47 protein-coding genes and 1 riboswitch are annotated in these 53,407 nt (G+C 48.9%); of the genes, 29 read left to right on the top strand and 18 right to left on the bottom strand.

What is annotated here, in order from left to right:
• From tnpB to A3GG_RS0111120, 17 genes are all read right to left on the bottom strand, one after another.
• On the bottom strand, nucleotides 1-239 hold a 239-nt coding region (gene tnpB, locus A3GG_RS13230), incomplete at its 3' end, for an IS66 family insertion sequence element accessory protein TnpB (protein ID WP_018359376.1).
• 186 nt (nucleotides 240-425) lie between these two features.
• The gene (gene yidC / locus A3GG_RS0111195) at nucleotides 426-2,291 is read right to left on the bottom strand and encodes a membrane protein insertase YidC (protein WP_018359375.1); all 1,866 of its coding nucleotides are present in this window, start codon (nucleotides 2,289-2,291) and stop codon (nucleotides 426-428) included.
• Nucleotides 2,292-2,309: 18 nt separating this feature from the next.
• The gene (pyrG, locus tag A3GG_RS0111190) at nucleotides 2,310-3,923 is read right to left on the bottom strand and encodes a CTP synthase (RefSeq protein ID WP_018359374.1); all 1,614 of its coding nucleotides are present in this window, start codon (nucleotides 3,921-3,923) and stop codon (nucleotides 2,310-2,312) included.
• A gap of 121 nt (nucleotides 3,924-4,044) precedes the next feature.
• The gene (locus tag A3GG_RS0111185) at nucleotides 4,045-6,354 is read right to left on the bottom strand and encodes an outer membrane beta-barrel protein (protein ID WP_018359373.1); all 2,310 of its coding nucleotides are present in this window, start codon (nucleotides 6,352-6,354) and stop codon (nucleotides 4,045-4,047) included.
• A gap of 107 nt (nucleotides 6,355-6,461) precedes the next feature.
• Complete coding sequence (locus A3GG_RS0111180; RefSeq protein ID WP_018359372.1) at nucleotides 6,462-7,463, bottom strand: hypothetical protein; 1,002 nt, start codon at nucleotides 7,461-7,463, stop codon at nucleotides 6,462-6,464.
• Between the two features lie 12 nt (nucleotides 7,464-7,475).
• On the bottom strand, nucleotides 7,476-8,147 hold the full coding sequence (locus tag A3GG_RS0111175) for a hypothetical protein (RefSeq protein ID WP_018359371.1): 672 nt from the start codon (nucleotides 8,145-8,147) through the stop codon (nucleotides 7,476-7,478).
• Nucleotides 8,148-8,164: 17 nt separating this feature from the next.
• A complete protein-coding gene (locus A3GG_RS0111170; RefSeq protein WP_018359370.1) occupies nucleotides 8,165-10,480 on the bottom strand; it encodes a TonB-dependent receptor in 2,316 nt (771 codons plus the stop codon).
• Nucleotides 10,481-10,521: 41 nt separating this feature from the next.
• A complete protein-coding gene (locus A3GG_RS0111165; protein ID WP_018359369.1) occupies nucleotides 10,522-10,851 on the bottom strand; it encodes a hypothetical protein in 330 nt (109 codons plus the stop codon).
• Nucleotides 10,852-11,167: 316 nt separating this feature from the next.
• Entirely contained in the window at nucleotides 11,168-12,373 is a 1,206-nt protein-coding gene (locus A3GG_RS0111160; RefSeq protein WP_018359368.1) for a sensor histidine kinase, read from the bottom strand.
• The gene (locus A3GG_RS0111155) at nucleotides 12,370-13,680 is read right to left on the bottom strand and encodes a sigma-54-dependent transcriptional regulator (protein WP_018359367.1); all 1,311 of its coding nucleotides are present in this window, start codon (nucleotides 13,678-13,680) and stop codon (nucleotides 12,370-12,372) included. Before A3GG_RS0111155 ends, A3GG_RS0111160 begins: the two co-directional genes overlap by 4 nt.
• A gap of 15 nt (nucleotides 13,681-13,695) precedes the next feature.
• A complete protein-coding gene (locus A3GG_RS0111150) occupies nucleotides 13,696-14,226 on the bottom strand; it encodes a ribosome maturation factor RimM (protein ID WP_018359366.1) in 531 nt (176 codons plus the stop codon).
• A gap of 2 nt (nucleotides 14,227-14,228) precedes the next feature.
• Nucleotides 14,229-15,536: a UDP-N-acetylglucosamine 1-carboxyvinyltransferase gene (gene murA / locus A3GG_RS0111145; protein WP_018359365.1), complete on the bottom strand. Its 1,308-nt coding sequence runs from the start codon at nucleotides 15,534-15,536 to the stop codon at nucleotides 14,229-14,231.
• Nucleotides 15,533-16,177, bottom strand: coding sequence for a DUF4290 domain-containing protein (locus A3GG_RS0111140; protein WP_018359364.1), 645 nt, complete (start codon nucleotides 16,175-16,177; stop codon nucleotides 15,533-15,535). Before A3GG_RS0111140 ends, murA begins: the two co-directional genes overlap by 4 nt.
• 4 nt (nucleotides 16,178-16,181) lie before the next feature.
• On the bottom strand, nucleotides 16,182-17,528 hold the full coding sequence (locus tag A3GG_RS0111135) for a glucose-6-phosphate isomerase (protein ID WP_428829150.1): 1,347 nt from the start codon (nucleotides 17,526-17,528) through the stop codon (nucleotides 16,182-16,184).
• Nucleotides 17,529-18,533 (bottom strand): NAD(P)H-dependent glycerol-3-phosphate dehydrogenase, encoded by a 1,005-nt coding sequence (locus A3GG_RS0111130; protein WP_018359362.1) that lies wholly within the window; start codon nucleotides 18,531-18,533, stop codon nucleotides 17,529-17,531.
• Nucleotides 18,526-20,067, bottom strand: coding sequence for a lysine--tRNA ligase (gene lysS / locus A3GG_RS0111125; RefSeq protein ID WP_018359361.1), 1,542 nt, complete (start codon nucleotides 20,065-20,067; stop codon nucleotides 18,526-18,528). Before lysS ends, A3GG_RS0111130 begins: the two co-directional genes overlap by 8 nt.
• 172 nt (nucleotides 20,068-20,239) lie before the next feature.
• Entirely contained in the window at nucleotides 20,240-20,881 is a 642-nt protein-coding gene (locus tag A3GG_RS0111120) for a porin family protein (RefSeq protein WP_018359360.1), read from the bottom strand.
• Nucleotides 20,882-21,586: 705 nt separating this feature from the next.
• A riboswitch (TPP riboswitch) is annotated at nucleotides 21,587-21,694 on the top strand.
• Nucleotides 21,695-21,813: 119 nt separating this feature from the next.
• On the opposite strand from A3GG_RS0111120, the gene A3GG_RS0111115 reads away from it, so the two are divergent.
• The 3 genes from A3GG_RS0111115 (at nucleotide 21,814) to A3GG_RS0111105 (ending at nucleotide 26,901) form a co-directional block, all read left to right on the top strand.
• Nucleotides 21,814-24,072, top strand: a complete 2,259-nt coding sequence (locus A3GG_RS0111115; protein WP_248637685.1) for a TonB-dependent receptor — start codon at nucleotides 21,814-21,816, stop codon at nucleotides 24,070-24,072.
• Between the two features lie 86 nt (nucleotides 24,073-24,158).
• Nucleotides 24,159-25,823: a dipeptidase gene (locus A3GG_RS0111110; protein ID WP_018359358.1), complete on the top strand. Its 1,665-nt coding sequence runs from the start codon at nucleotides 24,159-24,161 to the stop codon at nucleotides 25,821-25,823.
• A gap of 184 nt (nucleotides 25,824-26,007) precedes the next feature.
• Nucleotides 26,008-26,901: an MlaD family protein gene (locus A3GG_RS0111105; protein ID WP_018359357.1), complete on the top strand. Its 894-nt coding sequence runs from the start codon at nucleotides 26,008-26,010 to the stop codon at nucleotides 26,899-26,901.
• Between the two features lie 729 nt (nucleotides 26,902-27,630).
• On the opposite strand, the gene A3GG_RS0111095 is transcribed toward A3GG_RS0111105, so the two are convergent.
• A complete protein-coding gene (locus A3GG_RS0111095) occupies nucleotides 27,631-28,371 on the bottom strand; it encodes an XRE family transcriptional regulator (RefSeq protein WP_018359355.1) in 741 nt (246 codons plus the stop codon).
• A gap of 83 nt (nucleotides 28,372-28,454) precedes the next feature.
• Between A3GG_RS0111095 and A3GG_RS12515 the strand changes: the two genes are divergently transcribed.
• The 26 genes from A3GG_RS12515 (at nucleotide 28,455) to A3GG_RS0110965 (ending at nucleotide 50,466) form a co-directional block, all read left to right on the top strand.
• Nucleotides 28,455-28,820: a hypothetical protein gene (locus A3GG_RS12515; RefSeq protein ID WP_018359354.1), complete on the top strand. Its 366-nt coding sequence runs from the start codon at nucleotides 28,455-28,457 to the stop codon at nucleotides 28,818-28,820.
• Between the two features lie 16 nt (nucleotides 28,821-28,836).
• Nucleotides 28,837-30,927, top strand: coding sequence for a hypothetical protein (locus A3GG_RS0111085; protein WP_156808744.1), 2,091 nt, complete (start codon nucleotides 28,837-28,839; stop codon nucleotides 30,925-30,927).
• Between the two features lie 26 nt (nucleotides 30,928-30,953).
• Entirely contained in the window at nucleotides 30,954-31,790 is an 837-nt protein-coding gene (locus A3GG_RS0111080) for an AAA family ATPase (RefSeq protein ID WP_169333165.1), read from the top strand.
• A 184-nt stretch (nucleotides 31,791-31,974) separates the two neighbouring features.
• Nucleotides 31,975-32,595 carry a P-loop NTPase family protein gene (locus A3GG_RS0111075; RefSeq protein WP_018359351.1) on the top strand — a complete coding sequence of 207 codons (621 nt, stop codon included), beginning with the start codon at nucleotides 31,975-31,977 and terminating at the stop codon, nucleotides 32,593-32,595.
• On the top strand, nucleotides 32,592-32,909 hold the full coding sequence (locus A3GG_RS0111070) for a hypothetical protein (RefSeq protein WP_018359350.1): 318 nt from the start codon (nucleotides 32,592-32,594) through the stop codon (nucleotides 32,907-32,909). Before A3GG_RS0111075 ends, A3GG_RS0111070 begins: the two co-directional genes overlap by 4 nt.
• Nucleotides 32,906-33,421, top strand: a complete 516-nt coding sequence (locus A3GG_RS0111065) for a hypothetical protein (RefSeq protein WP_018359349.1) — start codon at nucleotides 32,906-32,908, stop codon at nucleotides 33,419-33,421. The genes A3GG_RS0111070 and A3GG_RS0111065 overlap by 4 nt, the downstream gene beginning before the upstream one ends.
• Before the next feature lie 20 nt (nucleotides 33,422-33,441).
• Nucleotides 33,442-34,137 carry a DUF3164 family protein gene (locus A3GG_RS0111060; RefSeq protein ID WP_018359348.1) on the top strand — a complete coding sequence of 232 codons (696 nt, stop codon included), beginning with the start codon at nucleotides 33,442-33,444 and terminating at the stop codon, nucleotides 34,135-34,137.
• Nucleotides 34,130-34,306: a hypothetical protein gene (locus tag A3GG_RS13535; protein WP_156808743.1), complete on the top strand. Its 177-nt coding sequence runs from the start codon at nucleotides 34,130-34,132 to the stop codon at nucleotides 34,304-34,306. Before A3GG_RS0111060 ends, A3GG_RS13535 begins: the two co-directional genes overlap by 8 nt.
• A gap of 2 nt (nucleotides 34,307-34,308) precedes the next feature.
• Nucleotides 34,309-34,656 carry a hypothetical protein gene (locus A3GG_RS0111055; RefSeq protein ID WP_018359347.1) on the top strand — a complete coding sequence of 116 codons (348 nt, stop codon included), beginning with the start codon at nucleotides 34,309-34,311 and terminating at the stop codon, nucleotides 34,654-34,656.
• A 4-nt stretch (nucleotides 34,657-34,660) separates the two neighbouring features.
• The gene (locus A3GG_RS0111050) at nucleotides 34,661-34,885 is read left to right on the top strand and encodes a hypothetical protein (RefSeq protein ID WP_018359346.1); all 225 of its coding nucleotides are present in this window, start codon (nucleotides 34,661-34,663) and stop codon (nucleotides 34,883-34,885) included.
• Nucleotides 34,886-35,039: 154 nt separating this feature from the next.
• Nucleotides 35,040-35,474, top strand: a complete 435-nt coding sequence (locus A3GG_RS0111045) for a helix-turn-helix domain-containing protein (protein ID WP_018359345.1) — start codon at nucleotides 35,040-35,042, stop codon at nucleotides 35,472-35,474.
• Complete coding sequence (locus A3GG_RS0111040) at nucleotides 35,474-37,015, top strand: hypothetical protein (RefSeq protein WP_018359344.1); 1,542 nt, start codon at nucleotides 35,474-35,476, stop codon at nucleotides 37,013-37,015. The genes A3GG_RS0111045 and A3GG_RS0111040 overlap by 1 nt, the downstream gene beginning before the upstream one ends.
• 4 nt (nucleotides 37,016-37,019) lie before the next feature.
• Nucleotides 37,020-37,442, top strand: a complete 423-nt coding sequence (locus A3GG_RS0111035) for a phage protein Gp36 family protein (protein ID WP_018359343.1) — start codon at nucleotides 37,020-37,022, stop codon at nucleotides 37,440-37,442.
• An 11-nt stretch (nucleotides 37,443-37,453) separates the two neighbouring features.
• Entirely contained in the window at nucleotides 37,454-40,084 is a 2,631-nt protein-coding gene (locus A3GG_RS12510) for a phage portal protein family protein (RefSeq protein ID WP_018359342.1), read from the top strand.
• A gap of 107 nt (nucleotides 40,085-40,191) precedes the next feature.
• Nucleotides 40,192-40,686: a phage virion morphogenesis protein gene (locus tag A3GG_RS0111025; RefSeq protein WP_018359341.1), complete on the top strand. Its 495-nt coding sequence runs from the start codon at nucleotides 40,192-40,194 to the stop codon at nucleotides 40,684-40,686.
• Nucleotides 40,683-41,129 carry a hypothetical protein gene (locus tag A3GG_RS0111020; protein ID WP_018359340.1) on the top strand — a complete coding sequence of 149 codons (447 nt, stop codon included), beginning with the start codon at nucleotides 40,683-40,685 and terminating at the stop codon, nucleotides 41,127-41,129. Before A3GG_RS0111025 ends, A3GG_RS0111020 begins: the two co-directional genes overlap by 4 nt.
• A gap of 93 nt (nucleotides 41,130-41,222) precedes the next feature.
• Nucleotides 41,223-42,170, top strand: a complete 948-nt coding sequence (locus A3GG_RS0111015) for an HK97 family phage prohead protease (protein WP_018359339.1) — start codon at nucleotides 41,223-41,225, stop codon at nucleotides 42,168-42,170.
• A gap of 21 nt (nucleotides 42,171-42,191) precedes the next feature.
• Nucleotides 42,192-43,088 carry a hypothetical protein gene (locus A3GG_RS0111010; RefSeq protein WP_018359338.1) on the top strand — a complete coding sequence of 299 codons (897 nt, stop codon included), beginning with the start codon at nucleotides 42,192-42,194 and terminating at the stop codon, nucleotides 43,086-43,088.
• A gap of 70 nt (nucleotides 43,089-43,158) precedes the next feature.
• The gene (locus A3GG_RS0111005; RefSeq protein WP_018359337.1) at nucleotides 43,159-43,584 is read left to right on the top strand and encodes a structural protein; all 426 of its coding nucleotides are present in this window, start codon (nucleotides 43,159-43,161) and stop codon (nucleotides 43,582-43,584) included.
• Nucleotides 43,585-43,590: 6 nt separating this feature from the next.
• On the top strand, nucleotides 43,591-43,923 hold the full coding sequence (locus A3GG_RS12505) for a coiled-coil domain-containing protein (RefSeq protein WP_018359336.1): 333 nt from the start codon (nucleotides 43,591-43,593) through the stop codon (nucleotides 43,921-43,923).
• A complete protein-coding gene (locus tag A3GG_RS0110995; protein ID WP_026215794.1) occupies nucleotides 43,916-44,374 on the top strand; it encodes a hypothetical protein in 459 nt (152 codons plus the stop codon). Before A3GG_RS12505 ends, A3GG_RS0110995 begins: the two co-directional genes overlap by 8 nt.
• A 56-nt stretch (nucleotides 44,375-44,430) precedes the next feature.
• Nucleotides 44,431-44,892 carry an HU family DNA-binding protein gene (locus A3GG_RS0110990; protein WP_018359334.1) on the top strand — a complete coding sequence of 154 codons (462 nt, stop codon included), beginning with the start codon at nucleotides 44,431-44,433 and terminating at the stop codon, nucleotides 44,890-44,892.
• Between the two features lie 19 nt (nucleotides 44,893-44,911).
• On the top strand, nucleotides 44,912-45,421 hold the full coding sequence (locus A3GG_RS0110985) for a hypothetical protein (protein ID WP_018359333.1): 510 nt from the start codon (nucleotides 44,912-44,914) through the stop codon (nucleotides 45,419-45,421).
• An 83-nt stretch (nucleotides 45,422-45,504) separates the two neighbouring features.
• Complete coding sequence (locus tag A3GG_RS0110980) at nucleotides 45,505-45,825, top strand: hypothetical protein (protein WP_156808741.1); 321 nt, start codon at nucleotides 45,505-45,507, stop codon at nucleotides 45,823-45,825.
• A 214-nt stretch (nucleotides 45,826-46,039) separates the two neighbouring features.
• Nucleotides 46,040-49,672: a coiled-coil domain-containing protein gene (locus tag A3GG_RS0110970; protein ID WP_018359330.1), complete on the top strand. Its 3,633-nt coding sequence runs from the start codon at nucleotides 46,040-46,042 to the stop codon at nucleotides 49,670-49,672.
• Nucleotides 49,669-50,466: a hypothetical protein gene (locus A3GG_RS0110965; protein ID WP_018359329.1), complete on the top strand. Its 798-nt coding sequence runs from the start codon at nucleotides 49,669-49,671 to the stop codon at nucleotides 50,464-50,466. Before A3GG_RS0110970 ends, A3GG_RS0110965 begins: the two co-directional genes overlap by 4 nt.
• The last annotated feature ends 2,941 nt before the right edge of the window (nucleotides 50,467-53,407 follow it).

Here is a 53,407-nt window from a genome sequence, read left to right as displayed (position 1 = left end):
AACACCTTATGGCTTATCCGACCACATTCCAGGCGTTTATGGTAAATCACATACCCGCCCCGTTCCCAGTGGAGCAATTTCATCGTAGTCCTCGACCTATTGATAAACACAAACACATCCCCCTCTAAAGGATTGCGACCATCTCTAAGAATGATCCCCTCCAAACCTCCAAACCCTTTCCTCAAGTCAACGCCACTAATAAATAGGAAAAAGCAATTGCTTTCATTTAGATTAAACATAAATCGTAGTCATCTAATACCTGAACAACTTCCAACCGCAAAGATGACTACAATAATAAACCGACACAATACGCCCGTTTTGGGAGAGTTACTTTCTAGCAAGTAGTGAATACTAAGAGGGGCTACGCAATACCGTAATAGGTATTTGCGTAGCCCCTCTTATATCTAGTAGCGAATGCCTAGGGATTACTTACCCTTCTTCTGCTCGCGGAGCATCTTTTCCTGTTCCTTCTGCATCTGCTCTATACGAGCCATCCACTTAGACTGCTTCTTAGGCTTCTTCTTATTAGCTTCCAGCTGAGCAAGGAGTTTCTCCTCGTTGGTGCCCCACTTGAAGGCTTGGGTCTGGAAGATAGATATCAGCATAGATAGGAGGTAGTAGTAGCTGAGCGCTGCTGCATTCTCATTGAGGAAGAAGAAGAGCATTATTGCCATAATCCACGGCATTAACTTCATTCCCGGCATCTGTGCCTGTCCACTGGAAGCTTGGGTAATCTTCATATAAGCGACCTGTGTCACCGTCATGAGCAGACAGAATAGACTAATGTGATCGCCAATCAATGGGATATTGAAGCCCCAATTGATAACATCGTCGTAAGTCGATAAGTCGAGTGCCCAAAGGAAACTCTCGCCACGAAGGTTGATACTCGTAGGGAAGTACTGGTACATCGCCATCAAGATAGGCATCTGTAGAAGCATAGGGAGACAGCCGCCCATCTGATTGACCCCAGCCTTACGGTAGAGTGCCATAGTCTCCTGCTGGCGTTTCATCATATTCTCCTCGCCTGGGTATTTCTCTGTAATGGCATCTACCTGAGGCTTGAGCACACGCATCTTGGCTTGGCTCTGGAAGCTTTTGTAGGTAAGTGGCATTAGTAGTAGCTTGATGAAGATGGTGAGGAGCAAGATAATCAAGCCGTAGTTGCTGATGAACTTCTCGAGGAAGTTGAAGACGGGCTGTACCAACCAGATATTGATAAAACGAAACCAACCGCCCATCTCTACCACCTTGGCAAGATGTGTCTCATCCTTGAGGTGTGCATCGATATCCTTTAGCAGCTTGTAGTCATTAGGTCCTGTGTAGATCTTGAGACTAATCCCCTCTGCGCCGATAGGGAGTACGCACTTCGCCTCCATTTGCTTGAGCTTGCCATCGGCACCCTCTAGGACATCGCTTATAAGCTGAACCGGCTCTAGACCATTGGCACTGTAGAAGATAGAAGAGAAGAACATATCGCGGAATGCGAACCACTTGGCAGTACCGCTTACGCTTTCGTCCACACTCTTGCTTACGCTAAGCTTCTCGATATCTCCACTTGCTGCCTCGTAAGCGATACCAGAGTAGCGCTGCACTGTCTTCGCTGCCTTTTCGTTTTGATAGATAGGTAGACTCATGTGTGCATCGAGGTAAGGGGCATTCTGAGCCATTACCTGCTCGAAGCCTTCGCTCTCTATTTGCACGTCCAATAGATACTTATGCTCCAAGGTATAGAGGAAGCTGAGCTTCTGTCCACTCTCTACGGTAAGGGTCATCCTCAACTGAGTAGGGCTTACTTGCTCAGGTACGAAATAAAGCTCCCTAGTGCTGACTACTCTATTAGAGCGAGTAACAAAGCTGAAGCCCAAGTTGGCATCCTCGGGGCGAACCAATCTAATGGGTTCGCCTAGGTAATCCTTGTACTGCTTCAGTTCGCTAGCAACCAAGAAGCCACCCTTAGTACTAAAGGTGTAAGCTACGCTATCATTTTCGAGTACATAGGTTTGCTCCACGCCATTGGAAGCGCTAGCTAGCTCTCCGAAACTCTGTAGCGACCTTAGCTGTAGAACTGAGTCGCGCTCAGCGGGCGTAAGATTTGCCAATCCGGCATCGTCAGTCGCTGGTTTCGCTGCCAATGCCTCAGCCTCGGCAATCTCTTGTTGGTGGATCTGTGCGATCGAGTCGTTGTACCGCTGTTGTGCCTCCAGCTCTTCCTTAGATGGTCTACCCAGCAGAGTAAAGACCACCAGCACAAGTCCCATCAGTACAAAGCCTGTGATTGTATTTTTATCCATCTATGTTCTGTAATCGTATTATTGCTCCGAGTGCTTAATAGCCGCTCTCATAAAGGACATAAAGAGTGGATGAGGATGAATTAAGGTACTAGAATACTCGGGGTGGAATTGTACGCCGATATACCAATCAAGCTCGGGACGCTCTATAACCTCTACTAGTCCGCTGTCAGGGTTCTTCCCCGTAAGAGCAAAACCGGCTTCCTCAAACGCCTGTTCATACTTGCTATTGAACTCATATCGGTGGCGGTGGCGCTCACGAATATCGAGCTTGCCATACGCCTGTGCTACCTTGCTTCCCGCCATTAGGTGGCAGTCATAAGCACCCAAGCGCATGGTACCACCGAGGTTGACTACCGACTTCTGGTCGTCCATTAGATCAATTACAGGATAAGCGGTATTCGGCTCTATCTCGGAAGAGTGAGCGCCCTCAAGCCCAAGCACATTCCTTGCGCCTTCTACGACCATCATCTGCATGCCTAAGCATATCCCGAGAGTAGGCAGATTATGCTCACGGCAATACTTCAGCGCTACCAGCTTACCCTCAGTACCGCGCTGACCAAAGCCAGGAGCCACTATAACGCCATCTATACCCTTGAGCATCTCAGCAATATTATCGTCTGTCATGTTCTCCGACTGCAGATGTACGAGATGGAGCTTCCGACCATTGTAAATAGCGGTCTGCTGAAGCGCCTCGTCGATAGACTTATATGCATCTTGGAGCTCTACGTACTTACCAACTAGCCCTATGGATATCTCCTCCTTGGCGTTATTCTTTAGGTCTAAAAAGGCACGCCAATCCTTCAACTCTGGTTTAGGACCTACCTCCATGCCGAACTTACGGAGCAACACCTCGTCAGCGTCTTGCTCCTGCATCACGAGCGGTACTTCATAAATCGAAGGCACGTCGTAGCTCTGTACCACAGCACGCTTAGGCACATTGCAGAATAATGCTACCTTATTGAGAATACCCTCGTCGAGCTTCATCTCAGTACGAAGCACCAGCATGTCTGGCTGAATCCCCTCCTCCTGCAATTGCTTCACAGAGTGCTGAGTAGGCTTAGTCTTCACCTCGCCTGCCGCCTTGATATAAGGCACATAAGTAAGGTGCACCACCATACACTTATCCTCCAGCTCCCACTTGAGCTGTCGTACGCTCTCGAGGAAAGGCAGAGACTCGATATCACCTACGGTACCACCAATCTCGGTAATCACAAAGTCATACTTCCCGGTAAGCCCTAGGCGCTTCACATTGCGCTTAATCTCATCGGTGATGTGGGGGACTACCTGAACCGTCTTACCGAGGAAGTCACCCTTACGCTCGCGCTGAATAACGTTTTGGTATATTCTACCCGAAGTCACATTATTATCCTTAGACGTACGGATATCCAAGAAACGCTCATAGTGCCCCAAGTCTAGGTCTGCCTCATGCCCATCCTCAGCCACATAGCACTCGCCATGCTCGTAGGGGTTGAGCGTACCTGGATCCACATTGATATATGGGTCAAACTTCTGGATAGTGACACTATACCCACGGCTCTGCAATAGCTTACCGAGCGATGCTGCCACAATACCCTTACCCAAAGACGATACCACGCCACCAGTCACAAAGATATATCTTGCGTCGCGCTTCATAAATAAAAATCCTTCTGCCTATTGATAATACGTAAAAAGGTAGGGACACACCTACCAACGCCCGCAAAGTTACCCAAAATTAGCGACTTATCATCACCAAATCTGCTGGCAGTTTATTGGATTACATACCGAAGCGGTCTGTATTGAGCTGTCCGGGCGTCTTCTCGCTCTTAAAGCTACCAAAGGTATAGCGGAGATCAAGCGATACACTCCTGCCGAAAGTAGCTGGCACAAACTCAAACTTATGAATACCGTAGTCTACCTTGATCCTAGGCGTAGCCCTATTCAGTAGATCATCCCCGTTTAGCGTCACACTCCACTTCTTGTCCTGGCTCATCCACTTCATACGCACATCCAAGCCAATAATATCATCAAATGTGTAGAGCCCCTGCATGCCGCCAGTGATATAACTAGCATCTAGCCCCGCAGTAAGGTTGTGCTTCTCACTTATCACGAAGTCATTCGTCAGCGAAGCGAAAAACATAAAGCGATGCCGCTCCAGTGCTTCCTCATAAGGGATATCCATCTTTACTGAGTTAAACTGCCCATTCATAGTAAGTTTACCTTGCCACCAAGAGGTCTGTGGTAGCGGAAGTACTGTTGCAAGACTTAGAGAGTTGCTATAGTTCCAATTCCAAGTCTTATATACAATTTGATTAATCTTAGGATCAAGATACATTAGTTGCACAAAGTAATTAGGATTGTATGTATCCCCCAATATAAAAATATATCTACTCTTCAGTATATATACGAGTTGTCCCTTGTAAGAGACATAAGGTCGGAGGTCAGGATTGCCTTGCCACTGCTGATACTCACTGTGTATCGTGGTAAATGGCTCACGCTCATAGTAGGCAGGATATTTCTTTTCCGAATTGAGCGTGAATTGCAGAATATGCTCAGGGGATATCTGATACATCAGACTCGCTTGCGGAATCACTTGGAAGTTCTCCTCATGTCCAAAGTACTTTGCATAGTCGCCAATAAGGGTAAGCCCCATATTCAACTTTGGTGTAAACTGCTTCTTCACACCCACATAAGCATCAGCGAGTAGTTCCCGACTGGTCTGCTCCATAGCTGGCTCCGAAAGCCCTTTGCCTTGTGCCACTCGGTGGAGTTGTCTATTTATGGTATTGGAGAACGAAAACTTACTGCCATACTCCACACCCCAGCCGCTGTCTAGCTTGTGGCTATTATCTACGTGCACTCCTATTACTTGAGACCTCTGATCCATAGAGTAGGACAAAGCCCTATTAGGCAATGGCGTACGCTCCAGTCCATATTGCACATCTTTGCGTTGGTTGTAATTGGTATAAAAAGCCCCTGCCATCAGATGGTCATTATAGATATACTCCAGAGCGGCATGGTGCGTATTATCTGACGAGTTCTGCACCCGATCAAGTGGGTCAGGGTTCTTTCTATTCTGCTCTATATATCTATCGTTGGGCGAAAAGTTGCCGTAATAATTGACAGAGATATTGTGCTTCTCCTTGGCATACGAAAGGTCTACAAAGGCAGTATGACTTTGTGTCGGACTCCACCTTCCATGATTATTGATATGGAACCCACTATTCGTGCCAAATGGCTGGGTATCAAAAGTCATATCAGTGTACTGACTACCCCATTCTGCTTTGTAGTTACCAGTGACCGAAAATCCACTAGCATCACTATAAGTAATATTGCCACCTGCATTGTAGCGGCTGTAATACTCATTGGTATAAGTGCCGAATAGCTGACCAGAGAGCCCGCTCAGTGCTTTATCTTTGGACTGTTGCTTCAGCACAATATTGATAGAGGCACCCTTCGCTCTATACTTGGCAATAGGTGCATAGGATATGTCTACATTCGCCACCATCTGCACAGGGATCGTCTTGAGCATCTCGAGTAGCTGATCCTGAGGGATATTGGAGGGCTTCCCATTTATCACGAGGGTATACCCATTAGTTCCCACCAGCTTAGGCACGCCATTCTCCATGCTCATGCCTGGTAGCTTACTCAGCATCTCATAAGCTGTAGTCACGGTGCTTTTCTCAAAGAGTACATCGATATCGTAGCTTGGTATGCCACCCTCTAGTAGCTTCATCATGGGTCGCTCTGCCTTCACCACTAGTTCTGAGAGCAGCTCCGACTTCTGATCCAAGTATATCGTATCCTGAAATCCATTGGGTAGCTCTAGGCGCATACTCTCATATAATATATGCGAAACCTGAAGCCACCTAGCCCCATCTCCAGAGAGTGAGAAGTGTCCGCCTTGGTCTGATGGCACCACAGCGATTGCCGTAGAGTCATTAGAGAGCAATACCACAGTGGCAAGATCCACAGGCTCCTTACTCTCCTTATCTATTAATACTCCCGAATAGCTCTGCGCCAATACATGGGTCGCAAGTAATCCAGTAATGACAAATAGTATTAGCCGAATATTATATTTGGTCATAGTCGTGGCTGAATAGTTATTAATGATATGGGCAAATATAATAAAAAAAGAAAGAGAGGCAACCTTGCGGTCGCCCCTCAAATATGATGATTGCATTCACTCAAGTGTTAAAACCAATACCCAGCGTCACTGTGGGGTGGGATATCGCCCTCTATTCTATTGTGTACAGCTTGGAAAGCCTCCTCGATAGTGATATTATAGGCGCGCTTTACGGACTCTAGGTACTTCTTGGAAGCAGGGTTTTTCAGTGCCTCCTCTAGGGTATCCTCTTCGATAGCCTCATAGCCATGAGCGTAGACGATGACTGGAATACTAAGGCGTACTAGATCCTTAGCCCCAGCAGGATATTGGAAGAATTCCCTCGGGCTTCCCTTGAGTGTCTTCTCTTTGCCTCCGAAGTCGCTCAGGACTATATCAAGTGTAAATTCGGAGCGTGGCACGAAGAAATAGAAGTAACCCTTGTGTCCCACAGGATTATCGGTGCCGATAATCTTAGCGCCATCCTTGATTCGGCTCATAAGTGGGTCGGTATCACAATATATGTAGTCCATAAACTTGTGCTGCTCATTGTGCTCCTTGATCTCTGCGATATCGCCATCAAAGGTAGGTGCCATGTGGCGAGCCACAAAGAAGTGCTGGCGGCTATTTTGCTGTCCCTGCTCCAAAATCTTGGAGGTAATCTTATTGCCCTTGGCATCAAAGTAATCAATCCAGAAGCCGTAAGCAGCGGTGCCCTCTTGCCCCGAATGGTCATGTGCATCTCCATCGGCATGGTCGTGGTGACCATTTTCATCCTCTAGCCCTCCTACGGCAAAGAGCTTGGTATTGCCCTCCTTAGTAAGCTCGAAGGCATTTCCTTTTTTCTCAAAGACAAACTTGTGGAAGCGTTTCATATACTTCTGATCTATAGGGTCAGCACTCTCATGGAAACCATAAGTGCCGTGGAGGTGCCCCTCGATAGCGACTACCTCTATCTTGGCAATCTCGGTAGGGATTTGTAGTGGATTGGAGAAAACAATCTCGCTGTGCTCATCTGGCTGATCCTGTGATTGGCAAGCAGTAAAAGCAAGTGCTACTACTCCGAGTAGCGTGTATAAAATCTTCTTCATCTTATTCTGTAATTAATTATTGGGTAATACTTCAACATCAAAATTCAAATCTAGGTCATAAGCCCCATTTGCCGTCCACATGCCAGGAGCATAAAAGGGTGAGGCAACATTGGCACTACTAAACTTAGAGCCCCTCGCATGGAGCAATCGGAGCCAAATCTGTAGCTCACGCCCTGCCTGCTTAAATACCATCACTCCCTTGAGACCTATAGGATTTTTGGTGCCTATCACCTCGGCATCGGTGGAGATAGGGGCATCCCAAGGTTTGGTATCTAGGTATTGGTAACTAATCCATTCAAGAGCCTTTTCCGACTTGATCTTATTAGGGATAAAGAAATGCTGGTGGATTAAGTCCTCGCCATTGGTGGCATACTCCCTATTTAGCTCTTCGCCTGCTTTGGAGTAGTGCTTAACCTGCACGAAATAACTAACCCCTTGGATGGGTTGTATCGTATTATCGGGCTTCCAAGCACTCTCTGCCGAAGCAGTAAAGCTCAAGGTTTTTCCCAACGAAGATACCGGGACAAACTTATTGCCCTCCATCTTGCCGGGGGTAAATACCACTGTCACCTTGTGCGTGTCTTGATGATTTTTCTCCTGGGTCTCGTCATTAGGAGCCTCTGGCTTACAGCCGACCACTAGTAGTAGGGTGCTCAGTGTGAGCATCGAAATAATCTTTTTCATATCCTATTTATTGACAACTAAAATTGATAACGCACCGCAAAGCGAGCATTGATGCCCATGTCGTGGGCATAATAGCGCGCCCTATTGGTGTATTCTTTGTATTCTCTATTCCGTAGGTTCTCTACCGAAAAGGTATAGGTGAGCTTCCCGCATTTCTCCCGCAGCCGCTGCTCATAACTTGCTCGCAAACCAAGGAGATGGTAGGCGGGCGGCGCATAAGGGATAAGGTCGGTCTCAGGATCAAAGCGTTTCTGCTCTGCCACATACTTATGCTCAAGGGCAAAGTATCCACTACCGAAAGAGGCTTTGAGCTCCTGCCCTATCCTAAGCGGGGGGATATAGGGCAGGTAACGACCTGTGCTGCGCTCCGAAGCCCAAATCATCCCAGCAGTCACGCTGTAACTTAGCCAACGAAGTGGCGTAATGGTTGCTTCAGCATCCAAGCCATGAAGCGTGGCAGAGGTCTGCTTGTACCTAAAGAGCGGATAGGCTCCCGAGACTAGTCGGTGCACCTCGCCCGTAGGCTCTTGGTAGATATAGTTATTAATCCATTGGAGATAACCCTCCACATCCAGCTGGAAGTACTGATGGGTATAACCCAGAGAGGCAATCCACTTGAGTGCTCGCTCCGATTTCAGTCCCTCTTGCCCTACCACATAGATACCACTCTCCTGATCCAGACCATTGCTATAGAGCTCTGCCACATGCGGAGAGCGCCAAGCCGTGCCGAGCTGGCTCCTTAGGGTAAGTCCCTTAGTCAGTTCCGCAAATCCGCCGAGAGTATAGGTGATATTACGCTGACGCTCTACTCCGCCATAGGGCTCACTATCATAATTGATACCGACAGCCTCTATCCTATTAGCATCTAGGCGGACACCACCCTCTACGCCCCATCGGTCGGTGGCATACTTTCCTAGGGCATAGCTCCCTAAACCTCCCTCAGTATAATTGGGAATCATAGGTACCACACCGGTTCCTGGAGTATTGTAGTTGTTGGTAAAGCTCCCCAGCCATCCCGCTTCGGCTTGCCACCCATGCTTATTATCGTAGCGCCACTGCAATTCGCCCTGTACATTATGGAGTACCAAAGCCATCTCAGGCACTGCGCTCAGCTTATTGCGTCGGAGGTGGTACTCTTCACGCTGATTGCGCTGATACGCCACCTGACTCTTTAGTGTATGATAGCTATCGATATGGTAATGCCCTGAGAGCTTGGCTAGAGTATGATTAACCATGTGGTAGCCATAATCAATCTTACGGGAGAAAGGAGTAATCACCTCATCGGCTGGGCGTCCAGCCTCTATCCGCTCTCTCAGTAGGTCTACATTACCCATCTGAGCACCGAAAAATACGCCCTCCTTCTCCCACAAGTGACTCACGAAGAGCTCTACCTGCACACGGTCATTTTGCAGACCAATAGCACCCTGTCCGCTCCAACTCCTCTGTCCAGTATTATTGAGGAGATACTTAGCACTACGTTTGTCGCCACTATTGGCGTAGTCTCCTTGTAGTCGCCAAGCCCAGTCGCCCTGTCTACCCAAGCTGCTTTCTAGTCCTGCACTAAGACCAAAGCCTAACCCATTGCTCTGAAAGAAAGGGGTCACCTCGCCAACAAGGCATCCATGATGATACGGAAGGGGGTTCTGCTCCACAAGTATCACGCCACCTAGAGCATCGGCACCATACCGTACACTCTCGGCACCCTTGAGTACCGAGATACGCCCTGCCTGAGCTATGTCTATCTCAGGAGCATGGCTACTACTCCATTGCTGACTGGTATGGCGCACTCCGTTATTGAGAATCAGTATGCGATGACCATGCAAACCATGGATAACAGGTTTGCTAGCCGAAGTACCCGTACTGATTAGGCTCACTCCACGGATACCCTCCAGCACCTCACCCAGACTACTTCCCACCCCTTCTTGAAGGGCTAGCGAAGATAGTTTTTGCCCGACGGTCTCACGGCGTATCGGATTGCCCTCTGCAGTAACCACCAGTTCGTGCAACTGCGCTTGGGCAATCTGCATACGTACCACCCTAGGGTGAAGCGACTGAAGTGCCGCTAGTGTAAAACTCTGATTTTCAAATCCGATATAGCTAAATGTAATCAGTTGGTGGTTGCTCAGCCCTGTAGGAACTGTTGCAAACCCTTTGGTGTCTGTGATAGTTCCGCTATCGGCATAGCGAACTGTGACACCGGGGAGGGGTAACCCCTCCGAATCTACCACCTGTAGTCGGAATCCTTGCTCCTGAGCTGCTAGTGGTATTTGTGCAACTACTAGTAGCCAGAAGACGGAGACCACCGATGTTAGCCTCTTATAAATATGTATCATTTGGAAAACTCTATGCGTTGTATTTACCAATCCTATAATGATTAGCAAACAGGCGGTGCACGGAGTGTAGGATGGGCAGATAGCCCTGAAAATAAAGTATCGGTATAAATTGTCCCCAAGACGAGGCGCCCTACATAGGCAGCAACTGGGACATCGGAAGTCTCAACAATCGAGAAAGGTGAAGCCACAAAGACAAGTAGCATACACTGCTCGTCATCGTCTCCATCAGAATAATGCTCTGCGTGGAGATGCTCATGGATATGATGGTGCGAAAGCGTATGCGCTATAAGTGCTCCACCAAGCCAGACCATCACGGTCAGCATCAGTAGCGCACCCAGCCTATTTGCTCTTTTCACATCAATCTTTCTCATACACAGACAAAGATATACCAATCTATGCACACCACCAAGCCCCTAACATTTATTATCATAAACCGAGACTACCCGTCTGTACTAGCGCTAGCCGAGAGGACAGGTCGCGCAAGGTCAAAAATTTATTCCTAGGAATAAATAAATTTATTTGTACAGATAAATATCTTTATTCCTAGAGAAAAATAAATTTATTCCTAGGAATAAATTTCGCTGATATGGCGAGAAAAAACTCGTAAGAAGTAGAGCGGAGATGTGCGAGAGGTATGGTAGCGGTTATAGAAACCGTAAGTGCGTGTAAACCAATGGCAATCTGGGCTTACCAGCCTAGGGTAAAATGGGTAAGTGAGGTCTCGGAATCGGTGCGAAGACTATAAGAGAAACCATGCTGTATAAGCACTTCTTGGATAAATAAGAGTCCTATGCCCTGACCCTGGGGTTTGGTACTAAAGAATGGACTGAAGAGCTTGGTTTCGACTTCCTTAGGGATACCTACGCCATTATCGATGACTTCTAAGACGCGCTCTTGTGCCGATGTGCGAATGAGCACTCTACCCTCCGCAGGAATACTCTCAATAGCGTTTTTCACGATATTAATAATCACCTGCTCCATTAGTGGTGCATCGAGGAGGAGCTCACCTACCTCTGGGTCGAGCTGGTACTCAATCGTAATTTGCTTGGCTCCGCAGAGACTCTCAAAGAGACTTTGCTGATCCCGCAGGAGCTGATTGAGATCTATCAACTTACGCTCCACCTTAGGCACCTTGACCACATCAGCGAATCGGGAAACGAAGTTGCTCATAGAGTAGCAACGCTCTAGGCATACCCCCAGTGCCTCGGCAAGCTCGGGCTCTTCGTCTCTCAGTATCTGAGTGGAGGTATCTAGGATAGAGGTGATACCAGCTACAGAGTTATTCACCTCGTGTGCCATCATACGTATGACCTTTTCGTACGCTTTGCGCTCTGCCCTACGAACCTCCTCAGTAAGGTGCTCTATTAGGTAAAAAGAGCGCTTGAAGCCACGATCGACAAAGGCAGCATGGGACACCTTAAATATGGAACCGTCTGTGCGGTAAAAGGTGTCGGTACCCTTAAGTGGCACTGTAGAGATATCAAATGCTGAATGTAGGGAAAACACTCGGAGACTCTCGCCTTCGTACCCACTAGAAACCCCTAGAATCTTCTGCCCCGCAGGGTTGATTTGCACCACACGATCGTCGTAGTCGAGGACGACTACACCAAGAGGAGAGGCGTGGACTAGGAGGTCGAGAAACTCGTTTTGCTCTCTCAGCTTGAGGCGTTCTTCCTTGAGCTGCTCCATTAGTCTATTGAAGAGCTCTACAATCTCATCGGCATTGGACTGTCCTATCTTCTTGAGCCGACTACTGAAGTCCTGAGCCTTGAGGAGGTTCATACCATTGACAATTGCACGCATAGGGCGTACCGCACTACGATAGTAGAAGAAGAGCAGGACGATAAGGACTAAAGCCTGAAGAGCGCAGAGTATAACGAGGACTCGTATCATAGTCCATATTTTTCGAGCCTTCGGTAAAGAGCCGCACGACTGAGCCCCAAGGCTTTGGCTACCCGACTAAGATTGCCATTATGCAGTGCTATTTGCCGTTCTATCTCTATGCGCTCTATCTCCTCGAGCGTCTTGCCACTCTGAGTGGAGGATGCGGGCGTGGTGTGGCTCACTAGGGGGCGGAGGTCTCGAGCAGTTATGGTATCGTTGGGCGACATAAGGATAGCTCGCTCTACGAGGTTCTTAAGTTCGCGGATGTTACCCGGATAAGGCAAGCTCTGCAAGAGTACCATTGCATCATCGGCAAATGTGATGCTGCGTTTCATCTTATGGGCGAAGTGCTGTACGAGTAGCGGGATATCCTCGATACGCTCTCGGAGTGCAGGGATACGGAGCTGTATGAGGTTGATACGGAAGAAGAGGTCCTCACGGAAGATCCCCTCAGCTACCATACTACGAAGGTCGGCATTGGTGGCACTGACCACACGTACATCCACTTTCTGAGGTTTACTATCACCCAATACCTCGAAGGTCTGATCTTGGAGCACTCTCAGTAGTTTTACCTGACATGAGGCATCGAGCTCTCCTATCTCATCTAAGAATATGGTGCCACCATCTGCGAGTGAGAAGCGACCTTTACGGTCGGCATACGCATCAGTGAAGGCGCCTTTTTTATGTCCAAACATCTCGCTCTCGAAAAGGCTCTGAGAGATACCACCGAGATTGACTTTTACGAAGGGTTCTTTGCTTCGCTTACTATGCTGATGTATCGCCTCGGCTATCAGCTCCTTGCCAGTGCCACTCTCTCCCGTAATCAATACGGAAGCAGTGGTAGGTGCAATGCGTGCCACGGTACGCAGTAGCTCTTGCATGGCGGGTGAGCGCCCTATGATGTTGGGGAAATTGGGGTCACTCTCTGAGTGAAGAGTCTCGGAGGAGATGCTGATGGCATTCTCTATCGTCTTGAGGAGCTGACGATTCTCCCAAGGCTTGGAGACGAAGTCAAAAGCCCCTAGCTTCATTCCCCTCACTGCCAGCTCTATACTTGCCCAAGCAGTCATCAGTATAACTGGGGAATGGGGCGCAAATATCTTGACTCTTTGGAGGAGTTCGAGCCCCTCTTCTCCTGTAGTGGAGAGGGTATAATTCATATCCATGAGTACCACCTGTGGGGCTACTCTGCGGACAATATCAAGAGCCTCTGTAGGATTGTTGGCCATAAGGACTTCATAGCCCGAACGCTTGAGAAGCAGCGAGAGCGAAGCCCTGACTGCGGAATCATCGTCTATGACCAATATAGGCTGCATAGTGAGAGGGAAAGATTAGAGATCTAATAATTCGAGAGGGAAGTCCATGGTGATGATGCGGTGGTGATCGTCGATAGACGCAATCCACTGCTCTACTAGAGGGATGGTGACTTCGGAATGATTGGGTCGCTCTATAAGGATAAGGATATTGGTGGTAGAGCTATCGATGTCCACTATACGCCCTATAAGCTCGCCCCCAACATGCTGTAACTGATAGTCGCGAAAGGTAAGGGAGATATTGCTGTGCTCTTCGGGGAGCTCGTCTTGGTGTATCTGCGCTTCAAGACCCACAAGAGTTTCTGCATCCGTTAGGGAGTCTACGCCTTCAAAACCTATGATAAACTGTTCTCCCCCACCCCGAATACTAGCGAGCCTATAGGGGACGGGGATTTCGTCGATTAGTAAGAATAAAAATTGGGGCTCTAGCACCTCAAAAGCCGGTGATACAAGGGCAAGGATAACCTCTCCCTGATTGCCATGGGTACGACGCACCTTGCCATAAGCAATTAGCTGCTTAGGGTCTATGGTTGGGAAGGGATTCGGCATACTTAGATACGCTTAATAATTGCCCCCAAATCATTGAGGCGCTGGTCGATAAATTGATAGCCTCGGTCTATTTGGTCGATATTATCAATACGACTAGTGCCATTGGCCGACATGGCTGCTATGAGTAGCGCAATTCCGGCACGGATATCTGGCGAAATCATATTGCCACTGCGGAGCTTAAACTTTCGATCAAGCCCTATCACAGTAGCCCTATGCGGGTCGCATAGTATTATTTGCGCACCCATATCGATGAGCTTATCGACGAAGAAGAGACGGCTCTCAAACATCTTTTGATGGATAAGGACACTCCCTCGCGCTTGAGTAGCGGTTACGAGGAGGACGCTCAAAAGGTCAGGCGTGAGCCCAGGCCAAGGGGCATCAGATATAGTGAGGATAGAGCCATCCATGAAACTATCTATCTCGTAACGCTCTTGTGCAGGGATGTGGAGGTCGTTGCCGCGCTCCTCGATAGTGATACCAAGGCGGCGGAAGGCATTGGGGATAATTCCGAGCTCTCGGGTCTCGACCTCCTTAATAGTAATCTCGGAGGAGGTCATGGCCGCCATGCCAATAAAGCTGCCTACCTCAATCATATCGGGAAGTAGGCGATGCTCGGTACCGCCTAGCTTAGCCACCCCATGAATAGTTAGGAGGTTGCTGCCTATCCCATCTATCTTGGCACCCATACGGACTAGCATTCGGCATAACTGCTGAATATATGGCTCACAGGCGGCATGGTAAATGGTGGTCTCACCCTCGGCAAGCACGGCTGCCATGATGATATTCGCCGTACCAGTGACCGATGCCTCATCGAGGAGCATATAAGTGCCTCTGAGTGGTTCCTCTACATCGATACTAAAGAGCTCCTTTTTGGTATCGTAATTCATCTTGGCACCTAGATTGATGAAGCCTTGGAAGTGGGTATCTAGCCTACGACGCCCTATCTTATCTCCTCCTGGTTTACCTATAGAAGCTTTGCCAAAACGAGAGAGGAGCGGTCCGATGAGTAGAACACTTCCTCTAAGCTTACCACTCGCCCTCAGGAAGTCTTGGGAGTATGCGAAGTCGAGATTAACATCGTCTGCCTTGAAGGTATAGGTATCAGGCGATAGCTTACGCACCTTCACACCGAGATCCATAAGGAGCTGAATCAGATTATTGACATCTAGGATATCGGGGATATTACTGATCTTGACCTCTTCATCGGTAAGTAATACTGCTGATATCACTTGCAACGCTTCATTCTTAGCACCCTGAGCAAATATCTCACCGTGGAGCTGATGCCCACCTTCTACAACAAACGAACTCATCTCTTCTTCTTTTTATTCTTATTGACCTTCCTTACCAAAAGCCCGCCATTACTAGAGAGCTGTGGTGAGGGCTGAAGTAGCTCCTTGGCCTCTGGGAGTGAGCAGATCATCTCATCGAGATAAATCTTGCCCTCAGATAGCTCAAAGAGATCTGCGAATATCTTAGCATTGGTGACCGTCTCCTTATTCCACTGGATGTAGCTACGCTTCATCTGGAGGGCGGTCTCCTTAGCAAGTGTATCTCGTTCAGCTCCCTCGGGAAGCGACAACACCTCCTCAATCATCCGCTCTACGATCTTACCATAGTGGCGATAGGCAGGCTTCGTAGCCTGCTCATTCACCATGGCGCACTTCATCTTGGTCTCGAACTCCTCTCGTGTAGTAACTACGTAAGGGAAGTCTACATCCAGCTTGAAGTCCGACATAATATATAGATGATCCCAGAGAACCTGCCAGTAGTCGTCGCGCTCCTTATCTCTACCCGATACCATATTCATGGTCTCGATAATCGACTCGGCACACGCCTGACGTTCTTCCCTATCCTCGATGGTCAGGCAGTGCTCCACCATATTCTGGATATTGCGACCGTACTCGGGAAGGATAAGAACTTTGTTCTCTGTATAATAATCTTGCTCTATCATGCTATTAGTCCAATTCGCTTACCCTAGCCTTAATTGCCTTAGACGCCTCCTCAAAACCAGGCTTATCGAGTAGGGCAAACATATTCTTCTTATACGCCTCCACCCCTGGCTGATCAAATGGATTGACCTCCAGTAGATAGCCACTAATACCTACCAACTTCTCGAAGTAGTAGAATAGCTGACCTATATTATAGGCATCGAGACGCTCAATACTCATCTGCACCACAGGCACTCCACCATCTAGGTGAGCCAGCATAGTGCCACGCTCCGCCTGTTTATTAACAAAGTCGATACGCTTCCCCGCGATGAAGTTCAGCCCATCCAGATTCTCCTCATCGGTAGGTATCCGACACTCCTTTTCCTGCTCCTCTACGCTAATAAAGGTCTCAAAGATGGTGCGTTCGCCTTCCTGTATCCACTGACCCATAGAGTGGAGGTCGGTAGAAAAGTCCACAGCGGTTGGGAATAGCCCTTTATGCTCTTTCCCCTCGCTCTCTCCGAAGAGCTGCTTCCACCACTCATTCACGTAGTGCATCTTAGGATGGAAGTTCACGAGTATCTCTATCTTCTTGCCCGAGCGATATAGTGCCACACGGGTAGCGGCATGCTCCTCGACCATTTTAGCGCCTTCTGTTCCCAGCTGAAGCGCTTGCTCCATTGCCTGAGCTCCCCTTACGAGTGCTGTAATATCGAAACCAGCGGTAGCGATTGGCACCAATCCAACTGGCGTAAGTACGCTAAAGCGCCCACCTACATTATCAGGTATTACGTAGCTCTTATAACCCATCTTATCAGCGAGACTACGAAGTGCGCCCTTGGCTTGGTCGGTTATAGCTACAATGTGTTCGCGTGCGAAGTCGGCGCCCTCTTGCTCCTCCAGCAACTGCTTCAGTAGTCTGAAAGCCACTGCAGGCTCAGTAGTGGTACCGCTCTTAGAAATATTGATGAGTCCGAACTTGCGACCACGGAGTAGCTCAAGTAACTCCGCCATATAATCCTCAGAGATATGATGCCCAGCATACAGCAGACGAGCGCCCTCAGCTGGCTTCACCTGAGCAAAGGCATCGCTCAATGCCTCTACCACAGCTTTGATACCAAGATAGGAGCCACCGATACCTATGGTCACCACGAACTCGCAATCCCTACGCAGCCTATCGGCAGTAGCCTGAATGTCTCCCAAGAAAGCATCCGTGATGCTCGATGGTAACCCTACCCAGCCTAGGAAGTCACTGCCCTTACCCTCGCCAGTAAACAAACTCTTGTGACTACTCTCTGCCAGTGGCAATAGGGTCTCGTATGTTGTCTTTACGCCATTTTCTCTAAGCGCATTACCTAATCTTACCTTCATAATCTATGTCAGTTTCAAACTTAAATTCCTAAAAGTATCCTTTGCCTTCTCCTTATTGTAGAGAAGGTCATACACCGCTTCAGCTATCGGCAAGTCCACCTTGTACTTCTTATTTAGCTCATTGATACACTTCGCACCATAGTAGCCCTCAGCCGTCATCTCCATTTCGGCTTGAGCTTGCTTCACCGAATAGCCCTTGCCAATCAGCGTCCCCAATGTACGGTTACGGCTATACCTACTATAGCCTGTTACTAAGAGGTCGCCCAGGTACACCGAGTCGTTGATATTTCGCTCGGCACTAGATGCCCGTGCTAGGAATCGTGCCATCTCCTTAGTAGCATTGGAGATCAATACCGCTTGGAAATTATCGCCCATCCGTAGCGATTGGCAGACGCCCGACGCTATCGCATAAATATTCTTCAGCACGCTACCCAACTCGATTCCTGTCACATCACTGCTCACCTTGCAGAAGGTATAATCACTCTGGAAGACCTTACTCAGCTGCTCTGCTCTACGCACATCGCTGCACGCCAACGTAAGGTAGCTCAGCCTATTCAACGCTACCTCCTCGGCATGAGTAGGTCCACTGATAACGCCGATCTGCTCATCAGGTACCCCAAGAGTATCTCTAAGATAGTCCGAGATGACTACATAATCATCGGGGATAATACCCTTAATAGCATTGAGGACAAACTTGCCTTGTAGCGATCCCTTCTTCGCTTTCTCCAGAATACCCTTGATATATGGTGATGGTGTCACCAGTATCAGCGTATCCGATGCCTCCACAATACTAGGAATATCAGTAAAGAAGTCAATCCGCTCCGTATCAAATAGCTGAGTAGTAAGATAGATGGGATTGTGCTGAGACCTACGGAACTGGCGTACGGTCTCGCCGAAACGGAAGTACCAATTGATCCGCTCCTCTCGCTCCATCACAATCTTAGCGAGTGCTGTAGCCCAGCTACCGCTACCTATGATGCCTATGCGCCCGGGCTCCCAATTATTCATTATCCTGTTGCTCTTCGCTCTTTGCCTTAATCTCTGGCTTCATCTGAGGGAAAAGGAGTACCTCTTGGATACTCTCCTGTCCTGTAAGAAGCATCACAAATCTATCCATACCGATGCCCATACCGCTCGTAGGTGGCATTCCGTACTCAAGAGCACGCACAAAGTCTTGGTCGATGATCATCGCCTCATCGTCGCCCTTCTCCGAGAGTCGCATCTGCTCACGGAATCGCTCGAGCTGGTCAATCGGATCATTTAGCTCGGAGTAAGCGTTGAGCAATTCCTTACCATTCACCATTAGCTCGAAGCGCTCAGTAAGCCCCTCCTCACTACGGTGCATCTTGGTTAGTGGCGACATCTCCACCGGATAATCGATGATATATGTAGGCTGGATAAAGTTCTTCTCGGCTTTCTCTCCGAAGAGTTCGTCAATCAACTTACCCTTGCCCATTGTCTCATCCACCTCGATACCCTGAGCCTTACAAGCTGCTCTCAGTTCCTCCTCGCTCTTGTCCTTAATATCGAAGCCTGTATACTTGAGGATAGCTTCGCGCATAGTCATCCTTGGGTAAGGTGCCTTGAAATCAATCACCTTATCACCTACCTGAGTGGTCGTAGTACCATTGACCTGAATGGCAATATACTCGAGCATCTGCTCAGTCATCTCCATCATCCAATTGTAGTCGGTATAAGGTACGTACACCTCCATAGCGGTAAACTCTGGGTTGTGTGTACGGTCCATTCCCTCATTACGGAAGTTCTTGCTAAACTCATACACGCCATTGAACCCGCCTACAATCAGGCGCTTCAGATACAACTCATTGGCGATACGCAAATATAGTGGTATATCGAGCGCATTGTGATGTGTCACAAACGGACGAGCCGAAGCGCCTCCAGGGATACTCTGTAGTATAGGGGTCTCGACCTCTAGGTAACCGCGAGCATCAAGGAACTCCCTCATGGCCTTAAACGTCTTGGTACGCTTCACGAATATATCTCTCACACGAGGGTTTACCACAAGGTCGACATACCTCATGCGATAGCGCTGCTCTGGATCGCTAAATGCGTCGTACACCACACCATCCTTCTCCTTCACTACTGGGAGTGGGCGAAGTGTCTTAGATAGAATCTTTAGCTCCTGCACATGTATAGAGACCTCACCCATCTTGGTACGGAATACAAAGCCCTTTACCCCAATAAAGTCACCGAGATCCAATAGCTTCTTGAATACCGTATTGTATAGTTCCTTATCTTCTCCAGGAGCGATGTCATCACGAGTCACATAGAGCTGGATACGACCAGTAGAATCTTGTAGCTCACAGAAAGAGGCTTTACCCATCACGCGGCGCATCATCATACGCCCTGCCATAGACACCTCCCTCACGGGAGCATCGTCCTGAAAGTTTGCTACAACCTCATCAGCATAACCTGTAACTACAAACTCCTCTGCAGGATAAGGGTTAATCCCCATATCCTTTAGCTTCCGAAGACTCTCCCTCCTCAATACTTCCTGCTCGCTTAGCTCTCTTGTACTCATATATCTCTTTATAATATAAATGCAAATCAATAGCACCCTTTGGGCACACCATACACTTTGCCACAAATTTACCCAAAATAATCGACTATATCCGTAAGGGCACAATATATAAAAAGGAGACTCGCCCCTATGCAGGACGAGCCCCCTTGTCTCTATTACGCTAATCCGTAGATTAGAAGCGGTAACCTAGGGTAACGAAGAAGCTAGTGTTATTATTCTTCGTACCAGCCTTGATACCTAGGACATCAATATCAGGAGTGATGTCGTAAAGACCTACCTGAGTACCTACAGTAAGCATAATACGGCTGTACTCTACACCAGCACCTACCTGGAGACCCCAGTCGAATGCACGTAGACCGCCAATCTCCTTACCTAGGATGGTTGTCTTCTTGAATGGGTTGTAGGTATCAGTCTTATCACCATACTTTGCAGAGCCACCAACACCGTAAGCTAGATATGGACCAGCGTTAACGAAAGCGTTGAGCCTGCTGTCTACATCAAAACGTAGGTTAGCTAGGATAGGAAGGTCTACATAGTAGCAAGAGTTACTAACCTTCTCCTTATCACCATAAGCAACACCCTTCATAGAGAAGTTAAGACCTGGCTGAACACTTAGCTGCATGGTACCACTAGTAAGTACAGGCACATCAATTGCTACACCAGCGCGAGCGCCTGAAGCGATCTTAGCGTTATCAAAACCAGTAACCTTCGAACCCTGATAACCAGCGCTTACGATAATACCTGGGCGTGACTGTGCCATCGCACCAATAGCGAAAAGTGAGCTCACAAGAGCTGCAAAAATAATCTTCTTCATAAATGTCAAATTCAAAAATTAAACATAGGAGAGCCCTACTCTATATAAGTCGAGGCTTCATCCCCTTAGCAATCGAAAGCAAATGTAGGGATAAAAAAAGTAAAGTTGAGTAGAATCCGCCAACATTAACACACATTAAACGACCATTTAACGACTTAGCAAATATTTAATGAATTACACTACTATACACTTGATAATCCTAACTCAAAAGTCAACCACTCAGTACGCATAGTCAAGCAAACTAGTACGTAGAAGTCAATAGACCAGTAAAAATCAGGCTCATAGGGGCAAGCTGACAGTCGAATCTATTCGACAAAAGTCAACTATTCCAGTAAGTAAAACACATAAGAAATACACTCTACATGCACCTTTGATAGACACCGCACGAGCCATCTCCCCAGAGTCCATGAACCGCCTCTAGTATAGGCAAGACCATTTAATATATACTAATTGGCGCATTTGATATATATTAATTACCCCAATTAGTATATATTAAATTTGTCAATTAGTATATATTAAATGGTCATACACTCTACCAAGCTGGTTCAAGCCATTGGTATAGAGCGTCCTATGGATAGGGGCATCAGGTTTATCTCGATAATGTGCTATTGGAGAAATAGAGCGTTGCCCGAGTGACTAAAAAGAGTTAGCTTTGCGCTGCAATAAAGCAGCATAGGTGGCTTACTTATACTGCGCATCTATTTATTCTCTCGCAAGGGGTGCCGCTCTGAAGCTCGCTTCAAGGGTAGCTGAGATAAGACCCTCCGTACCTATTCGGATAATGCCGATGTAGGGATGCGATTGTCGGAACCGCTCCTGTAGGGTCGACCAATCCTTTTATCTTATCCTCCCCATACCGAGTAGCCTAAATAGCTACAGATAGTAGGTCACAAGTATTAGTAATGCTATACAGAATGATAAAGGATAGATTTATGACAAAGATTCACACTTTAGCCAAGCAATGGCTTCCCGGAATGGCTTCCCTACTGATGATAGGGGTTCCTACTGCGCTTTGGGCACAGGAGCAGGTACAAATGGAGCACAAACTGGATGAGCTCGTCATCGTGGGTACTCGCCCAGGGGAGCGCACACCTATTACTAAACAGAAGATAAAGGTCAAAGCCCTTCAGCGCAAGACCACAGCATGGGATATACCTTCCCTATTACAAGGTACCCCTTCGCTCATCACCACAAATGAGAGTGGTGTATTTGGCGGCTATACCTACTTCTCGATTAGAGGGGTAGACCCTACGAGAGTTAATATCACGGTGAATGGAGTTCCTGTAAACGACTCTGAGAGCCAGACGGTATTCTGGGCAAATATGCCCGACTTTGGTTCGCGCCTTCAAGACATCGTCGTGGTGCGTGGTGCCGGTGCTTCTTCTTTTGGCGCAGGCGCTTTTGGTGCCACTATGGATATGCAGACCGCTATGCCCTCTCGCAAGGCAGGTGGTAGCATAGGCACCTACTGGGGTTCTTTTGGGCTCAATCGTAATGTACTCAGCCTAGAGACGGGCAAACTAAGCAGTGGATGGAGCCTAAATGGTTACCTCTCTTACATCCAGAGCAAGGGGTATGTAGATAGGTCGGGTGGTCATGGTCTCTCCTACTTTGCCCAAGCTAGGTATGAGGCAGATAAGTACGACTTCCGCCTCATACACCACCGTGGCATTCAGCAGACAGGGATTGCATGGAACGGGCTAGAGCCTCAGCAAGAGGAGAAATATGGTAGGAGGTTCAACCCTGCAGGGTGGATCAATACGGACGAAGCGGATCCAGCCAAGCATCAGTTCCACAATAATACCGACAACTACGACCAAAGCCATACCTACGCTATATTCCGCCGCTTCCCGCAGGACAACTTCAAGTACGAAGTCACCCTACATTACACTTGTGGCAAGGGTTTTACCCACGAGTATCGCACTGGTCGGAAGTACCGCGAATACGGACTAGTGCCAGCTACAGATAAGCGCAAAAACACACTCATCAGGGAGAAGTACCTCGACAATCACTTCTTCGGAGGAAATGCCAACTTCGGTTACACCTTTAGCCGTGCTAGACTCTCTGCAGGATTCTCTGCCAACCACTATATGGGCGACCACTACGGCGAGCTCCCTTATGTAGCTGACCCAACTGTCGCATACGTACCCAACCAAGAGTATTACCGTAATCACTCCACTCGTACCGATGCATCTATCTACGTGAAGGGAGAGTTCGACCTCTCCGAGAGACTCATGCTCTACACTGATGTAATGTATCGCCACGTATATGCTGTGATGACTGGCTCTACTGATAAGTGGAGCGACCACGATGGTAAGCTCGATATCTTGGATTACAAACTGCCTTACAACTTCGTACTCCCAAAGGTAGGACTACACTTCCGCCCCAATAGCGCAAGCAACCTGTACCTATCGCTTGCCACTGCGGGCAAGGAACCCAATCGTAAGGTGTATACCGAGAGCCGCCAATACGACGAGGAGGGCAAGCAGATAATGCCACAGCCAGAATACATGGCAGATATTGAGCTGGGTGGCGACTGGCGCTACCGCAACCTCTCTCTATTCGCCAACCTCTACTATATGCACTATAAGAACCAATTGGTACAGAATGGCAAGATGAGTGACGTAGGTGAACCACTCCTAATCAATGTACCTAAAAGCTATCGCGCAGGACTTGAGCTTGGCTTCAATTGGGCAATTACGCCTCAGCTCGTCTTGGCAGCAAATGGTACCCTCTCAAGCAATAGAGTGCTGGAGCACACCCATATTGAGTACAACACTACTACTAAAAAGCCAGAGGTAACGAAGCTCAATAATACACCTCTTGCACTGAGCCCCGAATGGCTCTTCAACCACTCCCTCACTTGGATGCCTATAGATAGGCTATCCCTAGCACTGAGTGGCACATACGTGGGCAAGCAGTTCCTAGATAACACGGGCTTTGAGAGCCGCGCGCTCCCTGCCTACTACACGGGCTCCTTTATGGCTAATTATGCTGTCCCATTTAGCAACGGGCAAGAGCTAGCACTACAGCTGCAGGTGCTCAACCTATATAACAGCACTTACGCGACCAATGGTTGGGCTGGGGGCTATGCCGAAGTACAGGATGGTAAGCTACAGCGCAAGGCCTGGACAGGCTACTTCCCAGCAGCTCCAATCCACTTTGTAGCTGGTGCTACACTTACCTTTTGATAGAGATATTCTTGTCCATAACGAGGATTATGATTATCTTGACGTCGATTTTGTAAATATCACACACATTATAATTAACTCATACGATGAAGAGAACTCTTTGGAAGGTAGCTGCCTTCTTGGGCATTACCGCTGTAGGAGCGAGCGTCACCGCAGATGCTTGTTCGGATCTGATTGTAGGACCTAAAGCCTCTGCGGATGGCAGCATATACATCAGCTATGCAGCTGATAGCCATACGCTCTATGGCGCATTATACCACTGGCCAGCTGCGACATGGACTGCGGGTAGTATGCTCGACGTTACCGAGTGGGACTCCGGCATGTATACCGGCAAGATAGCTCAGGTAGAGCGCACCTACAATGTAGTGGGCAATATGAATGAGAAGCAGGTAGCTATCACCGAGAGCACCTGGGGCGGCTGCGATGTATGCCAGAAGACAGAGGGACTGATGGACTATGGTAGCCTTATCTATATCGCACTCCAGCGCTCTGCTAGCGCCAGAGAGGCAATCAAGGTGATGACTAGCTTGGTAGACACTTATGGCTACAAGAGCAGCGGAGAATCCTTTACCATCGCCGATAAGAACGAAGTCTGGGTTATGGAGATGATTGGTAAGGGCGCTGGCGAGAAGGGTGCCGTATGGGTGGCTATCCGTATCCCCGACAACGCCATATCTGCGCATGCCAACCAAGCACGTATTCAACAGATACCTTTCAAGGATAAGGCAAACTGTATGTATAGCCCCGACGTAGTAGACTTCGCTCGTAAGAAGGGTCTCTACAAGGGTACCGACGCAGACTTTAGTTTCCAAAAAGCCTACAACCCATACGACTTCGGCGGTCTCCGTGGTTGTGAAGCACGTGTATGGTCTTTCTTCAATCGCTTTGCCGATGGTATGGACAAGTACCTCCCCCTAGTGATGGGCAATGAGCCTGATGCAGAGCCTATGCCTCTGTATGTGGTGCCTAACCGCAAGCTATCTCTCGCCGATGTGCAGAACATGATGCGTGACCACTACGAGGGTACTCCTATGGATATGACAAAGGATCCAGGTACTGGCCCTTACAAGGTGCCATACCGCTGGAGACCTATGAACTTCGAGGTAAATGGTCAGACGTATGTCAATGAGCGTGCTATCGCTACGCAGCAGACTGGCTTCGTACTCGTGGCTCAGCTTCGCAAGGATTTGCCCGACTACGTGGGCGGTATCCTTTGGTTTGGCGTAGACGATGCAGATATGACGCTCTTCAAACCAATGTACACCTCTATGACTCGTATCCCTTGGAGCTTTAGCGAGGAGAATGGCTCGATGACCAAGTTCTCATGGACTTCTGCCTTCTGGATGCACAACTGGGTAGCCAATATGGCGTATGGCAAGTATAGCTATATGATTGAGGATATCCGCAAGGAGCAGCAGCGCATTGAGGGACAATGGCAGGCTATGCAACCAATTGTGGAGAAGCAGGCTATGGCTATCGCAAAGGATCAGGGCGAAGCCGCTGCCGTGGAGTTCCTTACCAACTACTCTTGTAACATCGCAGATCAGTCTACCAGTGACTGGAAGAAGCTCGGTGAGTATCTGATGGTGAAGTACATCGATGGCAATGTCAAGATAGAGAAGGACGGCAAGTTTGCAGAGGAGCACGGCATAGTAGTCTTCCCTAAGCAACCAGGCTATAGCCAGGAGTACTATGACCAGGTAGCTGCAGGTGAGAATGTAGAGCACCTCAAAGTACCGGGTAAGAAGTAATCCACACCCTAGCGGACAGAGGATAAGTGGCTATGCAGCGGTGCTGTGTAGCCACTTATTATTTTGCCTTCGGCAGTCTACACATTGATAATATGGTGTGGGATAACAAAGACTGTTACTCATTACGATGGTATATATCTACTTTTTCTGTAAGTTTGCCCGTAGATAATAGTTCAATAGTTATATGGATAAGAGCTTCGACCATAGGCAAAAAGCAATACTAGCGGGCGTGACGACCATCACTACATTGCTGATGTTTTACTTCGGATTCAACTATCTCAAGGGCATAAACATATTCAGTAAAAACGTCAGTTACTATGCAACCTTCGACAATATACAGGGTGTGGATAGATCTACTAAGGTGTACGTCAATGGCTACCGTGTAGGAAATGTTAGGAAGATTAACTTCGACTACGAAGGCTTCAATGGAGCTGTCGTAGAGCTATCACTAGACTCCTCTCTAAAGATTCCGCGCGGATCGAAACTGGTTATTAAGAATAACCCTCTGGGCGGTGGCTCCATCACGCTACTACTACCTGAGCAGATTACCGATTATCTCGCAAAAAACGACACCTTAAGAGGTGAACAAGCGACAGATATGATGGCTAAGCTAACGGATGAACTTATACCTAATCTTAATGCCGCAGTACTATCGCTCGACACACTAGTGGGGAGTGTGGATGGCTTGGTTAAGAATCCAGATATCACAAAGACACTAGCGCAGCTTAATGCTACCACAAGTGCCCTACAGGGGTCATCAGTAAAAATCAATCACATGATGGATAGACAGGTGCCCGAGATTATGAGTAATGTGGAGCGCTCTACGGAGTCGATTCAGAAGGTTGCGGGACAGGTGGCGAACGCGAACATAGAGAAGACGCTCGCAGAGTTTACACAAGTGGTCAGCGATCTCAAGAAGCTATCGGGGCAATTGGCAAATGAGGATAGTAGTCTAGGGCTATTGCTCAATGATAAGGGGCTCTATCAGAGATTGGACGCTGCGGCACTCTCTGCCGATAGTCTACTGAAGGACATCCAGAAGAACCCCAAACGCTACGTTAGTTTCTCGGTATTTTAGTCTCAAAGAACGTAGACCGACCTCTTGGCATATAGGGGGGAGGGAACGAAACGGAGGTGGGTTGTGTGAGGAGGGTATCGATGTATATTATTATAGACTAGGCAGTTGAAAGATATTTAGGGATGGATGTGGCAAAAAACGAAATGTTCATTTTAGTTGATTTTGTGTTGATTTTGGTGAGTGGTGATCGAATGATGATCGAATGGGTGTTAATTGGTTGATGTAAAGAGCTGGTAGGAAGGCATGATTTAGGGGGCAAAAGTGCGGTAATATGCGCTTTTGCCCTTTGTTGTGCTCAATGGTTTAGTGGTGCTCGAATAACGTATTATAGGTGATTTTCGGAGGGGTAAAAAAGAGGTACTCGGCGACGCTTCGAGCAGCGCTTTTTTGTCTTGGGGGTGCACTTGGGGGTGCACTTGGGGGTGCATTCCGAATTGTTAAACCAAAACGAAACGTATAAGTAGGGGGTGCGGTAGGGGGTGCAAATGTTGGTATCTTTTTTAGGGGTAAATATGGTCTTATTTGCCAAAAAAGTAATGAAACATTTGTTTTTGAGCCTATAAGTACTGGATTTTACCACGCTTAAATACCCCCTTAATGCCATGTTGATTTTTTGTAATACAAACAGAATCAATTAATTGCAATGAAAAAAGGCAAGATTTGGGTGGTGTAGCGTAGTACGCATTGTTTTAGCCCTAATGAAGTCTTGCGCATGGGGAAGAGGGGGTGTTATCCCATAGAGTTGTACCGGATAGAGAGTTTGATGAGCGCAAGGCGGTGGATGTGTCGTAGTTCTACCTCGCGAGGGGCGTAGTGTTCGTTGTGTGATACGAGGATGGCTTTGGATGGGTCTGAAGGGTGTTTTTGTAGCCACTTGACCGTTATGTAGCAGTCTCCATCTTCATTGAGTGATATGAGGTACATATCGCCATAGTGTATGTTATTGATGTCGTGGACGAGTTTGAAAGCTACGATATCGCCGCTCTTAAGGAGAGGATACATAGAGTCTCCTGTCACAGCTACAGCGCCATCACACTTAGGCATATTGGGGACGACGATCTTGCCAATTTCGTACTCTGCCGATGTGTCGACAAGCTCGATGACCCCAGCAGTAGCCTCGAATGAATAGTACGGAATGTATTGCAGCTCCTCTGTTGGCTCTTTTGTCTTGGGTGTATTAATGGTCTTCACCTCTGGCTGGTTTCGTTGAATGGAGTAGTCGAATGAAGCGACGGCAGGCACCTTGCGAAGCATTTCGCCTTGGCCTGTTAAGAGCCAATCGGGTGAGACATCACAATAATAGTTGAGAAATCTCATCAGATTATCTTCACTAATGCCATTGTCTTGCGAAAGAACACCGCGGGTAATGCCAGTGTCCTTATAGCATTGATACTGTGAAATACCCTTGTACTCCAGGTAGCTTAAGATATTTCGCTTAATAATCGAATTAATTTGTTTGTTTTCTTGCATAGTTTTGCGTGTCTTTGTTGCGTGTTCAATATTAGAGCACGCTGTAAATATACCAATAATAGGAACGCATAGATATCAGAAGTATGAAGAAAAGAATTATTGCCACCTCTCATATGATAGAAGAGATTGCCCAAGTGATGGGTGTCACAGGGCGCATGGTCTATAAGGCGCTCTCTTACAACAGCCACACCGACATCGCGCGCAGGGTTAGAGATATGGCCATCGAGATGGGTGGTGAAGTGGTGGGAGGCGAGAAGCTAGATACCACATTTGACATCGGCGTGATGGTGCAGACGTATGGTGGTCGTCTTCGGATCGTGTCGGATATGAGAGACGGGCAGATTGTTGTCTACATCGACGGCATTGTTCAAGAGTGCGTCAGTGGGCTGTCTATAGCAGAATACGTCCGCCTTCAGCAGCGTTACATTCGAAAAGTTGATGTGCAGTAAGTAAGGAGGCATGAATATGGAGTATTACCAGGGGCGTATATGTGTAAGCTTTGAGGATCTCACGGGTGGTGACGATCCGATAGTGCGTCACAATACGCTGAAGAGCTGGTTGCGCCGCAAGACCGCCATCTACGCTCGCAAAGCTCATGGTGAAGGGGTGAGGGCGCTCATTGAGTACGACACCCTCCCCACCAAAGCCAAGGCAAAGATTGTGGCACGCTATGGCGATCCGCACGAAACCCTGCAGCCCAAGGGCGAGCTTGCCTGGCTGGCGGAAGACCTTAGTGCTCGCAGGTACTTCCGCTATGAGTACCGCTACGAGCTTGGTGGTGCGATGGTGCGTCTTCCCGATTATCTTGCAGACGAATATGAGCTCAATGCCCGTGTGCTCAATGCGCTTATCGAGCGCCAAGGCACCCTAGTCCAGATGAGCAATAAGCTCAATAACAAGCGTAAAAACATCTGGGATCTCATCCTTCAGTATTGCGAAGAGCTGCGTCAAGACTACGCACACACACTCCCACGGAGCAAGGGTAGGCTTCAGAAAAAGGTTGGCGAGTATAAGAAACAAGGTTACCCTTGTCTTATTAGTGACAAGGTGGGCAATAGCAATACGCGCAAGGTGAGTGCAGAGGTCGGCGAGTATCTTATCGGTCTCATGCGCAGCCGTGAGTATGTGCACAGTTTCGAGACAGCGCTCCTCAAGTTTAATAGTGTGGCACCCGAAAAGGGTTGGGCTTGTATCTCTAGTGTCTCCACCGTGCGCGACTTCCTAAGCGATCCTGCCATCGAGCCTCTTTGGCTAAGTGTACAGCAGGGCGAGAGTGTGGTGAATACCAAGTATGGCGCACAGTTTGTGTCACTCACCAAGCCGCAGCACTCCAATGCTCTTTGGGCGGCAGATGGCACCAAGCTCAATATCTATTATCTCAATGAAGAGGGCAAAAAGGTCACCACCGATATCTACATGATCTTCGATGTCTGTACAGGCTATTGCGTTGGGTGGTCCTTAGGTCAGGAGAGTGCCTACGGTACTCAGTATCCTGCCTTTCGCATGGCGGTAGAGCGTGCGGGTGTGAAGCCATTTCAGTTAGTGATGGACAACCAGAGCTCGCAGAGGAAGCTCGACCGTGTAGGTTTCTTTTCTCGCCTTAGTGTGGTGGGTGTGCGCTTCAAGACGCCCTACCGCAAGCAAGCCAACCCTGCCGAAGCACTTATTAGGCAATTCCAGAAGAGTGTACTTAGTCATTCCCCCTACTTCACTGGCTACAATGTTACTGCCAGGGGGAAGCTTAGTGGTAGCAACGAAGAGTGGATTGGTGCCAATCTAGAGCACCTTCCTACCCACGACACCTTGCGCGATAGGGTGGCAGAGTGGATTGCAGAGTGGAATAGCCAGGTACCTACGGGCGAGAAGAGCACCCGTCAGCAGCTCTACGATGTAGAGTGTGCCAACCCGGAGCACCCTGCCCTCACCGAGGAGGATATGTTGGAGCTATTCTATGAGAGGCGAGAGCGCATGAGCACCTTTGCTCAGGGTGGTCTCACAATAGAAATAGACAAAAAGGAGTACCACTACGAGGCGTACACCGAGGAGGGTAAGGTGGACTTTGCCTGGCGTATGGATAATACGCTCCGCCAGTTTGGGGTGAAGTACGACCCTATGGACCACACGAAGATAGCGATTTACCGTGTGGATAGTGACGATTCATGGCGCTTCGAGCGGTACTTATACCCGGCCGTGAAGATAGCGATGGCGGCAGAGGACCGCACTGCCTACGACGAGGTGGCGACTGCCGCATTCCTCGAGGGCGACCGTCAGATGCGCATAGAGCGCAACGCTCAGGGTATGGCTATCGATATCAAGATGGCACAGCACGAGGCGTACAACTATCCTCGCCTTCTAGGCGCTTCGAAGGCAGACAACGAAGCGGTGGTCGAGCGTGCTAAGGTGATTGCTTGTGAAGTGCAAAGCTCGGAGATTAGCGTAAAAGGTAGCAAGGTGTCTCTTGCTCAAATCAAAAAAGAGGAGAGTAAGATGGATAGATACAGCTTTGCGCCACTTAGTGACGAAGAAGCTAGAGGTAAAATGATAAGTAAAATATAAAGAGTATGAAAGAAATAGATACAATTATGAAGCAAGAACTAGTCAGAGAAGAACTACAGAAGCTGGTGAAGCGACTAGGCTCCCAGCGCAAGGCAGCCAACCAACTCGGCATCGGCACCACCACAGTGGGTGACATCATACGTGGCGATCTTGGGCGCATTAGTGAAGAGATGCTGCAGAAGATAGGCGTACAACTCGCTCGCAAAGTAGAGGGGTGGGTAGAAGTGGAGACCAATGCGTATAAGGAGATCACTGCCGTGCTCGACGATGCGCAGCAGGTGGCTAATTGTACTTGGGTGGTGGCAGAAGCCGGAGCCGGCAAGAGTACCACAGCACGCACTTATGCTCAGTCTCATGCCAATGTGGTATATGTGCTCTGTAGTGAGGACATGCGTCGTGGTGACTTCTTGGATGCCTGCCTGAGGGCGATGGGAGAGAAGAGCTATGCCACATCGCTAAAGGGGAGGATGGACGAATTTTTGGGCTACCTGAGAGATAAAGAGCATCCTCTCCTTGTGCTTGATGAGGCGGATAAGCTTGTGGACTCGATAATGCTCTATTGCGTGAGCATCTACAACCAGCTCGAAGGGCATTGTGGTATGGTGATGCTGAGCACGAATTATATAGAGAAGCGCATGGGCTCGGGGCTTCGGTGCAACAAACGGGGGTACAACGAGCTGCACTCGAGGATTGGTCGGCGCTTCTATGTGGTAGACCGCACCACGCCCAATGATGTGTATGGCATCTGCATGGCTAATGGACTGGTGGATGAGTCGCTCATCGGTGACGTTATAAGAGATGCAGAGCGGTACGATTTCGACCTTAGGCGAGTGAAGAAGTGTGTCTTGAAGTACAGAGGCTGAAGCGTATATTTTTCTGGGACTCTGTGGTGACGAAGTCCAAGAAAAATAAAATATATTCCGAGAAAAGTGAAGCTTGCCGACCCGGTGGCTCCTTTTTATGGGTGTAACGAATACTAGTGATGGGTGTAGCGAATACTAGTGATGAATAAATCGGTGGATATCCACGAATAAGAAGAGAATAGATATGGCAAAAAAGGCATTGAGTGTAAGCCAGGTATTGGCGCAGAAAAAAGAGACTCTTAGTCTATCGCCCGAGTGGCGAGATATGATTGGGGTGCCCGAGGCGTGCGGTACTTGGATTGTGTGGGGGAAGAGTGGTAATGGGAAGAGCTCATTTGTAATGAAGCTTGCAAAGGAGCTCTGTAGGTTCGGCACAGTGCTCTACAATAGCCTGGAGGAGGGTGTGGGGCTCACGATGATGAACACCCTGGAGCGCTTTGGTATGATGGAGTCGAATGGGAGCCTCCGTTTTGTGAGCGAGAGCATGGAGGCGCTTGCTGAGCGGCTCGAGAAGCGTCGTAGCCCTCGTATCGTGATTGTCGATAGCTTTCAGTACACCGGCATGAGCTACAGGGATTATATCGCGTTTAAGGAGCGATTCCCCGCCCATCTGATTGTCTATGTGAGTCATGCATATGGCTCCGAGCCAAAAGGTAAGTCGGCAGTCGGTGTGATGTACGATGCATCGCTCAAAGTGTGGGTGGAGGGATATAGAGCATTTAGCAAGGGGCGCTTTATAGGAAAGAAGGGGTATTTGGATGTGTGGCAGGAGAAAGCCGAAGTTTATTGGGGGCGTGATCTATGACGATTAATGATAAGGATAATAAGTATAGCATGAAGCTCACTCGGCTAGAGCTTGAGTCGCTCTTGGGGATGCTAGGGTATTACCTCCTGCATAGAGACACCGCAGGGGTGGTAGAGCTCGCTATCATGGTGATGGGTGTGCGGCTCGGTGCTCGGCTGAAGCGCAGGCTGCAAAAGTCTTTTGCAGGGCACTTCGCCATCACGATGGATGTGAGTGATATGGCTGTGATGATATGTATGTTCAACGCACTCGAAGACCAAGTGAGCACCCTAGGGGTGTCGGTACGGTGCAAGGTGTATGACGCATTGGCATGATGAGAGGGTTTAGTGATATCTGGGCGATGATAGGGCAGCTCCCCGCAGAGGGTGCGAGCACAGAGGAGCTCAAGAGGGTGTTGGTGTCCTCTGTGAGCAAAGGGCGCACCGATAGTCTGCGTGAGCTCACGGGTGGCGAGCTAGAGCAACTACGGAGCCAGCTAAGGGTGCGCACCGGGTTTAAGCCACGCAAGGCAGATGGAAAGATGCGCTCAAAGCGCTCTCAGGTATTGAAGCTGATAGAGGCGTATGGCGTAGATACTAAGAATTGGGATGCGGTGAATGCCTTTGTGGAGGAAGAGCGTATTGCGGGGAAGGCTTTTTCTCAGCTTACGCTAGAAGAGCTGGAGCAGCTTCGCCGAAAGATGTGGAGTATCAATCGCAAGCGTAGAGAGAAGGAGACCAAGGCGATGGAGGTGCGTGAGGCGCAACCCAAGGTAGTGCGGCGGACAATCAAGTACGTATCGAGCGCAGCACTCGATACACCAATAAAAGTAGGTAAGTATAACTAATCATAAATAAGAAAAAGTGTATGGAAACTAAGCAAGTGACAACAAAGCAAGAGAGGAGTGAATTTGAGGAATTTCAAGCATGGAAGGCGCAGAAGGAGCGGGAGCAGGCGAGGAAAGAGAATCGCGAGGCGTATCGCACGATGGTGGACGAGGTACTGGCGGCGGTGGTGCCTACGTTGCAGCAAGTGAGCGAGGGGCTTAAAATGAGTAAGCGCAGGGTGTTTGAGCAGTTTTCGGAGCTTATTGCGCTAAAGAGTGATGTGCTTGGGCTTACCAGTGAAGGGCAGCGCTCGCATACCTTTACCAATAGTGACGGCACCAAGCGCATCATCCTTGGGTACCATACTACGGATGGGTATCTCGACACGGTGGATGATGGTATACAGATGGTCAAGAACTACCTCGAAGGTTTGGTGGAGAACCAAAACTCCAAGGCGCTTGTGTCTATGGTGCTGAAGCTTCTTGCTAAGGATGCTCAGGGTAACATCAAGGCGAGTCGTGTGATGCAGCTCAAGCGCGTGGCAGAGGAGAGCAAGTCGGAGGAGTTTTTGGAGGGGGTTCGCGTCATAGAGGAGAGTTATCTCCCTAGCCTCTCCAAGAGATACATTCGCTGCGAGGTGAAGGATAGCATGACGAATGCGTGGGTCAATGTTCCACTCGGGATGACAGATGTTATGGATATTGTAGACGATGGAAAGGAGGGTGAGCATGAATAACAAGGGTAATTTTCTGATACCAGAGGCGCGACAGCGCTATTTGGTGCACCTCTATAGGGTTAATATCCCCTACATGTCTAGAAAGACTTGCCTAACCATTGTGTCGCAGCGTACGCAGGTGAGCGAAGCGGTTGCTAAGCGGATTTTACAACGTAATGGATTACTTTGACTATGATTATAGCAGTAGATTTTGATGGCGTGATCAACGCCAGCCCATACCCATCGGTGGGCGTGCTGGTAGCAGGAGCAAAGCAAGCCGTGGAAGAGCTGAAGGCGATGGGGCATCATCTCATCATCTGGACATGTCGTGAGGGGCAAGACCTTCTGGATGCGATTAATTTCTTGCTTGATAAGGGCGTCCCCTTTGATGGCGTCAATTGCAATACTCGAAGTAATATCGAGCTCTACTCGAACGACAGCCGAAAGGTTTTCGCCGACCTCTATGTTGATGATAAGTGTGTCGGTGGTTGGCAAGGGTGGGACGTGGTGTTGGATTATGTAAAACATTTAGAAGCGTGACAGTATGGGAGGGAGAGGAAAACAGGTCTCTAGCATCTTAATGAATCAGCGAAGGCGAGATGCTCAGGTGTCTAAGATTGTGGAAGAGTGGTATGAAGAGGGACGCCACGATAGGTGTAAACGGTGGGTATACAGACACAAGGTATTCCCCGTGTTCGCAATAAGCGAGCGTTCGTTCTTCAGATCGCTTGAGCGACACAAGAAGAGAGAAAACAAAGAAAAGAAATAGTCTTCATAATTTTTAGTTTGAGTGAGACGGGACGCCGTGATGGTGCCCCGTCTCTTTTTTGTGTAGAAATGTGTGTCACAGTGTCATACATTTTTGTGCGGCGCAGTCTATAACTCTATATTTGCGCCAAACGAATACAATTAGGGAGGTTTATATGACATCAGCACAGAAAAAAGAGCTCGCCAAGGTGCTATTTGTGACAGAGCGACTACAGCAAAAGGAGATTGCCGAGAGGGTTGGAGTAACGCCACAAACCGTGAGTAGATGGGTGACTCGTGAAGGGTGGGAGAAGCTGCGTGCCAGCATCTCCATGACAAAAGAGGAGCAGCTTAAGGCACTTTATCGACAGATAGAGGAGCTCAACAACGACATCGCTCAGCGCTCAGAGCGGAGGTATCCAACTACAGCGGAAAGTGACATCATTAGCAAGGTCTCTGCCGCCATTAAGAATCTAGAGACTGAAGTGGGTGTGTCCGAGATTGTGAGTGTTTTCTCGGCTTTCACCAGATGGATCAAAAGCTACGATTTAGAGCGTGCTCAGTCGCTCGCCCCTTTATTTGATGACTTTATCAAGACCAGGCTACAGTAATGAAGTATCGCAAACGTATCACCCTTGAAGATAGGGATGCCCTAAGAAAATGGGAAGACGAGTTTAGAGCGCTTATGACTGCGTCCACTATCGATGAGGGCGATAGTGTGGAGGTCATCCGCATGCGCAGAGAGCGCCTTGAGAAAGACCCAGAGGCGTGGTTTAGCTACTACTTCCCTGGTTACTGCACTGCTGAGCCAGCTCCTTTTCATAAACGGGCGACTAGGCGTCTCCTTAAGCACAAGAAGTGGATGGAGACTAGGGCGTGGAGCCGCGAATTGGCGAAGTCTGCCCGCTCAATGATGGAGGTGCTCTACCTTGCCCTCACCAAGCAGATCAAAACAGTGCTTCTCGTCTCCAACAGCCTTGATAACGCTAAGCGCCTACTTTTACCTTTTCAGGGGAATCTAGAGCGCTCAGCACGTATTATACAGGATTATGGTGTGCAGCAAAAGTTGGGCGCCTGGGAGGAAGGGGAGTTTACCACCACAGGGGGCGTTTCATTTAGAGCGCTGGGTGCTGGGCAGTCGCCTCGTGGTGCGAGAAACGAAGCCTCTCGCCCCGACTTCGTGATCGTGGATGATATCGATACGGACGAAAAGTGTCGCAACCCCGAGCGCGTGAAGCAAGATTGGCGATGGGTGACCGAAGCACTCATCCCTGCGATGAGTGTGAGTGGTAATCGCCGGGTGCTCTTCAATGGCAATATCATTGCGAAAGATAGTGTCATCACGCGCACCAAGGAGTTGGTAGACCACTTTGATATAGTGAATATCCGTGACGATGAAGGGAAGAGTGTTTGGGCGTCTAAGAATAGCGAAGAGGATATAGACAACTTTCTCAGCAAGCTGCCGATGAGTGCGGTGCAGAAGGAGTTTTATAACAATCCCGTCACTGAGGGCGAGGTATTCGTGGAGATGGTTTATGGCAAGTGCCCCCCCCTTAGGCTGCTGCAGTTTGCTATCTGTTATGGCGACCCATCGCCCTCCAATAAGGTTAGGAGTAAAGGTGCAAGCTTTAAGTCTGTGGTGTTGGTGGGCTTCCTTTGGGGGCGATATTATGTCTACAAGGTTTTCTTGGAGCAGACAACTAACGACAACTATCTTGAGTGGTTCTACGCCATCAGGGACTATGTTGGGGATGCTTGCCCCGTCTACTACTACAATGAGAACAACGCTCTACAAGATCCCTTCTGGGAGCAGGTATTGCAACCACTTCTGTTCGAGAAGGCGCAAACACGCGGCACGCTCTCTGTAATTCCCGACGCTCGGGCGAAGATGGATAAGTATGCACGAATAGAAGCATTGCTTGAACCACTGAATCGCAATGGGCAGCTCATTCTCAATGAGGAGGAGCGTGGCAATCCTCACATGCAACGCCTCGAGGAGCAGTTTCTCACGGTGGCGCCACTGCTGCCAGCTCCTGCCGACGGGCCTGACTCGGTAGAGGGTGCCATCTGGATGACCGATTACAAGTTACAGACCATCACACCCGATACTATTGTCATCGGGCAGAGAGGAAAAAACAGCAAAAGATATTAGAACTATGGCATACTTAACACCAAGCGAACTCAATACACATCTTTACAATGAGCAGTTGAAGGTCATAGCAAGAGATGATGACACAATTGTACTTTCTGCCATAGATGCAGCTATCAGTGAGGCAAAGGGCTACCTCTCTCGGTATGATAAGGAGAGAATTTTCAGTGCAGAAGGGAGCGACCGCAATGCCATTCTTTTAGCTTTCATCAAGGATATGGCGGTGTTCCACTTTATCAAGCTCAATAACTATGCTGCCGACCTCGAGTTTCGCACCTTTCTCTACCAAAGAGCGGTGGATTGGCTCAAGTCGGTTCAGAAGGGGTCTGTAGTGCCAGACCTACCTACTCTTGACGAGGATGGTGACGGTAATCCAGACAATGGCGAATTTTTGTGGGGCAGTAATCCCAAACGGACACAACACTATTAAGTAGATAATATATGGGGAGGAAAAGAAACGCTAGGGGCAACAGTGCACCTAGTAATAGACAGGACAAGTCAGTGGTGCGCACGTTGGTGGTCGCTCCCAATGGCCGTGGAGTAGCAGACATCGGCAAGTGGCGTAGTGCCATCAAAAGCGCTGACCGTGGTCGGGTACGACAGCTCTATGACCTATTTGATGACCTGATGCTGGATGGTGTACTATCGGACGCTATCGATAAGCGTATTAAGGCTGTTATCAATGCAGACTTCTCCTTTTACAATGCCAAGGGTGAGACGGTCAAGCTTGTGGTAGATGACATCATCGACAGTAGTGCCTTTGAGGACCTAATCAAGAGCCTAATGATGGCAGAGATGTATGGGCGTGGTGGAGCAGAGCTATCTATGCAAGAGGATGGCTTCCATGTAGATTATATCCCACCCCAGCACATTGACTTACTGACTAAGCAGATTATCCCGGATCTCATGAAGTGGGATAACGGACTAAGCTACGAGGGACTAAACCATGTGATTGTCACAGGTAAGGAGCGTGAATATGGGTTGATGGTCAAGGCGGCTCAGTATGCCATCTATAAGCGGGGTGGTTTTGGAGATTGGGCTCAATGGATAGAACTCTTTGGCATGCCCCAGCGAATTGGTAAGTACCACGCTAATGACCCAGAGGGCAAGAGGCAAATAATACAGGCTCTCCACGAGATGGGCTCCTGCTCTTACATGGCCACTCCTTATGAAACGGAAATAGAGGTAAAAGACACACAGAAAGGAAGTGGCGAAGCTTACGACGACTTCCGTAAGGCACTCAATGAGGAAATGCTCATTACCATACTTGGGCAAACCCTCACCACCGTAGCGGGCGAACGTGGGGCGAGGTCACTTGGTGATGTGCACAAGGATGTGGAGCAGAGCAAGAATAAGAGCGATATCCGATTCGTTACCCGCCTGCTGAACGAACGTCTGGTGCCTTTCCTCGAAGCAAGAGGATATGCAGAAGCCAGTGGAGGCTACTTCTCCACCCCAAGCGAGGTGGAGGAGACCAGCGTAGACGACATCGTGAAGCTCTCAGGCATCATACCTATACCTACCACCTACATCTACGACCGCTACGGCATCCCTAAGCCAGCAAAGGGCGAAGATGTGGCAGGAGCGAAGCAAGCGGAGTTGCCTACTGAGCCAGAGGACAAATCTGATAAGTCTGATGAACCGAAAGAGCCGAAAGAGCCGAAAGCCCTGAAGAAAAAGCTAATGGATTTTTTCGTCGACGCCCTGATAGCAGCTCAGGGCTCACTAAGGAATTGGACGACCTCTATCACCACACTTGCTGCTAATGATAATAGTGTAGGTTTTGACGTCAAGGCGCTGGTACTCGAGGCGCTTCGTCAGCTTCATAAGGGGGAATATGAAGAGGCCGTAAAACAGCTCTTCTCCGCCAATGATCAACCACTCCAGAGAGGGCTAGACATGGTCTTTGACACAGCAGATGACGAACTCTTCCCTTTTGTAGAGGAATTTAAGTACAACACAAGTGTCTTCAATGCCTTCAAGACTCATGCGGAAATGGATGCCCTCTATAATGCCCTCACCGACAAGGAGGGCAATCTGAGGAGTTTCCGACAGTTTCGCAAGGCTGTAGAGCCGATTATTGGGCGGTATAATGAGCAATGGCTACGAACTGAGTACAACACTGCCATCCATGCAGCTGATGCAGCACGGTACTATCAGGAGGCACTCCGCACCAAGCATATTTTTCCCAACCTAGAGTACATCGAGAGCAAAGCGAAGGATAAGCGAGAGGAGCATCGTGAGTGGGTAGGCACTATTTTACCTATCGAACATTCATGGTGGGATATTCACATGCCTCCGAAGGAATGGAATTGTCAGTGCGGTGTCAAGAAGACCCGCAAGCCAGCCACCGATGTCCCTGCAGAGGGGGAGGATGACCGCAATATGCCTAGTGTGCTACGGCAGAACCCAGGCAAGAGTGCCAGCCCCTTTAAGCTGGACGAGCATCCATATCTTAAGGGCAAGGGTGAGGTCACTTGCCCCGAGTGTCGTAGACAGGAGTTGGTAAATGGCTCTAAACTAAGTGATGAGGAGAGCCAGCTTTGTCCCATGCACCGACTGGCTTACAATGGGAAAAAGAGGAGAGAACTCATCAGGAGTCGGAGAGAGCTCTACAAAGAGCTACTCAATAATCCAAACTATCTAGACGTATGCTTTGACCCAAAAACAGGAGGATTGAAAGCCACACACAAAAATCACAACTTCGATAAAGTTGGAGGTCAGGGAGAATATATGGTGCAAGAACTTGGGTATAAGAATGGACACTCTGTGATATTAGAGGAGGAAGTACATAGTATTCCAAATCGTAAAAATACAGACGGAAGGTGGAATGGGCGGAATATGGAAATAGCTATGGTGAAGAATGGCACAGCAAATAATATCCGCAACAGCTTAAAACACTGTGCGAAAAAGCCAAATGTTCAGGTGGCTGTGTTAAATATTACATCCGAAGAATGTGATTTAGAACATGGACTTGCGAAATACAATGGGCTAAAGGGCACATCTCAATGGGTACAGTTTGATGAGCTAATTGTCATCCATAAAAACAAAATAGTAGCGTACTACACCTAGTAATACGCTACTTGTTGGAGCAGTGAACGGCGGAAGTTACACACTTCAATCTTTTACCGCATCCTGCACCGCAAAGGTAGTGATAATAAAGGATATAGGCAAATATTATGGACATCTCAAAGTTTTCAGATCAGTTTATGGAGAAGATGCGTCAGGTGCAGGAGTACATCGAGGGCGACGATGTGCGTGAGCTGATGGCTGGCATTGCTATTGAGCATTTTCGAGACTCCTTCAACCAAGAGGGCTTCACTGATGATACGCTAAATCCTTGGGCAGAGGTAGAGCGACGCAAACCGGATAGCCCTTGGTATGGGCACAGTGGTCAGATAGAGCGATTTAGCTTGTCTCGCACCAGTGCAAAAATTCTTTCGGGTGAGACGGGTCACCTCTCCAGTGCATTCAACTACGTACGCACCAAGGACGGCATCATTGTCAAGAATACCGCCCCTTATGCGAGGGTGCATCAATATGGACTTAAGGCTAAGGTTTATGGCAAAAAGGAGTTCACCATGCCGAAGCGCCCTTTTATGGGGCCATCAAAAAAGATGACAGCAGAAATCAAACAAGAGATTATTAACGATATCAAGAAGATCTTGAAATGAAGACGATATACTTAGAAATCAAAGAGCAGCTTCTAAGAGCAGTGTCTACGCTTAGGCAAGTGAGTATGAATACAGGGCAACTCTCCGTGGGGTACTCGGAGAACTCTCGACCACCGCTCGCTTACCCCTCGGTGCTTATCGATATAGAGGTTGTTCAGGCAAACGACATAACACCAGTTTCGCAGATGTGTAGAGGGCGTGTTGTGGCTACTATCATTACCGATGTGGTAAATAATATCGACGATGATAGATCTATGGCTCCATACGATCTTGTTGCGGAGGTTTACAGCGCACTACAGGGCTACAGCACCGAGCACTTTGCTCCACTTTCACGTATTTCTGCTAGGCGGCGCACCCCGCCTGGTGGGCGAACGCTATTTGAGTACGAGGTGATTTTTGGGGTAGAATTCATTGAAGAAACGGCAAAAATAGGGGGCGAGTAAAGAAATGTGTGTCACAGTGTCATACATTTTTGTGCGGCGCAACCTGCAGCTCTATATTTGCGCATATAATAATTCTTTAATGGGGAGGAAATCATGAAGAAAACAACAAAGACTTTCATACTGCATGACGAGAGTGTGAATACATACGGCTTTCGTATGCTTACCAGTGGGGCGGATCTCGAGGAGTTCAAAAAGAACCCTGTAATGTTCTACAATCACGAGTCCTGGAATATGCCAATCGGCCGCTGGGAGAACATTCGTATTGAGGGCACAAAGATACTGGCAGATGCGGTATTCGACTTGGAAGACGAAAAGGCGGCAAAGATAGCGCAGAAGGTTGAGGACGACTTTATCCGAGCTTGCTCTGTGGGTGCTTGGATAAAGGAGAGTAGTTCCGATGCGTCGCTGTTGATAGAGGGGCAGACGGGTGCCACGGTGCTTCGCTGGGTGGTGCGCGAGGCATCTATCTGTAATATCCCAGCAAATCACAACGCACTTGCGCTCTATGATGCCGACGGCAAGAGAGTGGAGGAGGCGGATATTGCCACGATACTTGAGTTGACAGACAACAAGGGGGTAAATCATAACAAACAACAAAGTAACATGAAAACAGAACTAACAAACATCCTTCGCCTCCCTGGTGATGTGAGGGAGCAGGCGATTGTGCAAGCGGTGCAGTCGCTAAAAGATGAGTTGAGCGGCTACAAACAGCGTGAAGCAGAGGCTCAAAAAGCCGAGGCGGTGTCGCTTACTGATGCGGCAATCCGGGAGGGCAGGCTAGATGCTTCGGCGCGCGAAGCTACATTGAAACTCTTTGGGGCTGACCACGAGAATGCTAAGGCGATGCTCTCGGCGCTACCAAAGCCTGTGTCGGTGACAACGCAAATCGAGAATGTGAATAAGAGCGAGGGCTCAGAGCTCGTAAAGATGAGCTGGGACGACCTAGATAAGGCTGACAAGCTCGTGGGGCTGAAAGATGCAGATCCTGAACTGTACGCAGAGAAGTTTAGAGAGCGCTTTGGTAGAGATCCAAAATTTTAATCACTAAATATAGAGTATAATATGGCACTAGAGAAAGAAATTTGGCTTAATGATGTTGTTGAGGGTCTTTTCCCTGACGACTCATTTGTTAGTAAGTCTCGGGACGACTCGGAGTATGTCAATGGAAAGAAGGTACACATACCTAACGCCGGAGCTCCTAGCGGGGTGGAGGAGAATAGAAGCAGGCTCCCCGCAGCGGTAAACGAGAGGACAGATTACGATGTCGAGTATGCGATGTCTGAGTTTACTACAAATCCTATCCGCATCTCTCATGCAGATACGGTGCAGTTGTCTTACAACAAACGCAATAGCGTTATTGCAAGCGACAAGAAGGAACTTCATCGTAAGGCGCATGAGAGCATCCTTCGCAAGTGGGCACCGGTAGGTGACGATGATCGCATTGTTGAAACAACTGGAGTTCCCGTCGAGGCTCACGCTCCTAAGGCAACTGGCAAAAGAAAGGCGTTTACGAAGAATGATCTCAAGAAGGTCTTTACAAGGATGAATGTAGATGATGTTCCTGCAGATGGCCGATATGTGTTGGTGGATGCTATCATGTACGATCAGTTTATCGATAGTTTGACGGCAAAGGAATCAGCAGCGTTTTTTACGGCTGTTGACGTCAAAAAGGGTGTCTGTGGCGAGCTCTACGGAATCAAGGTAATGATGCGTAGCACTGTGCTCTTCTATAGCGGCAACAATCTCTCTACGGTTGCAGGAGCAGACGATAGTGCCGCAGCGCTAGCGTGGCATGAGGACGCAGTATCAAGAGCGAGGGGTGAAGTGAAAATGTATGGCGATGAGGATTCGCCCACTTATTACGGAGATGTTTATTCCTTCTTGCTCCGCGCTGGAGGGTCTAAGCGTCGTCACGACAAAAAGGGTGTGTATGCAATCGTTCAGGATAGCGAAGGGTAAGTGGTGTTCCTGGTGGGGCAAGGGGGCTTCCCCTTGCTCCGCCTAGATTTAATCAGAAGGAGGGAGCGAAATGTTTAAGGAGAATCATATCCCACGGGGGATCAGAAATAACAACCCTGGCAATATTGTTCGAACAAAGGAGCGCTGGATGGGGCTTAGCTCCGATCAGAGAGATCCGAGATTCCTCACTTTTCAGAGCATTGAGTGGGGGTATAGAGCGCTTATAAAGCTCTTGAGTAATTATATCCGCCTGCGCAAGTTGGATACTGTCGCCCTCATCATACAGAGGTGGGCACCAAGCCACGAAAACAATACGGAAGCTTACATTAGTTCTGTTTGCAGGACAACAGGGCTTGGTAGAAATCAAAAGCTATCGGCAGATAAGGCTACGCTTACCGCTCTAGCAGCTGCTATCTCAGAACACGAAAATGGTAGACCCGCACGGAGTAGAGAGGTAGAGGAGGGCTGGAGGCTCTTTGAGCAATCAGTTAGATAAAGTAAGATGATGGATTGGCAATTTATCACAGGCACGGTGCTCGGTCTTATCGGCACGCCGATAGCTTGGCTGGCAGGGCGAAAGAAGGCGAATAACGATTTTCTCGCAGATCTGCAGTCGAGTATCGATCTACTTTCTGAGCGCAATAAAGACCTCCTTGCAGAGGTGGTTGAGTTGAGGGTGGAAAACTCTACGCTGCAAGCCAACCAGGAGACACTGATGCAACAACTTGATGCGCTCAAGGAGGAGTCGGAGGCAATGCGAGAGCTGCTGAAGTCTATGAATATTGCTATCCCTCGTCCGAGGCGAAGAGGTACAAAGATAAAGGACAATGAATAGATTTCTTTCTGTCTGTTTTTTTGCTCTGCTCCTTGTCTCCTGCAAGGCGCGACAACCGATGGTGACTCAAGTGCCGGTGCGTGAGGTGACAAGCGTAGAGCTCAAGACGATAGAGTTCCCCCGCGATACGGCGCTCATTCGGGTGCCCTTCGAACGGCTCTCGAACGGCACGGAAACATCAGGGGTGGCGGTCTCGACAACCGGTCTACAACTCTTGTGGCAGCTGCGTAATGGCATGCTCAATATCCGAGCGGAGAAGCCCTTAGAGCAATACCAGTACGCCGAGACCACCGTCACAAAGGAGGTGCCCGTCGAGGTAGTGCGAGAGGTGGAGGTCAACCGACTGAGCTGGTGGCAAAAGGCTTTTATGTATGTAGGTCTCGTCACACTATTAGTCCTTATAGGGCGACATGGTTATAGATGGGTGAAACGATCACTAGTGATGAGATAATCAATCACTAGTGATGGTGCAACCAAACACTAGTAATAAAATTAAAGGAGATTAATATGGCATTGATTTACAAGATTTACGAAAAGAAAAACAGGCTTGGTGATGGTAAGAACATACAAGTGGCTACGCAGGTCAATAAGGGCTCTATCCCTATCCGCGAGATTGCGGAGCGACTTGAGAAGATTACCTCACTGGGTCGAGGTGATGTGATGAACGTCCTTACCCATCTCGGCGAGGTGGTGGCCGAGTATGTGCGAGAGGGCTACTCCGTCAAGCTCCACGAGCTAGGAACTTTTACCCCTCGATTGCAGTCAAAGGGCGTGCCCGCTGGCGAGCAGTTTAGGGCAACCCACATCAAGGGGGTAAAGATGCGCTACACGCCCTCTACCTACCTCAAAGCAGAGCTCGCGCAGGTGCGCTTTGAGTGTCAGACCGATGCCTGCAAGGCACCAGCGACAAAGCCTCACGAGGAGGGCGGGAAGAAGCCTGGCACGGGAGGAGTAGACGATAATATTTAACACATAGAAAAGTACAATTATGGCAGAGAAGACATTAGCAGTACTTAGAGTGAAGCAGTTGTATATAGCAGACCCTATCACCAGCTCAGCAGGCGTAAAGAGTGCCAAATGGACGAAATTGCCCTGTACGCTCCGTGATGATGAAATGCCGCTCAAGAGCGAAGACCCAGAGGAGCAGGAGATTTTCTGCAACGAGAGTGACATCCCGGTGTACACCGAGTCCACCGGAAAGCCTTATACGCTATCTGGTGCTTTTGTGGACATCTCTGAGAGTGACATGGTGAGCATTCTTGGATTCGAGAAGACTTCCATAGGGCTGGAGTTCTCTGGCGACCTTCACAGGTTCGAGAAGGCGATCAAGATTGAGACCTACCCAGGGAAGACTTATCTATTACCACGAGTGGATGGTCAGGTGCGCCCTGAATTCAACTTTGGTACCGGTAAGGTAAGCAAGGCACCATTCAAGTTCATTCTCAAGAAGGCGTCAGACGAGTGGAAGAAGGCATTTGTTCAGCTTTTGAGCGTATGATAGATCGAGCTACTATAGATCTTTTGCTAGAGAGGGGCGTGCAATTCAAAATGCCCGCCCCTCGCTGTTTGAGGTGGATGGGTGTGAAAGGCATAAAACTCCGCATTATGCCGCTCTATCTAGGCACGATACTCGAGATACGCAGGCTACGGGATGAGGCGAGTGAACTCGAGGTGCAGGCGGAGGTTGTCGCTCTTGCTGTGCTTAATCATCCTCGGCGCATCAGGTGGTTTAGGCGGTGGCTTACGCGATACCTTATAAGGTATGTGCGCTCCGACAGTCTTTTTGAACTTTTCGCCATTGTGCAAGCGCTCAATAGAGACAGGGATTTTATGACGCTTACCAATTGGGCCGCTCTGGTCGGCGAAGAAGTGATGAGACCGACAGAGGTGAGGGGGAGTTAAAGACCGCTGTGTTTCATAGCCCTTTCGGAATTATGAGCTATGTGCGGAAAAAGTTGCGCCTGACTAGGCAGGAACTTCTATGGGGGGCTCCATGGGTAACTATATTGCTCGAGATGGCCGATAATCCTAGTGTGCGACAGGGCGAAGTAAGCCCAATTGTAACAGATGAATTAGATGTAGCACTGTTAGACGAAATCAATAACACAATAATATAATGCTAGATCCAGTAGAAATACCCATTAATATCAATGGGAATGCGGCAGAAGAGAGTAAGAGTATTGCGCAATCGATAGACGGGATGGCTGATAGCTCGAGGGCTGCTGAGCGTGAGCTGAAGAGGAGTATCGCTTTACAGCAGCAGCACTTGGCACGCCTTAAAAAAGAGATTGCCCATCTGGAGCAGACGATAAAAGAGTCTCCAAAGGCTACTGCTAAACTAAGCCAATCACTCAGTGACCTTAAACGTGAGCTGATAGATGAGACTCAGGGGCTAAAGCATTTGCAAGCAGAACTACGTCTGACATCACAAGCTAAGGAGACGCTCCAAACTAAGATGTACAACGTTCGTGATGAGATGGCTCGACTTAGACAGGTCGGTGGCGAAAATAGTGAGCAATACCGACAGTTGCGCGCGGAGCTGGAGCAACTCAATATCGCATATCAAGGGGTAGTGAGAGAGCAACAGTTGATGACCAAAGGATCAGCAGCCATGACAGGTGTTATTTCTGGACTACAAGGCTTCTTGGGAGTCGTGACCTCTGCTGCAGGTGCTGTGGGAGTACTCTCTGGAGAAAGCGAGCGCTTTGCAGAGATACAGACAAAGGTACAATCCCTCTTAGCAATTACCATTGGACTTCAGCAGGCACAGCAGGCTTTCTCTAGTACGAGTGCTTTTAGGGTGCATACATTATCTAAAGCAAAGGAGGTATATACAAGAGTGCTCCAACGGATGACGGTAGCGATGGGAGGATCTGCCACTGCTGCCAAGGTAATGATGGGAGCTATGACGGCAGGGATTGGCCTGCTCGTCGGATGGGGTATCACCGCTCTTGACAAATATATCAGCAAGCAGAAGCAAGCACAGATGGAAACAGAGGCTTTCAATGCTTCGGTTTCTCGCCAGGTGGGCAGCACAATCGCGAAGTTTGAGCAGATGAGGCAGTCGTATGTAGCCCTCGGCGATGATATCGACGCCAAAACCAAGTTCGTGCGGCAGGGGCAGAAGGATTTCGAAGGGCTTGGTGTGGCGGTTGCGGACGCTCATGAGGCGGATAATCTTTTTATTGGGAACGCCGATGCATTTCGGCAAGCTGTGCTGGAGCGAGCCAAGGCGACCGCAGCCATGGAGCTCGCAAGCGAAGCGTATAAAAAGGCTATCGAAAAGATGCTGGAGGCAGAGGAGCGAGGCGGCAAGACGACCTTCTTTGATCGGCTTACTGCTACAATGGCAAACTCCGACCGAAATCGGTACGGTTACGGCAAGTCGGTTGCCGCAGAGGATCTTGCCCGTGATGCTGCTAGAAGGCTTAGGGTGGAGGCGGAGCGAGGATTTGAGAATGCCGATAGGTTTGTAGCGAAATACCTGCAGTTTGCCTCTAAATATGATGCGGTAATTGCGGGCGCCGGGATTAGCCCTCTTGGAAGGGAGGGGGTGGCTGGCACAAAGTCTGCCGAGCGAGACTTGGAGCGTGTATATCAGCGGCTAGCTAAGATATCTGAGGATGCAGAGAGGGATAGTGGCGCCCTAGCGCTTGCTGCGATGGAGGAGGGCAGGCAGAAGCGGCTAGCTAAGCTAAGGCAAGAGTACGACGAACGTAAGACACTCATTATGGAGCAGCTCGACGAAATAGGTACTATCGAAGCGAAGCATGGTGTGGATGTCTCTCCGCAGAGGGTGCAGCTCAATAAGCTATCTAGTCGGGTGGATGACGACTACAATAGGCAGGTGGCGGATGTGAATACCGCATCTGATGCAGTCATGCAGGAGATTCAGGCGGAGATGGATCGGAGGTTTGCCACGAAGCTCGATCAGAGGTTGGCACAGATCGATGATTACTACAGTAAACTGCAGGAGAGGGCGCGTGCGAGTGCGGAGAACGAGGGGGATTTGGCAGAAGCAAGCGTGTTGATAGAGCGCAATAGGCTGCAGGAGCGAGAACTAGCGCAACGAGAGCACGAGCTAAGGCAGATTGACTTAGAAGAGCGCACGGAGCTTCGCCGTATACAGATGAGTGATAAGCGATATGCCACCCGTGCGCATAGAGAAGAGGAGTTTCTTCGGAGACAGTTGGAGCTAGCAGAGCAGCGATTAGCTAAGCTCATGGAGATAGAGGCAGCCGGAGGAGATGCGGCAGAGGATATCAGGCAAGTTAAGGCAGAGATGCGAGAGCTCTCGGAAGAACTCAAAAAGATGCCGGTAAAGAAACTGGAGGAGTTAGCAAATGGGATGCGAAGCATCTTCGCTTCTCTCTCGAGTGTTGGCGGAGAGGTGGGTGAGGTATTTGGCGCACTATCGAGTTCGGTGGACCGGGTGGTGACCTCTATGAGGGATGGAGCGAATGCCGTAGAGGTGGTATCGGCTGGTATTAGTGGGCTCGCGCAGATATGGGGCATGGCTCGACAACAGGTAGAGGAGAATAGAAAGGCTATCGAGGAATACAATGCCTCTCTCTCGGAGGCGGAGCACCGACAGCGTATGTTGCACCTCGCTACGCTAGAGTATAAGGGGGAGAATATTTTCGGCATTGAGAACCCTTATGCACGTGCAATAGCTGGCGCAAAGCAGTATTCAGAGGCGATGACTGCGCTTTACAAGGGGCTTAGGCAGATGGAGCAAGGGCGTGTACAGACGGGTACACGCAAGGTGGTCAGCGGCAAGAATGTAGCTACGGGAGCAGGCGGAGGAGCGGCGGTAGGCGCTGCGATTGGCTCTTTTATCCCAGGGATAGGCAATTTGATTGGCGCAGGGATTGGCGCAGGGATTGGTGCAGTCTTTGGTGCAGTCTTTGGTGCAAGCAGAAAGAAAATTGTACCCATCTTTGACTCTCTAGTCAAAACCTATGGCTCTATACTCAAGGCAGGAACAAAGACTTTTGAGCTCAATCCAGAAATCCTTGCAAATTACAAAAGGCTAGATGACCACACCAAGAAGCTAGTAGATAACTGGGAGGAGATTCGCAAGAAGGCTCTCGAAGCTGAGCAACAGATGAAAGAGACCTTCAAGAGCTTAGCTGGAGACCTAGGGCAGACGCTATCGCAGACCTTGATAAATGCTTGGCGCAATGGTGATATCTACGATGCAGTAGATGACTATGCGGAGCATGTGAATAAGGTGATCGAGGGCATTATAGAGCAGATGGTCTTTGCGCAACACTTCCAGTCACTCTTTGACCAGCTGGAGGAGCGAATGACTGCCTCATATGGTGAGAGTGGTGATGGCTCTATAGTAGACGATATCATTTGGTTCAGCAAAACTTACAAGGAGGGTGTTGAGGCCTTTGGCCGGGATATGGATCTAGCAAGGCAGGAGCTAGCGAAGCAGGGTATTAAGGCTTTTGAAGCAACAGATACACGCAGGCAGGCAGCGGCAAGAGGTATCGCAAGAGCGTCACAAGATGACATCACTAAGTTTAATGGTCAGATGACTCTAGTGGTCGAGAAGGTAGGTACTATAGTCTCCATTATGGAGGTAGAGCGTACGATGTCGGTGGAGCGACTCAACGTGATGCGTGCAATATTCAGCGAGGTGCAGACTATCGCCCGTAACACTGCTTTTTTGTCTGCACTAGCAGACATCAAGTCGGACATCAGAATTATACGAACTGAAGGCACCAAATTAAAGAAATGAATAAGATTGGCACCAATATATTAGACGAAAAAGGCATCTACCTACATCGAGGGAGCGACTATAGTATATGGTCATTTCCCACCCGGAAGGAGCCTGACTATACAGATTGGCATGAGGTGACCCTACGAGATGCTGACCTGATTTCTCCGCCAGAGTATGAACCCAAAAGGATTACAATGGAGTTCGCCATATTGCGCCCGAATGCAGATCGACTAAAGCTCGTGCGATCACTTTTTGAGCCCCGTTCGGTGGAGTTTTATCTAGGGCAGTTGGGCCAGGTATACCAACTCGCCCCTTTACGATTTACGGGCTACAATCACATAGGCGGTTTGGTGGATAATGCTCCAGGCTGTGGTATCCTTGGAGTGGAGTTTGAACAGAGGTCACTGCCTGCTCTCTATAGGGGTTTAGCCTTTCCGATAGAGGCGGAGACTAGAAAGTGCTACATCACACTGGATGGCGTGGATCTATCCGCCTATGGAATTGTCGTGCAGAAAGCATACGATACAGCTCTACTGCCATATGCTCTCAAGAGACCTACAGAGGTGGTCCCAAGTAAGAGCATTGCAATTGAGTGTACGATGATAGCGACTTCTACAAAGGGACTCAAGGGCAACCTCTCTTCACTCTGGAAAGCTATCGATAAATCAGGTAGTCGTCTTCTCAATGTCGCAGGAACCGCTAACCGAGTTTACTATACACACATGGATGAGACATCAAAATTGGCACCATTCCAAGAGAGAAGCAAGTGTTTCATCAAGTTTACTATACACTTCCAAACAGTACACAAATGATACTAGATTTTTTGACTCCATCAGGCACTACAATGCCCATCGAGGTCGAGGAGAGCAGTAATGTATATCGCTCCGTAAGCGAAGGCAACCGCTTTGAGTTTACAATAAAGTGTGAGACTCCTATCACACTACCATTAGGCTCTACCGTGAAAGTGGAGGGCTATACCTACACTCTGTTTTATCCACTTGAATGTCGAAAAGAAAATACAGAGCATTACGTACACAGTGGTATGATGCACGGAGAGGAGGAAGCTCTCAAGATGGTCAAGATAAAGGATGCAGGGCAGGAGAAGCCTGTGCTGAGCTTTGTGTTGACGGGGAAGCCAATTGACTTTGTCCGCTTTGTCGCTAAGTCAATGGGTAGCGATTGGCAGGTTGGAGATGTGGTGGATGGTGCGGTGAAGACCTTGGCATTTAAGCACGAATACTGCTGGGATGCTATCCGTAGGGTATGTGAGGAGTATCAGACCGAGTTTCGCGTGGAGGGTAAGACTATACATCTCCGCAAGCTGGAGCTCAATAAGGACAACCCTCTACCGCTCTCCTATGGTATGGGGAAAGGCTTCTTGCCAGGTGTAGGTGTACGGAGTGACACTGACACACAGAGGATCGGGCGACTCTTCGTAGAGGGTAGTAGTCGCAATATCAACCCGTCTACTTATGGAGCGATGACCTTACAACTCCCCAAATCGGCAACTTTTGAATACGAAGGCACGACTTATAGCACAGACGAGACTGGATCTTTCATCAAGGGTAAATATTACGGTACATCTCTTGCAGAGGAGAGCTTTGACGGGACGGAGATTTACCCTTGTAGAGAGGGGGCAGTCTCTAAGGCAGAGACAACTCCAAAGGGCTTTGTGGACTTCTTTGACGATTCAATTCCTGAAGCCCTCAATTTTAATGATTACCGCATACCCGGAGAAAAGGCAATGGTGGTGTTTCTCTCTGGTATGTTGCAGGGTCGGGAGTTCGAAATAGCACAAACTAAGGATGCCCTCACGGGCTACAAGCATGAGGAGAGACGCTTCCAGCTGGTTCCATCTGAACAGGACGGGTTCACAATGCCAGGCGGTATATATATGCCAGCCGTGGGAGATAGGTATGCAATTTACGGTATTTCACTCCCTCCAACTTATACAGAGAAGGCATCAATGGAGCTATTTCATGAGGGGTGCAAATTCCTACATAAGCTGGAGACCTCTCGCTTCAAGTTCGATGGCAAGCTCGACCCCTCTTATACTCATGCTAAGTGGCTGGAAATTGGAGGTAAGGTAGTGCCTGGGAGCTATATTTTATTTAGCGACCCGGATATCTTCCCTAAGGGTGAGAAGATACGCGTTGTGGCGATACAGCACCCTATTGATAGACCTTTTGCGGCGGAGCTTACGCTCACCAACGCCTCTGAGGGTGGTTATATTGGGAACCAGCTGGGTAAGCTTGCGGCAGAGAGTATACTTCGCAAACAAGAGCAGAGGTCTCAGCAACGCTCACAGCGACAAGATTATCGCCAAGCACTAGAGCATATCGGTATGGTGGAAAAGGCCGTGGAGGGGATTGAGGGCTTCTCTAAGCGGATTAAGCCCAGCGTGGTGGAGACGATGGGGGTTTTGATTGGCAGTCAGGCAACACAGTTTGACTTCGTAGAGCGGTATGGCTCAATGACGTCAACAAATGTTGCTGTCAATTACGACACTCAGAGTATGCGGGTGATGATTCCTAATGCGTTTATCCGTCATCAGAGCATTGGGATAACGAGCGTCACCAACGCCCGAAAGTCTACCGACTATCGCTACTGGTCAGTCGCTCGCTACACTTCGCCTGCTCTCACCGACACGGAGCAGAGCTACTATATTTATGCTAAAGTGGAGCGTAAGGGCAAGGGAGGTAACTACCTCCTTTCTCCCGACCCTTTGCCTTTTGAGGCAACTACGCATTACCATCTGCTCGTCGGTACGCTCTCCAGCGTCACGGATGGCGATCGTGCCTACAATCGTCTCTACGGCTTCACAATGGTCAGCCCTGGTCAGATGGTCGTTGACGCCATCTCCAGTGCCAATGGCAATATGACAATCAACCTCCAAACAGGCGAAATCATCTCCGACCAAATCAGCTTTAGGCGTGCCAATGGCACTACCGAAGAAGTTAACAAAGCCATAGATAAAGTAGACGCTAAGGTGGATAATATTAAGGTAGGTGGACGCAACCTACTACGTGTAAGCGAAAAAGCAAAAACTACTTACGACCTCCTTAAGTGGGATACAAGCGAGACATTGCCAGCAGGGGAGTACACATTTACTTTCGTAGCAGAAGAGGTGGGTGAGGTAGAGGATGGCAAGCAGAAAGCTACTCCTAATTTGTACACCTTTATGCCTTCTGCTAGCAATACATCTGTTTGGAAATATGTACATCAAAGCAGAGGGTCTTTTGATAATAAAGAAGGGAAGCGATGCATCTATCATTTCAAAGTAAGAAAACCATTCAGTGCTATCTACCTCCTATCCACTATTTCTTGGGATTGGAGAAGAAAAATAACCCTATCACATGCAAAGCTAGAGCGAGGCACCATTGACACCGACTGGACACCAGCACCAGAGGATACCCAGGAGCAGATAGAGACCACCAATCAAAGCATAAAGAGCGAGGCAGAAGCCCGAAAGGCACTAGCTAACGAGCTTGAACGACTACGGCAGAGTGGAGCGAGCGACAACGCCACCCTCACAGCCCTTATTACAGAAGCCAATAAGAGGCTTNGCAACCTACAAGAGCAAGTGGATGGAGAGGTGAGCAATTGGTTCTACCCTGGTGCCCCAGCCCCCAATAAGCTACCCGAGAGCGAGTGGCAGGGCAACACCGCCAAAGCTCGCCACATAGGCGACACCTACACAAGCACCGACACGAGTGGGGAGTATATGGGGAAGTCGTGGCGATACACCACCCA

Source organism: Porphyromonas levii DSM 23370, from assembly GCF_000379925.1.
Classification (GTDB): Bacteria; Bacteroidota; Bacteroidia; order Bacteroidales; family Porphyromonadaceae; genus Porphyromonas_A; species Porphyromonas_A levii.
Note: the sequence above shows the minus strand (reverse complement) of the source record. Positions and strands in the feature narration are given on the sequence as shown.

Bases quoted from the DNA above. Each gene is read 5' to 3' on its own strand.
- A3GG_RS0110965 (WP_018359329.1), top strand. From the start codon at position 49,669: ATGAATAAGATTGGCACCAATATATTAGACGAAAAAGGCATCTACCTA.
- A3GG_RS0110985 (WP_018359333.1), top strand. From the start codon at position 44,912: ATGGCAGAGAAGACATTAGCAGTACTTAGAGTGAAGCAGTTGTATATA.
- A3GG_RS0111055 (WP_018359347.1), top strand. From the start codon at position 34,309: ATGATTATAGCAGTAGATTTTGATGGCGTGATCAACGCCAGCCCATAC.
- lysS (WP_018359361.1), bottom strand. From the start codon at position 20,067: ATGAGTACAAGAGAGCTAAGCGAGCAGGAAGTATTGAGGAGGGAGAGT.
- A3GG_RS12515 (WP_018359354.1), top strand. From the start codon at position 28,455: ATGAAGAAAAGAATTATTGCCACCTCTCATATGATAGAAGAGATTGCC.
- A3GG_RS0110995 (WP_026215794.1), top strand. From the start codon at position 43,916: ATGAATAGATTTCTTTCTGTCTGTTTTTTTGCTCTGCTCCTTGTCTCC.
- pyrG (WP_018359374.1), bottom strand. From the start codon at position 3,923: ATGAAGCGCGACGCAAGATATATCTTTGTGACTGGTGGCGTGGTATCG.
- yidC (WP_018359375.1), bottom strand. From the start codon at position 2,291: ATGGATAAAAATACAATCACAGGCTTTGTACTGATGGGACTTGTGCTG.
- A3GG_RS0111120 (WP_018359360.1), bottom strand. From the start codon at position 20,881: ATGAAGAAGATTATTTTTGCAGCTCTTGTGAGCTCACTTTTCGCTATT.
- A3GG_RS0111130 (WP_018359362.1), bottom strand. From the start codon at position 18,533: ATGAATAATTGGGAGCCCGGGCGCATAGGCATCATAGGTAGCGGTAGC.
- A3GG_RS0111150 (WP_018359366.1), bottom strand. From the start codon at position 14,226: ATGCCGAATCCCTTCCCAACCATAGACCCTAAGCAGCTAATTGCTTAT.
- A3GG_RS0111020 (WP_018359340.1), top strand. From the start codon at position 40,683: ATGAAGACGATATACTTAGAAATCAAAGAGCAGCTTCTAAGAGCAGTG.
- A3GG_RS0111185 (WP_018359373.1), bottom strand. From the start codon at position 6,354: ATGACCAAATATAATATTCGGCTAATACTATTTGTCATTACTGGATTA.
- A3GG_RS0111075 (WP_018359351.1), top strand. From the start codon at position 31,975: ATGGCAAAAAAGGCATTGAGTGTAAGCCAGGTATTGGCGCAGAAAAAA.
- A3GG_RS0111005 (WP_018359337.1), top strand. From the start codon at position 43,159: ATGTTTAAGGAGAATCATATCCCACGGGGGATCAGAAATAACAACCCT.
- A3GG_RS0111015 (WP_018359339.1), top strand. From the start codon at position 41,223: ATGAAGAAAACAACAAAGACTTTCATACTGCATGACGAGAGTGTGAAT.
- A3GG_RS0111085 (WP_156808744.1), top strand. From the start codon at position 28,837: ATGGAGTATTACCAGGGGCGTATATGTGTAAGCTTTGAGGATCTCACG.
- A3GG_RS12505 (WP_018359336.1), top strand. From the start codon at position 43,591: ATGATGGATTGGCAATTTATCACAGGCACGGTGCTCGGTCTTATCGGC.
- A3GG_RS0111045 (WP_018359345.1), top strand. From the start codon at position 35,040: ATGACATCAGCACAGAAAAAAGAGCTCGCCAAGGTGCTATTTGTGACA.
- A3GG_RS0111170 (WP_018359370.1), bottom strand. From the start codon at position 10,480: ATGATACATATTTATAAGAGGCTAACATCGGTGGTCTCCGTCTTCTGG.
- A3GG_RS0111060 (WP_018359348.1), top strand. From the start codon at position 33,442: ATGGAAACTAAGCAAGTGACAACAAAGCAAGAGAGGAGTGAATTTGAG.
- A3GG_RS0111070 (WP_018359350.1), top strand. From the start codon at position 32,592: ATGACGATTAATGATAAGGATAATAAGTATAGCATGAAGCTCACTCGG.
- A3GG_RS0111080 (WP_169333165.1), top strand. From the start codon at position 30,954: ATGAAGCAAGAACTAGTCAGAGAAGAACTACAGAAGCTGGTGAAGCGA.
- A3GG_RS0111095 (WP_018359355.1), bottom strand. From the start codon at position 28,371: ATGCAAGAAAACAAACAAATTAATTCGATTATTAAGCGAAATATCTTA.
- A3GG_RS0111175 (WP_018359371.1), bottom strand. From the start codon at position 8,147: ATGAAAAAGATTATTTCGATGCTCACACTGAGCACCCTACTACTAGTG.
- A3GG_RS0111065 (WP_018359349.1), top strand. From the start codon at position 32,906: ATGATGAGAGGGTTTAGTGATATCTGGGCGATGATAGGGCAGCTCCCC.
- A3GG_RS0111105 (WP_018359357.1), top strand. From the start codon at position 26,008: ATGGATAAGAGCTTCGACCATAGGCAAAAAGCAATACTAGCGGGCGTG.
- A3GG_RS0111165 (WP_018359369.1), bottom strand. From the start codon at position 10,851: ATGAGAAAGATTGATGTGAAAAGAGCAAATAGGCTGGGTGCGCTACTG.
- A3GG_RS0111040 (WP_018359344.1), top strand. From the start codon at position 35,474: ATGAAGTATCGCAAACGTATCACCCTTGAAGATAGGGATGCCCTAAGA.
- A3GG_RS0111025 (WP_018359341.1), top strand. From the start codon at position 40,192: ATGGACATCTCAAAGTTTTCAGATCAGTTTATGGAGAAGATGCGTCAG.
- A3GG_RS0111155 (WP_018359367.1), bottom strand. From the start codon at position 13,680: ATGCAGCCTATATTGGTCATAGACGATGATTCCGCAGTCAGGGCTTCG.
- A3GG_RS0111010 (WP_018359338.1), top strand. From the start codon at position 42,192: ATGGCACTAGAGAAAGAAATTTGGCTTAATGATGTTGTTGAGGGTCTT.
- A3GG_RS0111115 (WP_248637685.1), top strand. From the start codon at position 21,814: ATGACAAAGATTCACACTTTAGCCAAGCAATGGCTTCCCGGAATGGCT.
- A3GG_RS0111180 (WP_018359372.1), bottom strand. From the start codon at position 7,463: ATGAAGAAGATTTTATACACGCTACTCGGAGTAGTAGCACTTGCTTTT.
- A3GG_RS13535 (WP_156808743.1), top strand. From the start codon at position 34,130: ATGAATAACAAGGGTAATTTTCTGATACCAGAGGCGCGACAGCGCTAT.
- A3GG_RS0111035 (WP_018359343.1), top strand. From the start codon at position 37,020: ATGGCATACTTAACACCAAGCGAACTCAATACACATCTTTACAATGAG.
- A3GG_RS0111050 (WP_018359346.1), top strand. From the start codon at position 34,661: ATGGGAGGGAGAGGAAAACAGGTCTCTAGCATCTTAATGAATCAGCGA.
- A3GG_RS0111140 (WP_018359364.1), bottom strand. From the start codon at position 16,177: ATGATAGAGCAAGATTATTATACAGAGAACAAAGTTCTTATCCTTCCC.
- A3GG_RS0110970 (WP_018359330.1), top strand. From the start codon at position 46,040: ATGCTAGATCCAGTAGAAATACCCATTAATATCAATGGGAATGCGGCA.
- A3GG_RS0110990 (WP_018359334.1), top strand. From the start codon at position 44,431: ATGGCATTGATTTACAAGATTTACGAAAAGAAAAACAGGCTTGGTGAT.
- A3GG_RS12510 (WP_018359342.1), top strand. From the start codon at position 37,454: ATGGGGAGGAAAAGAAACGCTAGGGGCAACAGTGCACCTAGTAATAGA.
- A3GG_RS0111160 (WP_018359368.1), bottom strand. From the start codon at position 12,373: ATGATACGAGTCCTCGTTATACTCTGCGCTCTTCAGGCTTTAGTCCTT.
- murA (WP_018359365.1), bottom strand. From the start codon at position 15,536: ATGAGTTCGTTTGTTGTAGAAGGTGGGCATCAGCTCCACGGTGAGATA.
- A3GG_RS0111110 (WP_018359358.1), top strand. From the start codon at position 24,159: ATGAAGAGAACTCTTTGGAAGGTAGCTGCCTTCTTGGGCATTACCGCT.